The following is a 57,340-nucleotide window of genomic DNA, read 5'->3' as shown; positions in this document are numbered from 1 at the left end:
TGGGAAGAGATACCCGAACGGCATCCCTTTCCCCCGACTGATCAGGATGTCGGGAAGGTCCCAGAGGGTGACGACACCCTCCTGCCGCGCCAGCTTCTGGTCGAGGATGGCCGGGTTCAGGGCGTAGGTCTTGGTGTTGCGGTCGAGCGCGCGCAGCCACGCCATCCCTTCGGTCGTGTCCCCCGTCTCCCGGAGGCTGCGCTCGATGATGTACCCCCAGATGGCGCGCATCGTGCCGCTGGCCATCGGGTCACGGATCAGCACCAGGTCGCGCCACCTCGGATCGAGGATGTCGTTCCAGTCCTGCGGGGCCTCCGGCGGGCGCACTGCCTGGTCGTTGAACGCGATGATGACCGGCGTGCGATACACCGGCCAGTACAATGAGTCGGGGCCGACCCCCTCCGGCCCGACGGAGCCGGCCCACACCGGGCGATACGGCGCGAGGAGCGAGTCGCTCACCCCCCGGTCGAAGATGGTCGTCGGACCGCCGAACCAGACGTCGGCCTGCGGATTGACCTTCTCGAACCGCAGCCGGTCCAGGATTTCCTGGCTCCCCATGTCGAGCCACTTGATGTCGATGTCGGGCCGCCATCGCTCGAATGCGGTTTCGAGGAGCTTCAGCTGGTCCCGCCCGTGCGGCGAGTAGACCACGACTGGCGTGCGCGTGTCACGGCCGCACGCCAGGACGCCGATGGCCGCCGCGATCATCCACGCGCGACCGGTCACGGCTGCGCCCCGGCCGGCCGCAGCGCCAAGAGGTTCATGAAGAGTCGGTAGGCGCCGGGCACACCAGCCGGGAGCTCCCGGAAGAAAGCAATCCCGGTATACACGTAGGTGCCCTTCCCGACCGGCGCGACGAGGAGTCCCCCCTCGAGCGGTGGATCCCCCGGATCGTGCATGGAGAACACCGGCCGATACTCCGGCGCCCAGTCCCGCGCGAAGTACAATCCGCGCTCCTGCACCCAGTCATCCCAGTCCGCCGGGCCGATGGCGTTCGGCGTGCGCACCACCGGGCTCGACGGGTCGACTATGCGCACCGGCGCGAATTCGTCGGTGACCCGGTCGTGCGAGTCGGGGCGGTCCCCCGGCTTCCGCTTCGGCGCTTTTCCCGCCAGCATCGACGCCAGCGACGACCCGCCGACGGTCATCGGGAACGGCGCATAGCTTCCGCCAAAGAACTCGTACTGCTGATACTGCACCAGGAGGAGGCCGCCGGCCCGCGCATACGCCAGCAGGCGGGCGTTGAACTCCTTGACCGCCGGCACCGTCTCGTACGCCCGGCTGCCGATCACCACCGCATCGAATTTCGAGAGGTCACCCCGCGCCAGCGAGTCGGGCGTCAATTCGACCACGGGCACTCCGAGGCCCACAAGCGCCTCGGGAACCCCGTCCGCTGCCCCGCGCACATAGCCGACGGCGTGCAGCGGAGGCACCGCGATGTCCATGACCTGGACCGTGCCGACCGCCGGACGGCTCATCCCCCGCCGCGCGATATGCGGATAGGAAATGATCTCGCTCGACTCGGTGTAGCGCTCGCCGGAGGACGACACCGCAATGGCCCGGATCTCGAACGAGCCCGTCCTCGGCGACGGCGGCGGCACCAGCGCGAAGCTGAACGACGCCTCCTCCCCCTTGCGCGTCAGCCGGAAGGACTGAGGCGCCGGTGCAACCCAGCCGGCGGGGACCTCCAACCGCACCTCTCCAGCGGTGGTGTCCGACGTGGAATGGGTGAGGGTCACCGTGACCCTCCGGGCATCGCGCGACGCGAGCGGCCACACGACGACGGCGCGGTCCAGCCGGACCCCCACGCGCGGCACCACCAGCAGCCGCTGCCGCCGCTCGCCATACGCCGGGTCGGCCCATCGGTACGTCACCTCCCGCGTCAGCGAATCGCCTCCTGCGAGCACCGCCACGGCGGTCAGCAGCGGTGGTGACGCGGGAGCGCCGCGATCGGGGGAGTTCCCCCACTGATACATCGCGCCGCTGCGTGGCAGCCGAAGGAAGTACGGCTCGGTCGTGGCCGAGGCCGGCAGCCGGACCGTGTCCACCACCGTCGCCATGGCCCCGGGAAGCACCGTCACGGGGCTCGCGGCCCGGCGCACGCCGTCCCCGGCGACATCCAGCGTCGCGCGGAGCGGGTCACGGCCGGCATTCCAGAGGTAGAGCGTGACTTCCACCAGCTGGCCAGGAATGAGATCGGCGGAGTTCGCGACGGCATCCAGGATGATGCCCTTCTCGTTGGCACGGGCGACGGCCCCAAAGGCACGCTGGTCATGTGACGCCGCCGTCTGAGCGGCGACTGCGGAGGTTGCGAGGGTGGTGTCGATTCCGGCCCAGAAGGCGCTGCCGCGGCCGGTCCGGTCGGTGACAAGCGCGACCCGCGTCGAGGCCGGGCCCGGGAGCTGGAGCGTGCCCATGTCCTGGGAGCGGTGCCGGCTGCGGCTGGCCATGGCGATCTGGTGATAGGACTGACCGACGGCCGGGTCGAGCCCGCCGGTCTGGATGGTGTCCATCACGGGGGCCGGCGTGAACCGGGTCGCACGAAAAAGCTTTTCCACCCGCCAGGGCTGGAGCCCTTCCTCCGTCGCCAGTTCCGGAAAGCGACTCGGGTCGGCGGCGGCGTCGAATGCCGTGTGCGCCGCCCATCCCGCCGCCTGGTGCTGGCCGTGGCCGTCCTCCGGTGTGCCGCTGAAGACCGACACGATGATCTGGGGCTGGAACTGGCGGATGACCCGGACCACATCCTTCAGGATGGAGTCCCGGGGCCAGTGGGCCCAGGTGTCTTCGAGGTTCTTGGAGTACCCGAAATCGTAGGCCCGCGTGAAGTACTGGCGTCCACCGTCTAGGGAGCGGGCGCTGAGCAGTTCCTCGGTCCTCAGCAGACCCAGGGCCTCGCCGAGCTCGGGACCGATGAGATTCTGTCCCCCCTCACCGCGGTTGAGTGAGAGGTAGGCCGTCACCGCCCCCTCGCCGCGCACCAGGACGGTGATGAGGTCGGTATCCTCGTCGTCGGGGTGCGCCCCGATGACCAGCACGCGCTTGTTGTGGCCCAGCATCCGTCGGGCGTGCTCCGCCGCGACGGCGCCGCCCGTGGAGGCGGGACCGACTTGGGCCTGAGCTGGAACAACGCCGAAGACGAGGGCGGCCAGGCACGCCGTCACGACAAGTCGCATTCGCATGGATTCCCGAGGGGAAGTGACCAAAAAGAATAACCCCGGCCGGGCCGGGGTGTGAGCGAGCTCAGAAGCCTCGCGGGTGCCCCGAACCAGGCGGGGCCCGCCGCCGTGGCGCCCGCCCCACCCAGAACGCCCCGAAGAAGAGCGCCACCGCCACCCCGAGCAGTATCCGGCCGGCGAGTGTCGCGACCCCGTAGAGCAGGAGCAGCATCCCGACGGAGAGCAGGATGGTCGCCACCGCACGGAGGATCTCGTCCACGTTCCGTCCGGGATTGCGCCGGCCCCAATAGAACGAGGCCAAGGCACCCGCCACCCCGATGAGGAGGAATCCGTACCAGATGAGAATCCAGTAGCGACGGCCTGCGATCATGAACATCCACCCGGTGGTGAGGTCTCCTGGGGGAGGAGCCAGGGCAATCAAAATCGACAATAGCACCCGTGGAGGTCTGACGCCATACCCGGCCGGACCGGCCTCATTCGCAGAGCGCCTCGAGCCGATGCCAGGGGAAGATCCCGGTCGAATGGCCGTCGCTCCAGGTGACCCGAAGCCCGTAGGCCCCGACGAGGTGAATTGCCGTCGGGGTGACATCGGCCGGCACCGTGGCCGGATCGAGGAGGGGTCGACCAGACATCTCCTCGACACACATCGCGCAGGGGCAGGAGAGCCGGAGGGCGCGGGCCGGGACCCTGCGCTCCCGTTCGCCGCTGACCCACTCGAACCAGAGCCCGTCGTCCCGCCGGGTGATCGCATGGGGAGCGCGTTTCGTCTCCGGCCCGGAGGGGGTGATATTATTCATGGTCACTTCGCTCGCTCGATGAACTGCAACGTCCGGACACACTCATGACCACTCCCAAGACCAATCCCTTCGGCGCCCGCGGCACCCTGGCGGGCCAATCTCAGCCGACTACGATCTATCGCCTCCCCGAGCTTGCACGGCAAGGGGTCGGCGACCTCGACCGCCTCCCGTTCTCCGTGCGCGTCCTCCTGGAGAACGCACTCCGGTGGTGCGGCCAGGGCGTCGCCACCGAGGAGCACGTCAAGCTGCTCGCCGGCTGGAAGGCCTCACAGGCCGATCGCCCGGAATTTCCCTTCATGCCGGCCCGGGTGGTCCTCCAGGACTTTACCGGCGTGCCGTGTGTCGTGGACCTCGCCGCGATGCGCGACGCCATGGCGGAAATGGGTGGCGATCCCGATCGCATCAACCCGGTCGTGCCATGTGACCTCGTCATCGACCACTCGGTCCAGGTCGATCACTACGGCACCCCGGACGCCTTCCGGCTGAACGTTGCCATGGAATTCGGCCGGAACACCGAGCGCTATCAGCTGCTCAAGTTTGCCCAGCGCGCCTTCCGCAATTTCCGCGTGGTGCCGCCGGGCATGGGCATCGTCCACCAGGTCAACCTCGAGCACCTCTCCCCGGCCATCCAGCTGCGGGAACAGCACGGCCTGCTGACGGCCTACCCCGACACCCTCGTCGGCACCGACTCCCACACCACGATGATCAACGGGCTCGGCGTCGTCGGCTGGGGTGTTGGCGGCATCGAGGCGGAAGCGGTCATGCTGGGCCAGCCGTACTTCATGCTGGTGCCGGATGTCGTCGGCATGAAGCTCACCGGCTCCCTCCCCGCCGGGACCACCGCGACCGACCTTGTGCTCCGCGTGACCCAGATGCTCCGCGCCAAGGGCGTGGTGGACAAGTTTGTCGAATACTACGGACCCGGGCTCTCCGGACTCGGGCTGGCCGATCGCGCCACCCTCGCCAACATGTCGCCCGAGTACGGCGCCACGGTCGGCTTCTTTCCCATCGACGACGAGACGCTCCGCTACCTGCAGCGCACCGGCCGCAGCAAGGCGTCAGTCGACCTCGTGGAGCGGTACACCAAGGAGCAGGGGCTCTTCCGAACCGACGCCACCCCGGATCCGGAGTTCACCAGCACCATCGAACTCGACCTCTCGACGATCGAGCCGAGCCTGGCCGGACCGAAGCGTCCGCAGGACATGGTGCCGCTCCGCACCCTCCGGAAGAGCTTTGCCGTCAGCCTGCCACTGCTGATGCAGCCGACCGTGCCGGCACCGCGCCGAGAGTTGGCGGCCACTGAGGCGGGTCGCTGGGCCGCCGAAGGGGGCAGTCAGACCCAGGCCGTGGCCGCGCCGAGTGTCCGGTGCCATATCGATGGAGAGGAACACGAGTTACGCGATGGCGCCGTGGTCATTGCCGCCATCACCTCCTGCACCAACACGTCGAACCCATCCGTCATGATCGGCGCCGGTCTGGTCGCCAAGAAGGCCGTGGCGTTGGGGCTCCGGAGCCGCCCCTGGGTCAAGACCAGCCTCGCCCCCGGCTCACGGGTCGTCACCGACTACCTGCGCGATGCCGGCCTGGCGCCCTTCCTCGACCAGCTCGGCTTCCAGACCGTGGGCTACGGCTGCACCACCTGCATCGGCAACAGCGGTCCACTGGCGGAACCGGTGGCCCGTGCCATCGAGGAGCACTCGCTGGTGGTCGCGGCAGTCCTGTCCGGCAACCGGAACTTCGAGGCCCGCGTCCACCCGCTGGTGCGCGCCAACTACCTGGCCTCCCCGATGCTGGTGGTGGCGTTTGCCCTGATCGGCCGCGTGGACGTCGACCTGACCAGCGAACCCCTGGGGATCTCCGACGCGGGCGAACCAGTCTTCCTCCGGGATATCTGGCCCACTTCGGCCGAGATCGCCGAGGCGATTTCCACCGCACTCACCCCCGATTTGTTCAAGCACGAGTACGCCAAGGTGTTCGAGGGAGACCAGGAGTGGAAGGATCTGGAAGTGCCGACGGGGAGCCGCTACGCCTGGGACACTGAGAGCACCTACGTGCAGCTTCCGCCCTTCTTCCAGCAGCTGCCCGCAGAACCAGCGGAGCTGCAGGACATTCAGGGCGCCCGGGCCCTGGCCGTCCTCGGCGACTCGGTCACCACCGATCACATCTCCCCCGCCGGCGCCATCCCCAAGAATGGTCCGGCCGCCAGGTACCTCCGGGAGCACGGGGTGGAGCAGCCCGACTGGAACACCTTTGGAGCCCGGCGCGGCAACCACGAAGTGATGATGCGCGGCACCTTCGGCAACGTCCGCATCAAGAACGCACTGGTGCCCGAGAAGGAAGGGAACTGGACGGTGCACTTCCCGAGCGGCGAGGTCACCTCGATCTACGACGCCGCCATGCGGTACATCGCCGACGACACGCCGCTGGTCGTGCTGAGCGGCAAGGAATACGGCACCGGGTCCAGCCGGGACTGGGCCGCGAAGGGGACGCTGCTGCTCGGGGTGAAGGCGGTCATCGCCGAGAGCTACGAGCGGATCCACCGGAGCAATCTCGTGGGCATGGGGGTGCTGCCGTTGACCTACCAGCCGGGGGAGACCCGCGACACGCTCAAGCTCACCGGCCGCGAGACCTTCACCATTACCGGCATCGCCAAGGGACTGACCCCCGGCGGCACGGTGGATGTCGTGGCGAAGCGGGAGGACGGCTCGACCGTGACGTTCAAGGCGGTGGTCCGGCTCAACAGCGACGTCGAAGTCGACTACTACCGGCACGGGGGCATCCTGCAGCGGGTGCTGCGGAAGTTCGCCGCGGAGGCGTAGCAGGCGGGGCAGTGGGGCTGAATGCAAGGCGACCCCCCGGAAATCCGGGGGGTCGCTTTGTTTGCCGTGGATCGGCCGAGTCTACGCCACCAGATCCCGCAGCCGCTCGCCGGTTTCGCCCTCGCGCAGCTTGAGCAGCGCGCGGTCCCGGAGCTGACGAATCCGCTCGCGGGTGACACCCATCATCCGGCCGATTTCCTCGAGCGTCCGGCTGTTGCCGTCGTCCAGGCCGAAATAGAGGCGGAGGACCTTGGCGTCCCGGGGCGGCAGCACGGCCAGCGCCGATTCGATGTCGCTGGTCTGGCTGTTGGTCATCGTGGCGGAATCGGTGCCTTCCTGTTCCGCCATGGCAAACCGTTCCATCCGCTCGTTGCCGTCGCCATCGCGGGTGGGGTGGTCGAGTCGCACCGCCTCGGTGTTGAGGGCGCTGAGGCTGCGGACCGCTTCCGGCGTGAGGCCGGTGGCGCGGGCCAGCTCCTCGGTGGTCGGCATCCGGCCGAGCCGCTCCTTGAGGAGCGTGGTGGTGCGGCCGAGGCGGCTGAGGTCGGCGGTACGGTTGAGCGGCACCCGGACCGGCCGGCCGTGCCGGGCGATGGCCGCCTGGACGGCCTGACGGATCCACCACACCGCGTACGAGATGAACTTGACGCCGCGATCCGGATCGAACTTGCGGGCGGCCGTCATGAGGCCGAGGTTGCCCTCGCCGATCAGGTCGACCAGCGGCACCCCGCGGTTCTGGAACTTCTTGGCGACCGAGACCACAAACCGAACGTTGTGGCGCGCCAGCTTCTCCTGTGCCGCCACGTTGCCCCGAAAGGCCTTGCGGGCGAGCTCCATTTCCTGCTCACGGGTCAGCAGCGGGACCCGGCTGATCTCATCGAGGTACAGGTCGAGCGACTCACGTCCCTCATCAACGGCCTTGGCAATCTGAGCCGGCCGAACAGCACGGCGCTTGGCGCGCGGCTTGACAGTCACCGAACCTCCTTCGGAGGAATCCCCAGCACTCTATGGGCATCAACGGCCAACGTGGCCGTCCAAATACAGTCGCGAAACATAACAGCTAAGGCGCTAAAAATCAACAGGTTAGCTAACCCCAGCGCCCCGAACGGGTTGCAGAATCGTGCCACAAGTCAAGGGCAAAACGCCCCCTCCCTCCCCCATCAGGTACCCTCCAGATGCCTGCCAGATTGGCAACGTCGCACACCACAAGCACTTGGCAGTTGCTCGATTCCCCAATCCACCGCACCCTTTATAGACCTTTCCAAGACCCGAATTGTTCCCACTCTCTGAACCTCCCACCTTCCCACCTTCCCGCCGACCACCTGATGCACTGACGCCCTAACGCGTTGAAGTTGCACCTCCTACATTACGGGATGCTGACCAACGACTCGTACGAACTCCTCCGCCGGCTGGCCTCCCCACTCGTCGCCGTGACCTCGGCCCACGGAGGCCGGACCAACGGCATGATCCTCGACAGTGCCATCCGGGCGAGCATTTCCCCGGAGCACCCCCGCCTGTCGGTCTACATCCACAAGTGGCACCTGAGCCATGAGCTGGTCTGGGGCAGCGGCCGCTTCGGGGCCCACCTGCTCACCCAGGACCAGTTCGACCTGGTCCACCACCTTGGCTTCCAGAGCGGCCGGGAGGAAAAGGACAAACTGGCCACGGTACCCCACCGGATCGGCGCGAGCGGGGTCCCCGTGCTCGAGGAGTGCCACGCCGCCTTCGAGTGCCGGGTCATCAACACCATGGATGCGGGCCCGTCCACCCTCTTCCTGGGCGAGGTCGTGGCCACTCATGCCGGTGCCACCGGGACCCTCCTGACGGCGGACTACTTCCGGGCAAACCTGCCGGCAGCGTGGCGGGACGAGTTCCTCAAAAACTACCGCGAGGCCCAGGATCGGATCCGGGACCTCGCGGCGGTGAACGACGTGCGGCGCTGGGGCGGGCCTACAGCGACTTGATCTCCGTCACCAGGCTGGTCAGCGACTTCTTGGCGTCGCCGAAGAGCATGGCCGTCTTCGGGTTGTAGAAGAGCTCGTTCTCGATACCGGCAAAGCCCGCGCTCATTCCCCGCTTCATGACGATGATGCTCTTCGCCTGGTCGGCGTTGAGGATCGGCATCCCGTAGATGGGACTCGACGGATCGGACCGCGCCGCCGGGTTGACCACGTCGTTGGCACCGATGACCAGCGCCACGTCGGCCCGCTGGAAGTCGTCGTTGATCTGGTCCATTTCGCAGAGCTTCTCGTAGGGGACATTCGCCTCCGCCAGGAGGACGTTCATGTGCCCCGGCATCCGCCCCGCCACGGGGTGGATCGCGTACTTGACCTCCCCGCCCCGCCGCTCGATCAGGTCGGCCAGTTCACGCACCGCGTGCTGCGCCTGCGCCACCGCCAGCCCGTACCCCGGCACCACGATCACGAACTGCGCGTAGCCGAGCTGCACCGCCGCGTCCTCGACGGTGACCTGGCGGACCGTGAGCCCCTCGGAGCTCTTGCCGCCGCCGGACGCATCGCCGCCGAAGGCGCCAAAGAGGACGTTGGTGAGCGAGCGGTTCATCGCCTTGCACATGATCTGGCTCAGGATGATACCCGAGGAACCGACCAGCGCGCCCGCGATGATGAGCAGGTTGTTGTGAATGACGAACCCGGTCATGGCCGCGGCGATGCCGGAGTACGAATTCAGCAGCGAGATGACCACCGGCATGTCGGCGCCGCCGATGGGGATCACCAGCAGGACGCCGAGTACCAGCGCCAGCGCGATGACGCCGTAGAAGGGCCAGAGCACCTGCTCCGGCACGATGAGCTGGTACGCCGCGAGCCCGATGATGGCGGCGAACAGCGCCCCGTTGACCACTTTCTGGAGCGGGAAGGTGATCGGCTTGCCGGTCATCACCTCCTGCAGCTTGGCCCAGGCAATGAGGCTGCCCGACAGGGTGACCGAGCCGATCAGGAGGCTGAGCTGGGTCGTGATCCCGATGTCGATCGAGGGGGTGACGCCCGCCAGCTCCGCCTTCAGGAACTCCGCGCCGCCCACGAGGAGCGAGGCGCCGCCGCCGAAGCCGTTGAGGAGCGCCACCATCTGCGGCATGGACGTCATCTTCACCGCCCGCGCCACCCAGAACCCGACGGCGGAGCCGATGAACATCCCGACCAGGATCTCCTGGTAGGTGAGGATGCCGTGGTCGAAGAGCGTCACGGCGATGGCGATGAGCATGCCGACGCCGGACATCCGGTTGCCATGCCGGGCCGTCACCGGACTGCCGAGGCGCTTCAGGCCCAGCACGAAGAGAACGGCGGCGATCAGGTAGAGGATTTGTTCGAGCGCGGCGGGCATTACTTGGCCTCCGGCTTCTTGGTGAACATCTCCAGCATCCGGTCCGTCACCGCGTAGCCGCCCACCACGTTCATCATGGCGAAGACCACTGCGCTGACCCCGAACACCCACGAGATCCACCCGTACCCGCCGCCTGCCACCACCAGGGCGCCGACGATGGTGATGCCGCTGATGGCGTTTGCGCCGGACATCAGCGGCGTGTGGAGCGTCGTGGGAACGCGGTTGATGAGTTCGACACCGAGAAAGGTGGCGAGCACGAAGAGGGTGATGCTCAAGACGAGGGCTTCCATGATCAGGCCGCCTTGCCGGTGCGGAGTTCACCCGCGTGCGTGACGCACATCGGGCCGGTGATCGGATCGGAGAGGTCTACCTGGAGGGCCGCATCCTTGAGGAGGTACGTCACGAAGGTGAGGACGTTGCGACCATACATCTGGCTGGCGTGGAGGGGCACGCCGGCGGGCAGGTTGACGGGCGAGAGGATGGTGACGCCGTTCACTGACACCGTCTCGCCGAACTTCGTCAGCTCGCAATTCCCGCCCGACTCCCCGGCCAGGTCCACGATGACCGAGCCAGGCTTCATGGCGCGCACCGCCTCCGCCGTGATGAGCCGGGGCGCCGGTCGGCCAGGAATCTGAGCCGTGGTGATGATCAGGTCCTGGCCCTTGGCGTGCTCGCCGATGCCGGCGACGACCCGGGCCTGCTGCTCCTCGGCCAGTTCTTTCGCGTAGCCGCCCTGGCCTTCACCCTCGACGGCGGCCACCTCGACAAAGGTGGCGCCGAGGCTCTGGACCTGTTCACGAACCACCGAGCGCACGTCGAACGAGGACACGATGCCGCCGAGCCGCCGCGCCGTGGCGATCGCCTGGAGGCCGGCCACGCCGGCGCCGACCACGAACACCTTGGCCGGGGCAAGCGTCCCGGCGGCGGTGGTCAGCATCGGGAGGATCCGGCCCATGGCGTCGGCGCCGATCAGCACGGCCTTGTACCCGGCGATCGTGGCCTGCGAGGAGAGCGCATCCATCGACTGCGCCTTGGTGGTGCGGGGCACCAGCTCCATGGCGAACGCGGTCACCTTCCGCGCGGCGAGTGCCGCGATGAGCTCGCCCGAGGCCGCCGGGGCAAGGAAGCTGACCAGCGCGGCGCCCTCGCGCAGCAGACCCGCCTCTTCGGTCGTCGGGCGCTGCACCTTGAGGACGAGGTCCGCGCCGAGCGCGTCCGCGGCCGTGTCGACGAGCGTGGCGCCCGCCGCCTCGTAGTCCGCATCGGGCACGTAGGCGGCGGCACCGGCGCCGCGCTGCACCAGGACGTCACAGCCAGCCTTCTTCAGCTTGGCCACGCCGTCGGGCACCAGCGCCACGCGCCGTTCGTGGGGGCGAGTTTCCGCAGGGACTCCAATGCGCATGTCGTCTCTTCCAGGGTGGATGGTGGCGGGGAATCTAACCGTCAGGGGGCCGCGGTGAGGGAATCGACCGCCGCGCCGAGCGCGGTGTAGGCCGTGGGATCCGTTTCGCGAAACGGCACCGCCCGGTACCCGACCCTCCCGCCAGGGGCCACGACGAAGAGGTTCCGGTTGTTGAGGCCCGTGATGCTGTGGGCGCCGTACGCCTTGCCCACCGCGCCGCCGGGGTCGCTGAGGAAGACGAACGGATAGTCCGCCTCCTTCGCCCAGGAGGCCAGGACCTCGGGGGAATCGGTGCTGATGGCCAGCAGGACGACGTCCTGTCCGTTGTTGAAAAGCGTCGCGTACTGATCACGGTACGCGTTCATCTGGATGGTTCAGCCCTTGGTCTTTGCCTGGTAGAAGAAGGCGATGACCACCGTCTTGTCCCGCAGATCCTCGAGCCGCACCGGGGAGGCGAGCACCCCCTCGCGCGTGGCGCCCGTCAAGGAAAAACCAGGGGCGACGGCGCCGATGGCCAGCGGTTCCTGCGAGGCACCGGTACACGCCGCACCCGCGACGAGCGCCGCCGCCAGCGTGATTCCCCGGGGAGAGATACGCATCGGAAACTCCGTTTGCAGGTCGGCGAAATGTACATCACCCGGCGCCGTTTCGAGCACATCCCGGGACAGGCGCCGGTCCGGCCAGTCGGTTTCTAGAGGGAAAATCGCCGGATTCCTATTGTTGACAGAGGGAAAAGTTGCTACATTGATGGCGCAGTGCAACGGTGTCCCCTGCGGCACACGTGGAGTTTCCCCTCTGTAACGGAGAGTCGCGATGGCAGCCAAGAAGAAGAAGGCGGCGAAGAAGCCGGCGAAGAAGGCGGCGAAGAAGGCCGTCAAGAAGACCGCGAAGAAGAAGACCGTCAAGAAGGCCGCGAAGAAGAAGGCCCCCAAGAAGAAAAAGACGGCCTCCAAGCGTAAGCCGTCGGCGGCGTTCATGAAGCCGATGAAGATCTCCCCCGCCCTCGCGGCGGTCATCGGCGCCGGCCCGTATCCGCGCACCGAAGTCACCAAGCGGCTGTGGGCGTACATCAAGAAGAACAAGCTCCAGGACGCCAAGAACAAGCGCGACATCAACGCCGATGCCAACCTCAAGGCGGTCTTCGGTGGACGCGGCAAGGTCAACATGTTCGAGATGACCAAGCTCGTCAGCAAGCACCTTTCGTAGTTCCCGACATCCCCCGCAGGGACCGGACGAAGGGCACGCCCGCTGGCGTGCCCTTTCGGTTTCCTCCCCCTTCCAGCACCCGCGGGCGCACGCTATACTCCCGCCCCTATGGCAAACCCACAGTACATCTACACGATGGTCAACCTCGGCAAGGTCGTCCCGCCGAAGCGGGAAGTCCTCAAGGGGATCTACCTCTCGTTCTTCCCCGGCGCCAAGATCGGCGTCCTCGGCTCCAACGGCGCCGGAAAGAGCTCCCTGCTCCGCATCATGGCGGGGGTCGATCAGGACTTCATCGGGGAGGCACGCGCCGCCGAGGGGACGAAGATCGGCTTTCTCCCGCAGGAGCCCGTCCTCGACCCGGACAAGGATGTCCGGGGCAACGTCGAGGAGGCGGTGCGCGAGCAGCGCGCCCTGCTCACGGAGTTCGAGGCGGTCTCCGCCCGCTTCGCGGAGCCCATGAGCGACGACGAAATGACCGCGCTCCTCGAGCACCAGGGCAACCTCCAGGAGCGGATCGAGACGCTCAATCTCTGGGACCTCGACCGCACCATCGACATCGCCATGGACGCCCTGCGCCTGCCACCCGGCGATGCGTCGGTGGCCACCCTCTCCGGCGGGGAGAAGCGGCGGGTGGCGCTCTGCCGCGTCCTCCTCGAGCAGCCGGACATGCTCCTCCTCGATGAGCCCACCAACCACCTCGACGCCGAGTCCGTCGCGTGGCTGGAGCGGCATCTCGCGGAGTTCCCCGGCACCGTCGTGGCCGTGACGCACGACCGCTATTTCCTCGACAACGTGGCGGGGTGGATTCTCGAGCTGGACCGCGGGCAGGGCATTCCGTGGAAGGGGAACTACTCCTCCTGGCTGGAGCAGAAGCAGGCCCGGCTCGCGAACGAGGAAAAGCAGGCCTCGGCCCGGCAGCGGACCCTGCAGCGCGAACTCGAATGGGTGCAGATGTCCCCGCGGGCCCGGCAGGCCAAGAACAAGGCGCGTGTCACCCGCTACGAGGAGATGCTGGCCGAGGGGGATCGGGCGCGCGAAGGCACGGCGGAAATCCTGATTCCGCGGCCGCCCCGACTCGGCGACGAAGTGGTCATCGCCAAGGGCCTCGCCAAGGGGTACGGCGACCGGCTCCTCTTCGAGCACCTCGACTTCTCCCTGCCGCGCGGCGGGATCGTGGGCGTCATCGGCGCCAACGGCGCCGGGAAGACCACCCTCTTCCGCATGATCGCCCAGCAGGAGCAACCCGACGCCGGCACCCTGACGGTCGGGGCCACGGTGAAGGCCTCCTATGTGGACCAGAGCCGCGAGGCGCTCGACGCCTCCAAGACGGTGTACGAGGAAATCAGCGACGGCGCGGATGTGCTCGACTTCGGCGGCCGCGAGGTGAACGCGCGCGCCTACTGTGCCGGCTTCAACTTCCGCGGCACCGACCAGCAGAAGAAGGTGGGCATTCTCTCGGGCGGGGAGCGGAACCGGCTGCACCTCGCCAAGCTGCTCAAGACCGGCGGCAACCTGCTGCTGCTCGACGAACCGACCAACGACCTCGACGTGGACACGCTCCGGGCGCTCGAAGACGCCCTGGTGGCGTTCGCGGGCTGCGCCGTGGTCATCAGCCACGACCGGTGGTTCCTCGACCGGATCGCCACGCACATCCTCGCGTTCGAGGGCGACAGCCAGGTGGCCTGGTTCGAGGGGAACTACCAGGAGTACTCCGCGGACTTTCACCGCCGGAAGGGCACGTCGGCCGACCAGCCGCACCGCATCAAGTACAAGAAGCTCGTCCACTGACCGGATGCCCCTGACCCACGACTTGCTGCTGGTGCACGCGGCCACCACCCTGCTCCTGGCCGGGGTGGTGTGGACCATCCAGCTCACGATCATTCCTCGGCTCGCGCGGGCCACCCCCGACAACTGGCCACATCACGTCCGGATTTACCGTGGCATCTCCCGGGCGCTCTTCTGGCCGCTGGTGGTGATCGAAGGGGGGAGCGGCGTCGGCGTCGCCCTGCTGCAGCCCGCCGGGATTCCCCCGTGGCTCCACGGGATCAACCTGGGCCTGCTCCTCTGCGCCTGGATCACCGTCCCGGTGGTCCGGTATGCCGTCGGGCATGGCCCGGTGGACCGGTTCCACCCCGATGGGTTCCAGAGGTTTGCGCGCCTGAACTGGATCAGGGTGGCCGTGTGGACCGGGCGATCGGTGGTAGTGTTGACGATGCTGCGACTGGCGGCCACCTACCAGCCCTCCTAGACACCAGTGCCGCCCTGCCGCAGGAATGGTTGCATCATGTGGTACCGGCCTGCATACTGGAACCCGGCTCACGGGCCCGAGCCCACGTGAGTCCGCCTGGGGTATACTCTCTCCACGGAGGTTCCGATGCTTGCTCGCCCCCACCTCACCGCCACCCGCCACCTGCTCTGCTCGCTCGCCCTCACTGGCACACTTCTGGCCGGCTGCAGCGACGATAGCAGCGACACCAACACCGGCGGCGGACCCGGTGCATCGACCAGTTACGTCGGGCTGGTCGCCAGCTCCAGCGGGCTGACGGGCCCGCTTTCCATCACCTTTGCCAGTGCCGTCTCCGCTCCCCAATCTCGCCGGAGCCGGGAGCCGGGCCTGCCTGGTCCAGCAGCGCACGCTGTGAATGCTACTGGAACGGTCAGCCTGGGAGGCGGCGCACCCGTTGCGCTTACCGGCACCCTGGATGGCGGCAACCTGAACATGACCGGTGGTGGGTGGACGATCACAGGCACGGTCCAGAACGGTCAGCTCACCGGGCTCTTCACCGCTCCCGGACCCGCCGATGGCACTGCCATCGCGGCGAGCAGCACCGGCAGCGCACCGGCCATCGCGCTCTGCGGCAGCTTCGCTGGTCAGAACTTCACGACCGATCCTCCAACAGAGGACTTCGGAAGCTTCAGCGTCGTGATCGCCGGGACGTCCGTGCTGGGCACCGCAGTCGGGAACGACGGCGGTGGGCTTACCTTCACTGGAACGGCGACTGCCTCGACCATCACGATCAACGAAACGGCGCCGGAGGGATCACTGACGGCGACGGGCGAGTACGACGAGTTCGGGATCGGTGGCGAGTACGAGGTCAAGGTTGGCCCTGCCGTCATCAGCGCGGGGAGCTTCTCCGGCGGGACCTGCGAACAACCGACCTGAGCACCTCCCCGGCACACATGACGCGACCCCCCGGGACTCTCCCGGGGGGTCGTCGTCTTGCGGCCCCACTGTCCCGCTGCCCCACCGCTACGGCGTCGGCTGGTCCTTCGGCTCCAGCTTCAGGATCCAGAGCCCGGTGTTGATGTCCGGCACGTAGATGATGCCGTTCTTGACCACGGCGCCCCACGCGAAGGTGGCGCGTGGCTTGACCCCCTTGTCGTCGGCCGTGTAGGTCCAGGCCATCTCCCGCCCCTGGCGGAGCAGGTCCCCCTTGAGCTCGCCGGAGATGTCCACCGCCCGCGCGCCCCCCTGGTAATTGCCCATGTAGAGCGTGTCGCCCGCCGCCCAGATGTTGTGAACGCCGCCGTCCGTCGGCTCGTACCAGGCCACCAGCCTCGGCTTCTCCAGGTTCGACACGTCCAGCACCTGCAGCCGTCCGAACGTCAGGTCATTGCCGTCCTTGAGGCCGGGGGACGGCTTGCTGGCGTACACTTCGTCGCCGATGAAGACGTACTTCCCCTGGCGCCAGGCGGTGTGGGTCCCGCGTGCGCTCAATCCCCAGTACTCGTCCACTCGGGCGTACAGCGCGTCGAGGTCGTACTTGAACTGGGAAATGAACACCGGATGCTCCGGGCTGCCCCCCTTCACGCCGTTGCCGACGTCGAGCACCACGAGTCCGTCATCCCAGTAGCTCAGGTAGGCGATGCCGTCGGTGACCGCGATGTCGTGGAGGTACCGCCCGACGGTGACCTGCTCCGTCTGCCACCGCGCCACCTCGCGCGGCTGGAGCGGATCCCGGATGTCGATGACCCGCATCGAGCCGGTCGCGTCGTCGGTCAGGTACACGTGCCCCTGGTAGACGTAGGTGCTGTGCACCCCGCCCGACACCGTTTCGGTGTACGAAGAGATGGGCTTCGGGTGACAGGCGTCGCTCGCGTCGAAGATGACGATGCCGTCCTTGCGGTTCGACGAGCCCTCCCGCGAGAAGACGCCGTACTTGCCGTCCTCCGTCGTCATCACGTCGTTGACGAGCCGGGCATCGGTCATCATCGAATCGACGATCGTCGGCACCCGCGGGTTGGACACGTCAATGGCGTAGACCCGGTCCGAGATCGTGGTCAGGTAGGCACACTTGCCGTCTGGATGCACCCAGACCTCCGCGGCGCGTTGCGACACCGGCACCCTCCCCAGCACCTCGAAGCCCCGCCCGACCTTGCGGGCCGTCACCGTCACCATCGCATCGGCGGACCGGCCCCCGACTTCGGCGGTGACTGTGTAGCTCCCTGGGGCTTCCGCGACAAATGACCCGTCGGGCCCGATCATCGCCACCCCCTGCCCGCCCGCCACGCTCCAGCGGGTCGCGACATCACCGAGCGGCTTCCCGCTCTTCTGGGCCGCCGTCGCCGAGAACGGCACCACGTCCCCGGTTCGGACCGAAGTAGTGGCCGGGGCAATCGTCAGGGAGGCGAGAGAATTGGCCAGGACCTCGATCGGCAGCGTGGCCGACGCCTCCCCCGCCTTGGCGGTGATCACCGCTCTCCCGGCCGCCTGCGCGCTCAGGCGACCATCAGGGGTCACAGTGGCCACTCTCGGATTGCTCGACGTGAACCCGATGGCATCCGAGCGGCGGTCCCCCTGGGCGCTGAAGGCGGCGGCCAGCAAGGTGAGCCGGGTGCCCGCCACGAGGCGCGCGGGGGCGTCCACAAATTCCACTACGGCCGCCGGCGCCGGCACGATGTGAACCGCCGCCTGGCCGATGGCGCCCTTCGAGCCCGGCAGTGAAGCCACCGCAGTGACCTGGGCGGTCCCGAGGAACCCGCCGGTCAGGAGGCCGGTCGAGTCGATGCTCCCGCCGTTCCCGGCGGCGAACCAGCGGATCCGTACCCCCGCGATCGGCTGCCCATCGCTCCCCAGCGCCCGGGCCTGCATCTGGAGCGTCTGGCCGACCTGCACCTCCGCGCTCGCCGGGGTCACCTGCACGCTGGCAATGACCGGCGCGGCGGCCTGCTGAGGATTCTGTGCAAGAACGAGCAGCAACGGGATCAGCATGGTGGAGCTCCGAGTGACGAAGGGGAACCGGCGGGCGTGGCTGCCGGACGGAGGCGACCGCCCGGAAGTTGCAGGCGGTGATAATAGCCCTATTTTCCCGGCATGCCTACAGCCCCTCCCTCCCGGACCGTCCCGGTCGGCCTGGTCCAGATGCGTTGCTCGGCCGACGCCGCCGACAACCTCGCCCGCGCCGTCGCGGGAATCCGGGCCGCCGCAGCGAAGGGCGCCAGGATCGTCTGCCTCCAGGAACTCTTCCGCAGCGAGTACTTCTGCCAGACGGAAGACCACGCCCACTTCGCCCTCGCCGAGGCGATCCCGGGGCCGAGCACGACGTCGCTCTCGGCGGTGGCCGCTGAACTGGGGGTGGTGATCGTGGCGTCGCTCTTCGAGCGCCGCGCGGAAGGGCTCTATCACAACACCGCCGCCGTCATCGACGCCGACGGCAGCTACCTCGGCAAGTACCGGAAGATGCATATTCCGGATGACCCGCAGTACTACGAGAAGTTCTACTTCGCCCCCGGCGACACCGGCTTCCGGATCTTCGACACCGCGGTGGGCCGGATCGGCGTCCTCATCTGCTGGGACCAGTGGTACCCCGAGGCTGCGCGCCTGACGGCGCTGCGCGGGGCGCAGATTCTCTTCTATCCGACGGCCATCGGCTGGCTGCCGCCCGAGAAGGCGGAATACGGCGCCGCGCAAAAGGACGCCTGGACCACGATGCAGCGGAGCCACGCGATTGCCAACGGCGTCTTCGTGGTCGCGGTCAATCGGGTGGGCCACGAGGGGCTGACCGCACCCAACGGGATCGACTTCTGGGGCGGCAGCTTCGTGGCGGATCCCTACGGGTCGGTCCTCGCCCGCGCCGGCGAGGGTGAGGAAGTCCTCGTCGTCGAGTGCAACCTCGCGCTGACCGACGTGGCGCGCACCCACTGGCCCTTTCTCCGCGACCGCCGCATCGACGCCTACGGCGACATCACCCAGCGGTACCTCGACGGGTGAGCACGCGCCGCAGCCAACCCACCCCCGCCGCGCTCGGCTATCACATGCCGGCAGAGTGGGCCCCCCACCGTGGCACCTGGCTCTCCTGGCCGCACAACGAGGCGTCCTGGCCCGGCAAGTTCGAGCCAGTGCCGGTCGTCTTCGCCGAGATGGTCCGGCAGCTCGCGCCCCACGAGGAAGTCCACATCAACGTCGCGGGCCCCGAGATGGCCGCGGACCTCCTCGCCCTGCTCCGCCCCTTCGACCTGCCGGTCGGTCGCGTCGTCCTGCACGAGAATCCGACCAACGACGCCTGGTGCCGCGACCACGGCCCCTGCTTCGTGCAGCGTGAGGTCGACGGGCGCCGCGAGGAGGCCATCGTGGACTGGGGGTACAACGCGTGGGGCGGCAAGTACCCCCCCTTCGACCTTGACGACGTGATCCCCACCCGGATCGGCGCCGCGTACCACATCCCGGTGTTCCACCCCGGCATCGTGATGGAGGGCGGGTCGCTCGACGTCAACGGCGCGGGCACCCTGCTGACCACGGAAGCGTGCCTGCTCAACCCGAACCGCAATCCCGAGCTCGGACGCGACGAGATCGAGGGATATCTCCGGGATTATCTCGGGGTGACCCACATCCTCTGGCTGGGCGACGGGATCGTGGGCGATGACACCGACGGGCACGTGGACGACATCACCCGGTTCACCGACGAGCGGACGGTGGTGACGGTGGTCGAGGAGGACCCGCGGGACGAAAACTACGAGCCGCTGCAGGACAACCTGCGGCGGCTCCAGGGGATGACGGACCAGGATGGCCAGCCACTGCGCATCGTGACGCTGCCGATGCCGCGCGCGCTCTACCAGGATGGCCAGCGCCTGCCCGCCAGCTACGCGAATTTCTACATCGCCAACGGGGTGGTGCTGCTCCCCGCGTACGATCCCGCCCGCGACGAGACCGCCCGCGCCACCCTGCAGGAACTCTTTCCCACCCGCCGGGTGGTGCCGATCAACGCGGTGGATCTCGTCTGGGGACTCGGCGCCTTCCACTGCGTGTCACAGCAGTGGCCGGCGCTGGCCTAGAGGTCCCGCTCCACCAACCCCTTCAGGACATGCCACACCGTCACGGCCGCGAGCCGGGCCGCGGCGTTGTCGCGATCGTACACCGGGTTCATCTCCACCACGTCGCAGGACCGCACCGCCCGGGTCCGCCCCGCGCGATACGCGGCGTGCAGCCAGAGGTCGGCGGTGATCCCACCCACGGCGGGTGAACTCGCGCCCGGCGCCACCGACTGCTCCACCGCGTCAAGATCGAAGCTCACGAACGACGGCCCCTCCAGCGACCCGTAGATCTCGTCGATCCGTGCCGGCGACAGGTCGCGGCGCCACACGAACCGCGCGCCATGCGCCGCCAGGAACTCCAGGTGGGAGCGCGCCACCACGTGGGGCAGGAGCCCCGCGGCCACGAACTGGCGGCAGGCGCCGGAGGGGTCCAGGATGGCCTGGCGGAACGGCGACCCGGCGTGACCGCGCCCGTCCTGCAACTCCCGCACATCCGGATGCGCGTCCCAGTTCAGGATCCCGACCCGCTCTCCTCCAGGCACGTATCCCTGGAAGTGCCCGAACGACGTTTCATGCCCGCCGCCGAGGACAATGACGAAGGACCCCGCCGCCAGGTGCGGCGCGAGCGCCGATCCGAGCAGCGCCTGGTCCTGCTCCACGTCGTCGGTGAGCACCAGGTTCCCGAGGTCGAGGGTGTGCGCCAGCAGGTCCACCGACTCCTCGAACCGCTCGGCGTCCGGCGTCAGTCGGAAGAGCATCCGCCGGATCTCGTCCGGCGCGCCGGCCGCACCGACCCGGCCCCCGTTCCGGTGCACCCCTTCGTCCGACGGAAACCCCACGAGCACCACGCGCGGCACCGTGCCGTCGGCAAGCTGGGTGCCCAGCAGATGACCGATGCGCGGGTCGTCGGCCCCCGTGACCGGGAGAAGCACGTCGGGCTGGGTGAAGTTCAGCATGAGGTTCCCGGGGTGACTGGGACGGTCAGGCCTGCCAGCAGACGCGACCGGCGGCGACAGTAAGTACGCACGCGTTCGGGCGGAAATGATAGAGCCAGTGGTTGACGTCGGGCGCGTCAATGACGGCCAGGTCGGCGCGGCATCCTGCCGCCACTTCGCCGGCCTCCCCCTCAAGCCCGAGCGCCTTGGCGGCGATGGACGTCGCCCCCTTCAGCACCTCCGCCGGCGTCATCCGCTGCAGGTTACAGGCGAGCATCATGGCCAGCGGCAGATCCCAGCTCGGCGCCGACCCGGGATTGAAGTCGGTGGCGACGGCCACGGGCACCCCCGCCTCGATGAACTTCCGCGCTGGCATCGGCGTCTGGTTCAGGTAGAGCGTCGCGAGCGGAAGGCTCACCGCCACGACGCCGGCCGCCGCCATCGCGGCGATCCCGGCATCGGATGCGCATTCGAGATGGTCGGCACTGAGCGCCCCGACCTCGGCGGCCAGTTCCGCGCCGCCCCCGGCTGACAGCTGGTCGGCATGCAGCTTCGGGGCGAGCCCTACAGCCTTTCCGGCGAGGAAGATCTCCCGTGCCTCATCCACGCTGAACGCCGTGTCTTCGACGAACACGTCGCAACAGCGGGCCAGGCCGGCGGCGGCCACCGCCGGGATCATCTCGTCGAGGAGCAAGCGGAGATACGCGGAGCGGTCGGCCCGGTGCTCGGCGGGCACCACGTGGGCGCCAAGGAAGGTGGGCACGAGCCGGGTCGGCTGGACACCCGCTAGCGCCCGGTACACCCGGAGCAGGCGGAGCTCAGTCTCGACATCCAGCCCGTACCCGCTCTTGCATTCGACCGTCGTCACACCGAGCCGGCGCATGCCGTCGAGCGCCGCGGAGGCCTTCGCGAGGAGTTCGTCGTCGGTGGCGGTACGCGTCGCCCGCACGGTGGACATGATCCCGCCACCCGCCCGCGCGATGTCGAGGTATCCCACGCCCTGCAGGCGCTTCTCGAACTCGTCGGCACGCCACCCGCCGAAGGCCAGGTGGGTGTGGCAGTCCACCAGTCCCGGCACGACGAGCCGTCCTCCGGCGTCGATCGAGTCGCCAGCGCGGTATTCCGCCGGCAGCTCGGAGTCGGGACCAGCCCACCGGATGGTCTCGCCCTCCCATGCCACGGCCGCCCCGGGCACCAGGTGGATCTCCCCCTGCCCGCCCGCCGGACGGCAGGTGGCCAGGAGGCCGATGTTGCGGAGGACCGTCACGCGCGGGTCACTTGCCGTTGATCATCGGGAGGTCCACCCCACGCTCGTTGGCGGTCTCGATCGCGATTGGATATCCGGCGTCGGCGTGGCGCATGACCCCGGTCCCCGGATCGGCCGTCAGCACTCGCTGCAGCCGGCGGTCCGCCATCTCGGTCCCGTCAGCGACCGCCACCATGCCGGAGTGGATGGAGTACCCGATGCCGACCCCGCCGCCGTGGTGGAGGGAGACCCAGCTGGCGCCGCACGCCGTGTTCAGCATCGCATTCAGCAGCGGCCAATCGGCGATCGCGTCGGAACCGTCCATCATCCCCTCGGTCTCCCGATTGGGCGAGGCCACCGATCCCGTGTCGAGATGGTCGCGCCCGATCACGATCGGCGCCTCGACCTTTCCCTTCTTGACCAGCCAGTTGAAGCGCTGCCCCATCTCGGCGCGCTCCCCGTACTCCAGCCAGCAGATCCGCGCGGGGAGCCCCTGGAAGTGCACCTTCTCCCTGGCCTTCCGGATCCAGCGGGCCAGCGCCTGGTTCTTCGGAAAGGTCTCGAGCACGGCGTCGTCGGTGACGGCGATGTCCTGCGGGTTGCCGGAGAGCGCCGCCCAGCGGAACGGCCCGGCACCACGGCAGAAGAGCGGGCGAATGAACGCCGGCACAAAGCCGGGGAAGTCGAACGCCTCCGGCATGGCGCGCAGGTCCGCCACCTGGCCCCGCAGGTTGTTGCCGTAGTCGAACACCACCGCACCGCGGCGCTGCAGTTCCAGCATCGCGTTGACGTGCACCACCATCGAGTCGAGCACCCGGTCCTCGTACCCTTTCGGATCGGCCTCGCGCAGCTCGGCTGCCTGCGCCAGATCGAGCCCGACGGGGATGTAGCCGACCCGGAGATCGTGCGCCGACGTCTGGTCGGTGACGACATCCAGGGTGACGCCGCGACGCACCAGTTCGGGCAGCACCTCGGCGATGTTCCCGACCAGCCCCACCGAATAGCCGCGCCGCTCGGCGCGCGCCTTCTCCACCAGGGCCAGGGCCTCGTTGAGATCGGTGGAGATGGCGTCGCAGTAGCCGGTGTCGACCCGCCGCTGGATGCGGGTGGCGTCGACATCCACGCCGAGGAACGCCCCGCCGTTCATGGTGGCGGCGAGCGGCTGGGCGCCGCCCATGCCGCCGAGCCCGCCGGTCACCACGAGGCGGCCCGCCAGGGTACCCCCAAAATGCTGGCGCGCACATTCCGCAAAGGTCTCGTAGGTGCCCTGCAGGATGCCCTGGGTCCCGATGTAGATCCACGACCCGGCCGTCATCTGGCCGTACATGGTGAGACCGAGCGCGTCGAGGCGGCGGAATTCGTCCCAGTTGGCCCAGCGGGGGACCAGGTTGGCGTTGGCAATCAGGACGCGCGGCGCCTCCTCGTGGGTCCGGAAGACGCCGACCGGCTTGCCGCTCTGCACCAGCAGCGTCTCGTCGTTCTCGAGGCGCTGCAGGGTGGACACGATCCGGTGGTAGCTCGGCCAGTCGCGGGCGGCCTTCCCCCCGCCGCCGTAGACGATGAGTTCCTCGGGCCGCTCGGCGACGGCCGGGTCGAGGTTGTTCATCAGCATCCGGAGGGCGGCTTCCTGATGCCAGCCCTTGCAGGAGAGCGCCGTGCCCCGGGGGGCGTGAATCGGAGAGTAACCGACAGTGGCAGTCATGAGCAGATCACAGGTCGAAGAGGAACCGGAAATCTAACGCTCGGGAGACGGATTCTATACCGTCTCAATTCACCGAGGCCCGGTAGCCGGGGCCGCGCACCACCCGCCCCGCGGCGGCGCCGGTCGGCTCCCCGTCGCGGAGCACCTGCGTGCCGTTGACCCAGACCTGGCTGACACCCGTGGCGTACTGATGCGGCTCGGCAAAGGTGGCGCGGTCGGTGATGGTGGCCGGGTCGAACACGACGATGTCGGCATAGTTCCCGGGCGCGAGCCGTCCCCGCCGAGCCAGGCTCAGGTTGTCGGCGGGTTGCGAGGTGAGTCGGCGAATGGCTTCCGGAAGCGTCAGCAACTGTTCCTCGCGCACATACTTGCCCAGCAGGCGCGCAAAGTTTCCGTAGGCCCGCGGGTGTGTCCCAGAGAGGAGGAACACCCCCTCGGCGCTCTTCGAGCCGCCATCGGATCCGAAGCTCATGTAGGGGAGCTGGATCTTCCGTCGGACATTCTCCTCGGACATCGTGAAGAACACGCACCCCACCCGGCTGTCATCCTCGATGACGAGGTCCATGGCCGTCTCCTCCGGCGATGTCCCCCGCATCGCGGCCACCTCAGCCAGGGTCTTGCCCGTCAGCGGTTTGAGGGCCGGGTTCTTGAAGCTGACGAGCAGGATGCCGTCCGCACCGCCCGCGTTCTTGAACGAATTGTCGAAGCCTCCTTCACCCCGCATTTCCTTCAGCAGCCGCGTGCGGATGGCCGGGTCTTTCAGCCGGGCGATCCAGGCGGCCTGCCCTCCCTCCTGCACCCAGGTGGGCATCGTGGCATCGAGGCCGGTCGAACTCGCGGGGTAGGTGTACATGTCCGTCGTAATGCGCAGGCCTGCTGCGCGGGCGGAGTCGATGAGGGCAATCAGCGAATCGAGCTTGGCCCAGTTCGGCCGCCCAGACGCTTTCAGATGGTAGATCTCGGCGGGGACACCGGCCTGGCTCGCGATGGTGATGAGCTCACGGGTGGCCGGGAGGAGCCCTTTCCCTTCGTCACGGATGTGGGAGATGTACATCCCGCCCGACTCGCCCGCGGCGCGCGCCAGGGCGATCAGTTCCTCGGTGGTGGCGTAGTAGGCGGGTGCGTAAATGAGCGACGAGCCCACGCCGAGCGCTCCTTCGGCCATCGCCTGCCGCACCAGGTCCTGCATCCGTGCCAGCTCCTCGGGCGTGGCCGGCCGGTTGGTGTAGCCGACCTCGTGAATCCGGACCGTCGTGGCGCCGACGAAGGAGGCGACGTTGGTGGCGATGCCGCGCGATACGACATGGTCGAGGTACTCACCGAGTGTCGTCCAGGGGACGTCAAACTTGATGTCGCCCTGCTGCGCGATCATTTCCGCGCGCATCGAGTCGGTGAGCGGGCCCATCGACTCACCCTCACCCATGACCTCGAGGGTCACGCCTTGCCGGATGTCGCTCTGGGAGCGTCCGTCGGCAAGCAGGTCCTCGTTGGCCCAGCTCAGCATGTTGATGAAGCCCGGCGCCACGGCCATCCCGGTGGCGTCCACCTCGACCCGGCCCCGCGCCGAGCCGAGGTCGCCCACGGCGACAATCGAGTCCCCCACCACGGCGACGTTCCCGTCGATCGGTGCACCCCCCGTCCCGTCGTAGACCGTCCCGTGCCGGATGACGAGGTCGTAGGCGGGTGCCGGTCGACAGGCGGCCAGCGAGAGGAGAAGTCCAGGCAACAGGCAGGCACGGAGGCGCATGAGGACGGTCCGGAAGGGGGCTGCGGGAGGGTGAATCGGGGTTCGGACGGGATCCACGCGAGCTCGTCAGGCCAGGCGGTCGAGCTCCGCGCGCATCTCGAGCGCACTCGACCAGCGCTGGTCACGATCCTTGGCCAGCGCCCGCTGGACGGCTCCGGCGAGCGCCGCAGGCACCTCCGGGCGGAGCTCCGCCAGGGAAGGCGCCTCAGCGGTCTGCTGCAGTTGGAGGACCACGGCCTCGCTCCGGTGCACGAATGGCGGTCGTCCGGCCAGCGCCTCGAACAGGACACAGCCGAGCGAATAGATGTCGCTCCGGTGATCCAAATCCCTGACCGCGACGACCTGCTCCGGGCTCATGTAGGACGATGTGCCGACCGTGAAGCCGGATCGCGTCAACTTCTCGTCCCCGACGGCCTCGATGGCCCGCGCGATCCCGAAGTCCAGCAGCATGGCCCCCTCGGTCGAGAGGACGATGTTGTCTGGCTTCACATCCCGGTGCACCACGTTGTTCTGGTGGGCGTAGGCCAGCGCGCCGAGGACATCCCGGCCGATGCGGACCGCGTCGTCGATGGACACCCGGCGCACCTGGGCAATGTGCTCCTTGAGCGTCGGGCCCTCGATGTACGCCATGGCGAGGTAGACGAGCCACTCGTGCTCGCCGTAGTCGAGCAGCTTGGCCACGTGGGGGTGTTCGAGGCGGGAGAGGGTCTTGATTTCCCGGAGAAAGCGGTCGGCGGTGGCGGTAACCACCAGCTCCGGATGCAGCACCTTCAGGGCAATGGCCTGACCGTCCATCGACCGAGCGAAAAACACGCGCCCCGCTCCGCCACGCGCCAGTTCCCGCTCGACAACGTACTTGCCGCGCAGGGCCTCCTGGATCATCGGGAGCAGGTCACGCCGCATGCAGACACCCTCCGGTAGATGATGTAAAGTCGGCCCTCCGGCCCCCTGCGCGCAAGGAGGGGAATTGCCCCCTGTCCGGTGCCGTGCAACCTTTTCGGACCTGCGGGTGTCCAATCCCGTGCATGCAAACTTCAGCCTCCGGAGTCCCGGCCCTGTCCCGAGACCCATCCGAATCCCGGTACGCAGCCGATGCGGTTGAGGTCACCCTCGCCGCGAGTGGGGATGCGCATGCCTTCGAACGCCTCTACCGGCGGCACGTGACGCGGGTCCACAACCTGGTTCGCCGGATGCACGGCCCCGACGACAGCGACGAGGTGACCCAGGACATCTTCGTCCGCGCCTGGGAGAAGCTGGGAACGTTCCGCGGGGAGTCCGCCTTCTCCACCTGGCTGCACCGGCTGGCCGTGAACGTGATCCTGACGCACCGGGAAGCCCGGGGACGGCGGCGGAACCGGTTCAGCGAGGACGAGCAGCTGCTGGCCAGTGCCTCCTCGAGACGGGAATCACCCGAGGTCGCGATGGACCTCGAAACCGCCCTGGCCAGGCTCCCCGACGGGGCCCGAGAGGTATTCGTGCTGCACGACGTGGAGGGGTATCGCCACGAGGAAATCGCGGACATGCTGGGCCTGGCGACAGGCACCTCGAAATCGCAACTCCACCGGGCGCGCATGGCACTGCGCTCGTGGCTCGACTGAACGACGGGAAGGATCCCATGACGGACCAATGGACGGATCGGCTCTCTGCATACCTCGACGGCGACCTCTCCCCCGCCGAGCGCGCGGCGCTCGACGCGCACCTCGCTGAATGCGAGGCCTGCCGGAGCACGGTCAGCGAGCTTCGCCGGGTGGTGAACCGCGCGCACGCGCTGGTTGATCGCCCGGTCGACGGTGACCTCTGGGCCGGCATCGCCAGCCGCATCGGTGCCGCCGGCGCGCCGGTCGTGGATCTCTCCGCCAGGCGGGCTCGGCGTGGCGTCTCCTTCACCATGCCACAGCTCGCCGCCGCCGCGGTGCTCCTGCTGGCGGTGGGCGCGGGCACCAGCGCCATCGTCCTGCGCGCACCGGGCGCCTCAGCCCCGGTCGCCGTGACCGCCGACGCCCCCACGCTGCGCGTGGTGCCCGTCGGCCTCCCGATCAAGGCCGAGGAGAGCTACGACACCGCCGTACACGACCTTGAGCAGGCCCTCGAGGCCGGGCGCAGTCACCTGTCGCCGAAGACCGTTGCGGTGCTCGAACGGAATCTGTCGCGGATCGACCTCGCCATCGAGGAGGCGCGCGTCGCCCTGAAGGCCGACCCGGCCAACGCCTATCTGAACGCCCATTTGGCGAGCTCGATGCAACAGAAGCTCGCACTGCTCCAGCAGGCCACCACACTCGCCAACGCGGCGAGCTGAAAGGACCACCCGATGCTGTTCGCCACCACCCTCGCCGCTGCCGTAGTCCTGGCCGGCACGAACCCCGACACTACGCTCACCGTCGCCAAGGGAACGCGGCTGTCGGTGAACAACCACGCCGGCCGGATCACCGTCACTGGCTGGAACCGGAACGACGTACAAATCCGCTGGACGTCCGAGGACGAGGATGGAGACATCCGCGTCGAGTACTCCGGCGGCGAGGTCCGCGTGGCGCAGCGCATGCGCCACGGCCCGAGCGAGATTGACCTGACGATCAACGCCCCCGCCTGGATGACGGTCAGCCTCCAGGGCGTCGAGACGCCGATCACCGTCTCCGGCATCGCCGCCCCCATCAAGGCCCGCTCAGTGGAGGGCGACGTGACCGTGAGCGGCGGTGCGGACAACGTCGACCTCAGCTCCGTGGACGGCGACGTCCGTGCAAACGGGGTGCGCGGCAACCTCGACATCCAGGCGGTAGACGGGAACGTCACCGTCCAGGACCTCGTCGGTGCGCTGAATGTTCAGGGCGTGGACGGCGATGTCCGGCTCGAGGGCATCACGTCGTCCTCGATCCGGATCAATACCGTGGATGGGGACATCCGATTCAGTGGCGCCATCGCGGCCAACGGCAATTATGGCTTCAAGACCCACGATGGTGACATCTCGATCCGGCCGGTCGGTGCACTGAACGCGACGGTGTCGGTCTCGACGTGGGATGGCGAGTTCGAATCCGCCATGCCCGTCACCATCAGCGGCAGCCAGGAAGGGAAGCGCTTCAGCTTCACCGTCGGGACCGGCAGCGCACGCCTCGACCTCGAGGCGTTCGACGGCCTCATCCGGCTCGAGAAATAGACGGCTCACTCATTACCGCACAGGAGAACCGATATGCACCGACACTATCTGGCCGGCCTCGCGGCCCTCGCCCTGACGGGCGTCGCCGCCACCGCCGCGACGGCGCAAAGCACCGACTGGAACTGGAAGGGCGCCGTCGCCGCCGGCAAGACCATTGAGATCAAGGGCGTCAACGGCAGCATCAGGGCCACCGCCGGGTCGGGCTCGGACGTGGTGGTCACCGCCGTCAAGAAGGGGAGGAAGTCGGACCCCTCGACCGTGTCGATCGAGGTGGTGAACAGCGCCGCCGGTGTCACCATCTGCGCGGTGTACCCCAGCAGCGGCAAGCGGGCCAACAGCTGCGGCGCAGGCGACGAAGGCCACATGTCCACGAACGACAATGATGTATCGGTGAACTTCACGGTGCAGGTGCCGGCCGGTGTTAAGTTTGCCGGTCGGACGGTCAATGGCTCCATCAGCACGGAACGGCTCGGGAGCGACGCCGACGTGTCGACGGTAAACGGCGACGTCCGGGTGGTGGCGTCCGGCATCGTCCGGGCGAACACGGTCAATGGACAGATTGACGTCTCGATGGGCAAGGCCGACTGGAGCGGCACCGTGGACCTGAGCACCGTCAACGGAAGCATCCGCGCCACCTTGCCGGCCAACTTCAGCGCCGACGTGAACGGGAAGACGGTCAACGGCAGCATCGAGTCGGAGTTCCCGCTTACGGTCCAGGGGAAGTTTGGCCCCCGGAGCATTCACGGGACCATCGGTGCGGGCGGCCGGACGCTCGACCTGGCAACGGTGAACGGCAGCATCACCCTCGCCAAAGGCTCGTGACCGCTGAAACCTGAGCCCGGACGCTCTCGTCCGGCAAGATGAGTGATGCTGCAACAGCGGGCTGTCGTGCCTCCACACGACAGCCCGTCTCACGCCCAGCCTGAGCCGAAATGCCGCCTTCGCACCGCCGACACCCAATTCTCCCGTTTCTTCTCATCGCTCTGTTCCCGGTGGTCCCGCTGACCGCCCAGGCCGCCGATCCCGGCGACGGTAAGGTGGCGCACGCGAAGCACGTGATGGGCCTTCCGCCCCATGTCGACGGGCACCTCGACGACCCAGCCTGGGCCACCGCCGAGTGGTTTACCGACTTCCACCAGAAGGACCCCATCGTCAACGGCACGCCGACGGACAGCACGGCGGTCGCGTTCCTCTACGACAACGACGCCCTCTACGTGGGTGCCAGGCTCTGGAGCAGCCGGGTGGCGGAGATCCCCCGCCCGGTGACCCGCCGTGACCAGTTCAGCAACGCCGAATATTTCATCGTGTCGCTCGACCCGTACCGCGACAAGCGGACCGGGTACGGGTTCGGCGTGAGCTCCGGCGGGGCGCTGTCCGACTCCTACCACCCCGAGGACGAGGAAGACAACCGGGACCCGGCGTACAACCCGATCTGGGAGGCGAAGATCTCTTTCGACAGCCTGGGATGGTATGTGGAAATGCGGATTCCCTTCTCCCAGCTCCGGTTTAACCAGCAGGAAGTCCAGGAATGGGGCCTCAACATCAACCGGTGGCGTCCCAGCTTCAACGAGGACATCTACTGGGTGGTGATCCCCAGGACGCAATCGGGGTTCTTTTCGCATTTCGGGACGTTGGTCGGGATGGACGATATCAAGCCGCGGCGGAGCGCGGAATTCATCCCCTACATCGCGGGCACCGCCAACTTCGTCGGCGCGCCCGGCGAGGGAAACCCCTTCAACGACGGCAGCCAGAGTGATCTCCGGGCCGGCGCGGACTTCAAGGTGGGACTGGGCTCCAACCTGACGCTCGACGCCACGATCAACCCCGACTTTGGGCAGGTGGAGGCCGACCCGGCCGAGGTCAATCTCAGCGCCTTCGAGACCTTCTTCCCGGAACAGCGCCCCTTCTTCATCGAGGGGAACCAGCTCCTGCAGGGAAACGGCCCCGGGTACTACTACTCACGCCGCATCGGGGGCCAGCCGCGGGGCTACCCGACCGGCGCGTTCGTGGACGAGGCCGACTTCGTCGATGAGCCCGGGTACGCCACCATCCTCGGTGCGGCGAAGCTGACCGGGCGGACCTCGTCAGGCATGTCCATTGGCGCGCTCGCCGCGCTGACCCAGCGCGAATACGCGACCGCCTACATCGCCGATTCGAACGCGTACAAGAAGATCGCCGTCGAACCCACCACCTTCTATGCGGTGGCCAGGGCGCAGCAGGAGGTGGGCAGCAACGCCTCGACCGTCGGCGTGACGCTCACCGGGCTCTCCCGGAGCTTCACCGACGCCGCCCCGCTCTCGCTGCAGATGGTCGACCAGGCGATCACGGGCGGCGCCGACTGGCTCGCCCGCCTGAGCGGGGGGTTGTACCAGATCAGCGGCCACGCCGGGTTCAGCTATATCAGCGGCACGGAGGAGGCCATCACGGCCGTGGCCACCTCGTCGGCACACTACTTCCAGCAACCGGGCCAGGACTACCTCCCCCCGGTGTTCGGACAGACCTCCCTGGCGGGATACACGTTCGGCCTCGACTTCGAGAAGACCGGCGGCCGGCACTGGACCGGCGGGTTGGACGTTGGCGCGGAATCGCCCGGCTTCGAGTTGAACGACGCCGGCCGGCTCAGCAGCACCAACGACATCGACACCGACGCCTACATCAACTACCGGGAAGACACCCCGGGAATAACCTTCCAGAACTACCGGTTCGGGCTCTTCGGCGCCTCCGGCTGGAACTTTGGCGGGACGCGGACCTACTCCATTGCGCGCCTGAACACCAACCAGACCTGGAAGAACTTCTGGCGGACCTATTTCGGCGGATTCTATCGCCCGACCGCCACGAGCGACGACCTGACGCGCGGGGGGCCGCTGATGGGCGTCGGCAACCAGTGGGGGCTGGAGGCCAGCGTCGGCAGCAGCGAAGGAAGCTCGATCCGGGGCAACCTGAACACCTCGTTCGCCACGGGTCAGTACGGCTACGCCAACCAGCGCGTGAGCCTCTTCCTGCTGGCGCGCCCGGGAAGCCGGTGGCAGTTCTCAGTCGCGCCCCGGTGGCAGCACTCCGTGGACCCGCGACAGTATGTCTCGGCGGTCGAGGGCGGCCCCGCCGCCACCTACGGCACCCGGTACGTGTTCGCGTCCGTCGACCAGACCACGCTCTCGATGCAGCTGCGGCTGAACTACTCGTTCTCGCCGACCCTCACCCTCGAAGTGTACGCCGAGCCGTTCGCGGCGAGCGGCGAGTACTCGGAATACGGTCAGCTGACCGCGGCCGGGGCGTCCACCCTCCTGACCTACGGGACGGGAAACACCTCCATCGCCCAGGAACCCGACGGCAATTACACCGTGACGGACGGCAACAACGGCGACGTGTTTGCCCTGCCCAACGACAACTTCAACGTCCTCAGCTACCGCAGCAACGCCGTACTCCGCTGGGAATATCGGCCCGGCAGCACACTCTTCCTCATCTGGCAGCAGAACCGCAATTCGTTCTGCTCCGGAGGCTATGACTCGGGGATTTGCTACCAGGACGGCGTGGAGGCGGGGAGTGGCATTCGGGCGGGCGATCTCGTCGCCACACGTACCGTCCCCGGAGACAACGTGTTCGTGGTCAAGGCGACCTACTGGCTCTCAATTCACTGAATGCGGCTGGCCGGGCTCAGCCCAGCCGCTCGGCGATGGCAGCGGCGAAGCGCGCCGGCGCCTCCGGGTCCCACCGGAGGAACATCGAGGGCTCGGTGACTTCGAGCTCGAGCAGACGCTGTTCGCCATCGGCGGTCGGCAGGAGATCGACCCGGGCGTACAAGGTCTCCTCACCGAGCGCATCGAGCACCCGCTGGCCGGCGGCCAGTTCCACCGACGTCGGCTCCACCGAAAGCACCCTGCCGCCGTGCTCGGTCTGGACCCGGAAGTCCCCGACCCCCGGAATCTTCCGCACGGCGTGGCTGAATCGCCCGTTGAAGTAGAGGAGCGACAGCTCCCCGGTGGTAGAGACCTCGGCCACATACGGCTGGGCCATCATTGCTCGCTGGGTCAGCTGCTCGGTCAGGAACGTCTGGCCCTCCCCCATCGCATCGGGGCCCGCCAGCCGGGTCCGCCGTGCGCCCGCCGACACCACCGGTTTGAGCACGATCGTCTCCCATCCTTCGTCCCGCGCCAGCGCCGCGAGATCCGCCGTCGTACCGCGCTCGAACCAGCGGGTAGGCACAATCGGCACACCGCGTTCCGAGAGCTCCCTGAGATATCGCTTGTCGGTGTTCCAGCGCAGCATCGGCGCGGGGTTCCAGAGGGTCCGCACGGCGGCCACACGATCGGCCCACTCGAGAAAGGCGGCAATCTTGTTTGGATAGTCCCAGGTGGTCCGGACCGCCACCATGTCGTACGCGGCCCAGTCGATCGATGGATCGTTCCAGACCAGGGGGACCCCCTCGATCCCGAGCCGGGCGAGGGCGGGGACCAGGGGAGCGTCCTCCTCATCGAGGTCGGGAAGCGCCAGACAGGTGGCGAGCGCGATTTTGGGCATCGGCGGGAGTTCGGTCGAGGGTGGTAATAACAGAGCGGCCGGCCCGAAGGCCGGCCGCTGATGATCGGGACGGCGGGATTTGAACCCGCGACCCCTGCAACCCCATTGCAGTGCGCTACCAGACTGCGCTACGTCCCGTGAATCGAGGCCCAAAAGTAGCCCCTCGCCGCGGCTTGGGGAAGGGGCTGAGGCCGGATTATGTTGCAGGACCCCACGCAATCACCCCGGAGACGACATGGATCGCCGTTCCTTCGTCCATCGCACCGTCGGCGGCGTTGCCGCCCTCGGCGCCCTGCGCGCCCTCTCAGCCTGTCGCCCCGATGCTCCCTCCGCCGCCGAAGACGCCGATTTCGTCGCGGTGCGGGAGCGGTACTTCCTGACGACGCTCGAGCTCAACCCGGTCACCTGCACCTACTTGGGCGGCGATGGCTACTCGGCCACCCTGACGCCGGTCAACGGACGGCTTCGGGACTTCAGCCCGACGGCGCTCGGCAACGAGGTGACGTTCCTCCAGTCAGTGCTGACCGCCCTGGCGACGATTCCGGTCGACACCCTGACCTCCCAGTCCCGCATCGACCACGCCGTCGTGCAGGCCCAGGCCGGGTACATGGTGCATCAGCTGGCGGAGCGCCGATATCAGGAGCGATGCGTCGACACCTACGTCGCCGAGCCGTTCCGCGGCATCGACTGGCAGATCCAGGGGATGACGGACGTCGGCAACGGCCTGCTCGGCACCGAGCAAGAGTGGGCCCTGGTGGTGGCGAGGGTGGGGGCGGTTCCTGCCTACGTCAATGTGGCCAGGGAGAATCTCCTGGCCGGCAAGGCGGCGGGCAACATCCCCGACCGGCGCCTGGTGGCTCGCGACGGGATTGCCGGCGCGAAGGCCAACGTGGACTACTTCACCACCACGCTGCCGGGCCTCGCCGCCGAGTATATCGGTGACCGTCCGTTCGCGGCCACGACAGTCGACCAGCTCAAGACCGCCGGCGCGGCCGCCGGTGCGGCGTACGCGGGGCTGGCTACCTTCATGGCCGAGACCTACGACCTGAACGAGACGATCGACCGCTACGCCGTGGGAGAAGAGGAATACGCCTGGCGCGTCACGAATTGCCTGCGCGACACGCGCACACCCGCTGAGCTGTATGAATACGGCGCCAAGCAGGTGGAGGAGTACGAGGCGAAGATCTATCGGGTGGCGCAGGAGGTGTCGAAGGACTCCGGCCTTGGCCTCGCGTTCGGCTCCGATGCGGAACAGCGCGCCAGCGTCCGTGCCGTCATGGACTACCTCGCGAAGGACTCGCCGAAGAACGACACGGAGCTCTTCGACTGGTACCGGGAGACGGGGGTGCGCGCGGTGGCGTACGGGCGGCAGCAGCAGATGTTCGACATCCCGGCGGACTACCAACTGGTCGTGACCGAAACCCCGCCGGTCCTTCGGAGCACCACGGATGCGTCGTACTACCCCGCCCCGCCCTTCAAGACCACCGGTGTCGGCCGCTTCTACCTGACTCCGACCGACAATGACCCGGGCGCGCTCAAGCTCAACAACCGGAGCTCGGTGGCGACCACGGCCATTCATGAGGGGTTTCCCGGGCACGACTGGGACTACAAGTACATGACCCAGCACGCGGCGGAGATCACCGATATCCGCTGGCTGACGCCTGGCGCCGTGGAGGACTCGTTCTCGATGTGGGAGGACTCGATGTCGGCGGAGGGGTGGGCGCTCTACGCCGAGGAGCTGATGGCCGAGGCGTCAGCCGGGCGCGCGTATGGCTTCTACGAGCCGGGGGAGTACCTCTACATGCTGCAGGGGCAGTTGATGCGCGCCGTCCGTGTCCGGGTGGACGTCGGCATCCACACCGGCCGGATGACCTTTGACGAGGCGGTGGACTACTTCGCGGCGCACGTGGACTTCTTCCCCGATGCGCGGGCCGGGCAGGCCAGGGATCCGGTTGCCAAGGCGGCGTTCGACACGGCCAACCGGGCCATCTACCGCTATTCCAAGTGGCCGACGCAGGCCATCACCTACAACCTCGGCAAGCACAACATCCAGGACCTGCGTGCTGCGACCGAGCAGAAGCAGGGCACGGCCTTCGACCTGAAGGCGTTCCACGAGAAGTTCATGGGCATGGGAACGATTCCGACCGGCTACTTCCGGGAGGACTTCCTCAAGGGGTAGCCGGCGACGGAAAGCGGCGCCACAGCAGGCCCGCCGCGACGATGCCGAGGACCGCTCCGGCGGTCACGTCGCTCAGGAAATGCGCGCCGGCCAGCACGCGGCTGAGCGCGCAGGCAGCGGCCAACAGGTAGCAGACCGGTCGCGTGCGGGGAAAGAGCAGGCCGAGCATGGCCAGCGCGCCAAACGCCACGCCGGCGTGGCTGCTCGCCATGCCCAGGCCCGACGTGCTGAAGGGTCGGTCGCTCCACGCCCGAAAGAGATACTCGCCAGCCCCCGCGGCGGGTCGCTGGCGCCGGACGAGGATCTTCGTCAATTCGGCGAGCCCCCCACCCAGCATTGCCGACCCCACCACCAGCAGCCCCCGCCGGAACACCGCACCCGTCCCCTCGACGATCCGCCTGGGCCAGTCGTGAAGGACGAGTGCCGCGCCGACGAAGCACCAGGTCGGCAGGAACCCCTCGATGCGGAAGAGGCGACCGAGGTCGGTGTTGGCGAATTTCGGCATGGCGAGGTGGGCATAGGCCCAGCCATCGAGCAGATGGGCCGCCACGATCGCGAGGACGGCGCCCAGCAGGAATCGCTTCGTCATCGGGAGTCCCTTCGCGGGTGGGAAGGCATGCGGCGAAAGGTAGCGAATTCCGGGGCGATCGCCCGGAAAACACGAGCGCCGCCCGGAAGGGACGGCGCAGGTGAGAGAGCCACTGATCGGATTCGAACCGATGACCCCCGCATTACGAATGCGGTGCTCTACCGACTGAGCTACAGTGGCCGATCTGTGAAACAAAGGGGCGCACATCTGTGCGCCCCGGTCTGTATGCCCTGGCGCGGATTCGAACCGCGACGCCTTTCGGCACTACCCCCTCAAGATAGCGTGTCTACCAGTTTCACCACCAGGGCAGGCGGCGGGGATAATACCGCCCCGTTCGGGGTGGGTCAAGTCGGGAAATGCCAGATCCAAGTGCCTGTGATTCCAGTTCTTAGCAACCCATGCACCGAACTCGTCAATCCGACCTTCGGTCACGGTAGGGTGATTGTGGTACTCGTCGCGGCCGTGAGGCCCCCCGATGTGAACTGGAGGGTGTGGTCCCCACTGCCAGTGATCGAGAGGTCGGCAAACGATGCGAGGCCATTGGCGTCAGTGGAAGCTGTCAGCGAGGTCCCACCGAGCGTTCCCGTCCCGGAGAAGATCGCTGCGGTCACGATGGTCCCGGACTGAGGCACCGGGTTGCTAAAGGCGTCCTGCAGCTGGATGGCCGGTTGCTGGAGAAATGGCACGCCGGTGCTCGCGGTGGTCGACGGCTGCTGTGCGATTACCAGTTTGGTCGCCGGCCCCGCCGTCCCAGTCGCCGTGAAGAGCACCGGGCTGCCGGCCAGGCCCGCGGCCGTCGCCGTCACCGTGTTCGTCCCCGTGGCCGTGCCCAAGGTCCACGAAGTCAGCGTCGCGATTCCACCGGCGTCTGTCACGACCGGCGACGTTGATATGGGGACGATACTCCCGCCGCCACCCGTGATCGTAAATGTGACCGATACCCCTGCCACGGGATTGCCGCCCGTGTCGGTCACCTTGACGGACGGTGGTGCCGCTACCGGGAGGCCCACGGTGTCACTTTGCGTGCTCACCGAGTTGGACTCGATCGTGTTGGCCGCGCCGACCGTCAGATTGATGCTCCCCGACGTCGCCGCCGTCCTGCACCGGCACGCTCGTAAACTGCAGTGTCCGCGCGCCCACTGTACCGGCGTGATGGACAGGTTCGTGAATGTCGCGAGCCCGCCTGCGCCCGTCGTGGCGGTGGGGTACCGCCCAGCGTCCCTCCTCCACTCGCGATCGACGCCGTCACCACGGTTCCCGACTCGGCCACCGGGTTCCCTGCCGCATCCTGGACTTGCACCGTCGGTTGCTGCGCAAAGGCCGCCCCACTCGCTGCCGACGTCGACGGCTGCTGTATGACGGCGAGCTTGGAGGCTGCGGCTGCCGTCCCCGTCGCGTTAAACGGCACCGGCGCCAGCGCGCCGACCGTCGCCGTCACCGTGTTGGTGCCTGCCACGGTGCCCAGCGTCCACGAGGTGAGTGTCGCGATCCCGCTTGCGTTCGTCGTTGCCGCCGCACCAACCACACTCCCACCTCCAGCCGTCACCGCGAACGATACTGGGACGTTGGCCACCGGATTGCTGCCTGCATCACGAACGACGACTGAGGGCGGCGCGCCGACAGCCGTTCCCACGGTGGCGCTCTGGGAAGTGAGTGAGACCGCCGAGACCGAGCTGGCCGCGCCCGCCACGCCCGTGGTCGTGAAGCGCACCGGACTGCCCGCCAGGCCCGCCGCCGTTGCTGTCAGCGTGTCGGCGCCCGCCACCACATCCCGGGTCCACGAGCCGACCGTCGCCACGCCGCTTCCGTTCGTGGTCGTCGCGCCCCCCGTGATGCTCCCGTTGCCGGCCGTCACCGCAAAGGTGACCGCCACCCCGCTCACCGGGTTACCGCCTCCGTCCGTCACGAGCACCGACGGCAGTGGGGTGACCGCGGTGCCCACCGTGCCGCTGTCCGCCGGCGTCGAGTTCGCGGCGATCGTCGTGGCCGCACCCGCGCCGAGCGTGATCGGTCCGGAGACGATCGGCGAGAGGCCAGTCGAGCTGAAATTGATGGTGTACGGCCCGGCCGCCCCGGTCAGGATCAGATTGCTGAAGGTTGCCAGCCCGCTGGTCGTATTCGCTGCAGTCGTGCCGCCAAGAGATCCTGCCCCGCTGTTGAGCAATGCGGTCACCGGGGTGCCGGTCGTCGGTACGGTGTTGCCGTTAGCATCCACCAGGCGGATCACCGCGGCTGGTGTCAGCGCGGCTCCGCTCGACCCGGTGGTCGGCATCGACGTGATGGCGAGCGCAGAGGCGGCACCCGGACTGACGGTGAACGCCGAGCTGACGGGACCGGCCAACGCACCTGCCGTCGCGGCAAGGGTGTAGCCGACGCCGACCTTGTCGATCGACAGGTTGCTGAAGGTCGCGAGGCCGGCGACGGCATTCTGGGAGAGCGTGCCGCTCAGCGTTCCGCTACCCGCGTTCGTGCCAATCGCCACTGTGACGGAGGCCGTGGAAGTCGTCACCCGATTGCCCAGTCCATCAAGAACTTCGACCGTCACCGCCGGTGCGATCGACGAACCCGCAATCACCGTGGTCGGCTGAGCCACAAAGGCGACCGCGGCCGGGGCCCCCGGCGTGATGTTGAACGCCGCACTGGTCTGCTGAGGAAGCGCTCCCCCGTTGGCGGTAAGGGTGTAGCCGATGCCGGTTCGGTTGAGCGACAGTCCCGGGAAGCTCGCCACGCCCGCCACCGCGCTGACAGTCGCCGTTCCACTCAGCGCGCTCGTGCCGGGGTTGTTCCCGAGGGCCACGGTAATGGAGGTCGTGGCCGTGGTGACGCGGTTCCCTGCCCCATCGCGCACCTCGACCTGGGGTGCCGGGATCGCTGCGCCCGCCGCCGTCGTCACCGGCTGCACACTGAACGCCAAGGTCGTCGGCGTTCCTGCCGTGATCGGGAATGTCGCGGTCGTCACACCCGTCAACCCTGTGGCATCGAAGCGCAAGCTCACGGTGCCGGCGGTCCCTGTCACCGTCAACCCGGCGAAGGTGGCGACGCCACTCGTGGTCGTGGCCGTCGCGTTCGTCAGGGTGCCGCTTCCGGTGGCGAGCGTCGCCGTGACAAGAACGCCGTTCGTCAGCACGGCGTTGCCATAGGCATCCACGAGGCGCACCACCGGCTGCGGCGTCACGGCAATCCCGCTCTGGCCGGCAGTCGGCGACGTCGTGATGGCCAGCGCGGTCGCCGCCCCCGGCGTGCCGGTGGCAGTGAAGGTGATCGGGTTCGTGGTGATCCCGCCCGGTGCGGCGGTGGCGGTCAGGGTATTGGGTCCGGCGGTCGTGCCGAGGGTCCACGAGGACGCTGCGGCAATGCCGGACGCATTGGTGGCGACCGCGGCGACCGGCAGGGCCGAGCCTCCGCCGGTGGCCGCCGCGAAGGTGACCAGCACCCCGGAGACCGGGTTATTGCTCGCGTCGCGCACCAGGACCGCTGGTGGAGTGGTGACCGAGGTCCCGGCGGCGGCGGTCTGCGCGTTACCCGCGCTGACCGTCATCTGGGTCGGCGCGCCGGCGGTGATGGTCACCACGGTCGAGGTGTCCGGCGTGAGCGCCCCGCTGGTAAACCGCAGCGTGCGGGCGCCCACCGTGCCGGTGATTGACAACCCGGCGAAGGTCGCCAGTCCCGCTCCGTCGGTATTCACCGTCGCGGTCCCGCCAAGCGTTCCGCCACCGGTGGCGATCGCCACGGTCACCGGTATGATTCCCGGCACCGCGTTCCCCAGCGCGTCCCGCACCTGGACGGTCGGTTGCTGTGCGAAGGCCGCCCCGCTCGCCGCCGTGGCCGAGGGCTGCTGCACGATCACGAGCTGGCTGGCCGGGCCCGGCGTGCCGGTGGCGGTGAACGTCACCGGGTTCGGCGTGATGCCCACCGGGGCCGCCGTCGCCGTCAAGGAATTCGCGCCAGCCACCGTGCCCAGGGTCCACGACGTGGCCGTCGCGATGCCCGACGCATTCGTTGTCACCGCGGTCGCCGGCACGACGCTCCCCCCGCCGCTGGCCACGGCGAAGGTCACCGAGACACCTGAGACCGGATTGTTGCTGGCATCGCGGATCACCACGGCCGGAGCCGTGGTCACGGCGCTGCCCGCCGCCGCCAGCTGCGCGTTGCCCGTGCTGATGGCCATCTGGGTCGGGGCGCCGGCCGTGATGGTGATCGCAGTGGAGGTATCAGGCGTCAGCGCGCCGCTGCTGAACTGGAGGGTCCGTGTGCCGACGGTGCCCGAGATCGAGAGTCCGGCGAAGGTCGCGAGCCCGCCGGCGCTCGTGTTCACCGTCGCGGTGCCGCCGAGCGGTGCCCCCGCCGCTGGCGATGGCGGCGGTCACGGCGACGACCGACGAGACCGGATTGCCCGAGGCGTCCCGGACCTGGACCGTAGGCTGCAGGGCGAACGTCGCCCGTTCGCCGCCGAGGCCGACGGCTGCTGCACGATGGTCAGCTGGGCCGCGGCACCCGCCGTCACGTTGATCGCGCTCATGGCGGGCGCGAGCACTCCGCGGTGAACTGCAGCGTGCGCGCCCCGACCGTGCCCGTGATCGCCAGGTTGGTGAAGGTCGCCAGGCCCATGCTCGTGTTTCACGGCGACGGTTCCGCCCAGGGCGCCACCGCCGCTCGCGATCGAGGCCGTCACCGATGCCACCCCCGGAGACTGGGTTCCCGGAGGCGTCCGGCACCTGCACCGTCGGCTGCTGTGCAAGCACCGCCCCGCTCGCCGCCGAGGCCGACGGCTGCTGCACGATCACCAGTTGCGAGGCCGCTCCGGCGGTGATGCCGATAGCGCTCGAGGTGCAGGCGTCAGCCCTGCGCTGGTGAACTGCAGCGTCCGCGAGCCAACTAGGCCTGGGATCGACAGATTGGTGAAGGTCGCCAGGCCGCCTGCGCTCGTCGTCGCCGAGACCGTGCCGCCGAGCGTGCCACCCCCCGACGCGATGGCGGCCGTGACCGTGACGGCGCCGGCCACGTCATTTCCCGATGCGTCCCGGAGCTGGACGGTCGGCTGCTGGGCGAAGGCCGCGCCGCTCGCCGCCGAGGCCGACGGCTGCTGCACCATCACCAACTGTGTTGCCGCCCCCGGCGTGATGTTGATGGCGCTCGAGGTGGCGGTCGTCAACCCAGCGCTGGTGAACTGCAATGTCCGCGCGCCAACCGCTCCGGTGATCGACAGCCCCGCGAAAGTCGCGAGCCCGCTCCCGTTCGTGACGACCGTCGTCGTGCCCCCAAGCGCCCCGCCCCCCGACGCGATGGCGGCCGTGACCGACACCGCCGCGGCAACCGCGTTCCCCGAGGCGTCCCGCACCTGGATCGTCGGCTGCTGGGCGAAGGCGACGGCGTTCTGCGCCGTGGCCGACGGCTGCTGCACTACGGTCAGCTGCGTGGGGGCGCCCGGCGTCAGGGAGATACCTGCCGACGTCGCGCTGGTGAGGCCAGCGCGCTGGCGAACTGCAGCGTTCCTCGTACCGTTCCCGTGATGACCAGGTTGCTGAACGTCGCGAGACCGTTGGCGTCGGTGCTCACCGTGGCCGTGCCGCCGAGCGTCCCGCCGCCGCTGGCGATCGAGGCGGTCACCGAGACCACGCCGGATACGGCGTTGCCCGGGCATCCCGGACCTGGACGGCAGGTTGCTGGGCCAGGGCCACGCCGCTGGCCGCCGTCGCCGACGGCTGCTGCACCACCACCGTGAAGTTGCGTCGCGGCGCCCGGTGTTCCCGTCGCGGTAAACGTCACCGGGTTCGGCGTGATCCCTGGGCGGCGGTAGCGGTCAGGAGTTCGCCCCTGCCACGGTCCCGAGCGTCCACGACGCGGTGGTCGCGATGCCCGAGACGTTGGTCGTCACCGCGGTTGCCGGAAGGATGGAGCCACCACCACCGGCCACCGCGAAGGTCACCGAGACGCCGGCGACGGGGTTGTTGCTGGCGTCACGCACCAGCACCGCAGGAGCGGTCGTCACCGCAGAACCGGCAGTGGCGCTCTGGCCGTTGCCCGCACTGATGGACATCTGGCTCGGCGCACCCGCCGTGACGGAGACCGCGGTGGATGTGGCAGGCGTCAGGGCACCGCTGCTGAACTGCAGCGTCCTCGACCCGATCGTCCCGGTGATAGAGAGCCCGGCAAAGGTGGCCAGGCCGGAGCTGTTCGTGTTGATCGTGGTGACACCACCGAGCGTGCCGCCGCCTGTCAGGATCGCGGCGGTGACCGACACGACGCCAGAGACGGGATTCCCCGAAGCGTCCCGCACCTGGACGGTCGGCTGCTGCGCGAAGCTCGCACCACTGGCGGCCGACGCCGAGGGCTGCTGCACCATCGTCAATTGGGTGGCCGCGCCGGCGGTGACATTCACCGCGGTCGAGGTGGCGGTCGTCAGGCCGGCACTCGTGAACTGCAGCGTCCTAGCGCCGACCGTGCCGGTGATCGACAGGTCGGTGAACGTCGCCAGGCCGGCGGCGTTGGTGCTGACCGTGACCGTCCCGCCCAGCGTCCCGCCGCCGGAGGCGATCGCCGCGGTCACCGACACGATTCCGGAAACCGGATTGCCCGACGCGTCACGGACCTGGACCGTCGGCTGCTGCGCCAGCGCCACCCCGCTCGACACGGATGCCGACGGCTGCTGGACCATGGTCAGTTGCGTGGCGGTGCCGGCGGTCAGCGTGATCACCGCGGTCGTGTCCGTGGTCAGTCCGGCGGAGGAGAAGAGCAGCGTATTGGGCCCGACCGCCCCGGTCAGGACGAGGCTGGAAAAGGTGGCGAGGCCGGACCCGTTGGTCGTCCGGCTGGAGGGGCCAGTCAGCACCGCCGTCCCGGAGTTCGAGATGACCGAGATACTCCTGCCCGAGGACGCGACCGGGTTGCCCGCCGCGTCCTGCACCTGCACGGTGGGGGTGACAGGGAACACGATCCCGCTCTGCGCCGTCGTGGGCTGGGTTACGACCGCGACGCGGGCCGCACTCCCCGCCGTCAGGGTAATCGTCCCGGAGGTCACGCCGGTCACGCTCGCGCCGGTGAACTGCAGCCTATAGTCCCCCGTAGGGCCGGTGATCACCAATGAACTGAACGTGGCGCGGCCGGAAGTGTTCGTCACCGCGATCGTGCCGCCGGAGAGGATGCCGCCAGGCCCCGACGCGATGGTCACGGAGATTGGGAAATTGGAGGTCGTGACGGGGTTACCGAGCGAATCCTGCAGCTGGACCACGGGTGCGGGGGTCATGGTTGCTCCGCTCGCGATCGATGTCGGTGGCTGCGTGAACATCGCCAGCTCGCGGCCGTCACCCGCCATCGCCGTCGCCGTAAAGGTGACAGGATTCGGCGAGATGCCAGCCGGCGCGGCCGTCGCGGTCAGCGAGTTGGCACCGGCTGCCGTCCCCAGCGTCCAGGAAGTCACCGCCGCGATGCCCGAGGCGTTGGTCGACACCGCACCCGCCGGTACGACCGACCCCCCGCCGGAGGCCACCCCGAACGTCACGGCCACGTTGGAGACCGGGTTGTTGCTCACGTCACGCACCACCACGGCCGGAGGGGTTGCCACGGCCGTCCCCGCGGTGGCGGTCTGGCCGTTGCCAACGCTCACCGCCATCTGCGTCGGCGCGCCCGCCGTCAAGCCGATGGATGTGGAGATCGCCGCGTGGTCCCGAGTACGGTGGACGCAACCCAGCGTCCGCGCGCCGACCGTCCCGGTAATCGAGAGACCCGCGAAGGTGGCCAGGCCCGCGGCGTTGGTGTTGACCGTTGCCGTGCCACCCAGCGTCCCGCCGCCCGAGGCGATCGTCACCGTCACCGACCGCACGCCAGCCACCGGGTTCCCGGCGGCGTCCTGCGCCTGCACGCTCGGCTGCTGTGCGAACGCGATGGTGTTCTGTGCGGTGGCTGACGGCTGGGTGACCATCGCGAGGCGGGTCGCGGTTCCGGCCGACAGGGTGATCGTGCCGCTCGTCGCCGCCGTCAGGGCGCCCGACTGAGCTTGGGCGATGTGGGTAAACCGCCCCGGTGATGGACAGGTTGGTGAAGGTCGCCACGCCGGACGCGGTATTGGCAGTGAGGGTGCCGCCGAGCGTGCCCGTGCCGCTGGCGAAGGCCGCGGTAATCGTCGTCCCCGTCGTCGTGACAGGATTCCCGAAGGCATCCGCAAGCTGGATCATGCGGCTGATTCGCAAACGCCACCCCACTCTGCGCCGTCGGCGACGGCTGGTGTACCTGGAGTTGCGTCGCCGCGCCTGCCGTGGCCGTGGCGGTGGCACCGGGCTCGCTGAGCGTGCTGACGCCGCCGTCATCGTGTTGGCCCCGGCCACCGTCCCCATGGTCCACGACGTCAGCGCGGCCACGCGGGGCGTTCGTCACCACCGGGGTGACCGGGAGGACGCTGCCGCCGCCCCGGTCACCGCAAAGGTCACGGCCACGCCTGAGACTGGATACCGCTGATGTCGCGGACGATGGCCGACGGCAGGTGGTGACGGCGGTGGTGACCGTTGCCGTCTGGCCGTTCTTGGCGTTGATGGCAATCTGGGTCGCGGCAGCTGCGGCGGTGATCGTCACCGCGCTGGACGTGTCGGGCGTCAGCGCGCCGCTGGAGAACTGCAGCGTGCGGGCCCCGACAGTGCCCGTGATCGCGAGGTTCGTGAACGAGGCCAGCCTGCGGCGTTGGTGCTGATGGTCGCAGTGCCCCCGAGCGTCCCCCCACCACTCGCGATGGCGGCCGTCACCGAGACCACCCCGGCGACAGGATTGTAGGCGGCGTCACTCAACCTGGACGGTCGGTTGCTGCGCCAGGATGCTGGCGTTTTGCGCGGTGGCGGAGGGCTCGGTCACGATCGTGAGGCGTGCCGCGGTGCCCGCGGCCAGGGTGATCGTGCTACTCGTGGCCGCGGTCAGCGCGCCCGAGGTGAAGCGGCGTGTACGGGCCGGACACGCCGGCGATGGAAAGGTTCGCGAAAGTGGCGACCCCGGATACCGTGGCCGTCACGGTCCCGCCGAGTGTGCCTGTCCACCGGCCGAATCCGGCGGTGATCGTGACGCCGGAGGTGTGACCAAATTCCGAAGACGTCCGCAAGCCGGACGGTCGGCTGCACCGCCAATGCCACGCCGCTCTGGGCCGCCGGGGACGGCTGCGTCGCCGCCTGGAGCTGCGTGGCGGCGCCTGCGTTCGCGGTGGCGGTAAACGTCACCGGACTGCCAGCGAGCGTGCCGGAGGTGGCCGTGACGCTGTTGGCGCCCGCCAGCGTGCCGAGGGTCCAGGACGTTAGCGCGGCGATGCCGGACGCGTTGGTGGTCGTCGGGGTTGCCGCGGCACGATGCTCCCCCGGTCGCCACCGCCGAAGGTTACCGACACGCCTGCAACCGGGTTTCCGCTGATGTCACGCACCACCACTGAGGGTGGCGTGGCAACTGGGGGTGTTCGCAATGGCCGTCTGCCCGTTCCCGGTGTTGACCAGGATCTGGTTGGCGGCACCCGCCGTGAGGGTGATGGTGCCGGAGATGGCTGGGGTCAGCGACCCTTCGGTAAACCGCAGTGTCCGCGGCCCGACGAGCCCGGTGATGGAGATTGGTAAAGGTCGCGAGACCCGCCGCGTTGGTATTCACGGTCACGGTCCCACCAAGCGTCCCGCCACCTGTCGTGATGGCCGCCGTTACCGATGCCACCAGCGACCGGATTCTTAGGCAGCGTCCTGCACTTGCACCGTCGGTTGCTGCGCGAACGGCGCATGACCACCGTATCGACGGTTGCGTCACCATGGCCAGCTGCGTGGCCACGCCTGCCCCAATCCCGATCGTGGTGCTCGTGACGGGGTTGAGCCCCGTGGCGGTGAACTGCAGGGTGTAGGCCCCAGTGGGCCCGGTGACTGCCAGATTGGTGAAGGTGGCCACGCCGCCCACCGTCGATGCCGTCAGGTGCCACCGAGCGTCTTGAAGCGCCCGATGCCAGCGAAGCGGTGATTGTGACTCCAGCAGAGCCGACACCGGATTCCCAAAGACGTCGGCGAGCCGCACCGTAAGGTTGCACCGCCAGCGCCACGCCACTCTGTGCCGTCGGTGACGGCTGCGTGGCCATCTGCGGTGCGTGGCCTTCCTGCACAGCATAGGTAGGCGTAAAGGTGATGAGCGCAGGCGAGAGGCCTGCGCCAGAGGCCGTCACGGTGTTGGCACCTGCGGCATTGCCGAGCGTCCAGGACGCGAGTGTGGCGATGCCCGACGCATTGGTGAGGACAGGCGTCGTCGGGGCGATGGACCCGCCGCCGACCGTCAAGGCAAAGGTGATGGCCACACCGGCGACCGGGTTGCCATTCGCGTCGGTCACCAGCACCGATGGTGGCGCTGCGACTGGAAGGCCCGCAGTGTCACTCTGGCTGGTAACGGAATTGGCGGCGATGGACGTGGCGCCTGCCGAATTGACCGTGAATCCAGCGCTCGTCGCGCTCGTGAGACCCGTCGCCGAGGCGACCAGGGTGTGGGGAGTCGCCAAACGCCTTGTTGAGGGACAACGCCCGAATGTCGCGACGCCGGTAACCGCGTTTGCGGTGAGGGTTCCGCTGAGCGTGCTCGTGCCCGGATTGGCGCCGATCGCCACGGTCACAGCGTTCACCGCCGTCGTGACGGTGTTACCTGCCCCATCCGGACTCGCACGGTAACCGCGGGGGTGATGTTCTGCCCAGCGGTCACGGTCGATGGCTGAATCACGTATTCCAGGGCCGTCGCGTTGCCCCGCACCCAGCGCACGATGATCGCCGTAGTAAGTATCCGGCGCCAGGCCGGCCGAGGTAAACCGGAGCACCCTCGGCCCGACTGTTCAGTGAGGATCAGATTGCCGAAAACTCGAAGGCCCCGGGCGTTGGTCACAACACTTGGGGTCGCCGGTCAGCGTCCCCCCGCCAGACACGAGCGATGCCGTAATATTGACGCTCGCCGTACTGACTGCATTGCCCGACACGTCCTGCAGTTGAACCACGGTGGGGGGTCATCCGCTACCGCCGCTCTGCGCCGTGGCGGGCGATTCCGTCGTGACGGCCAGTCTTGTCGCTGGGCTGCCGTGAGGTTCACGTTGGCGGATGATACGCCGGTCAGGCCGGGGCTGGTGAACTGGAGGGTGTACACGCCGGCGAGCCCCGTGATGCTCAGCCCGTTGAAGGTGGCTTGGCCGGACGCGTTGGTTCCCACCGTGGTGAGCCCGCCAAGCGTCCCACCCGGACCGGCCGCGATACCGACCGTGATGGCAACACTCGTCGGAGTGGCGACAGGGTTGCCGTTGACGTCCAGGACCTGGATCACCGGCGCCTGTGCCAGCACCGCACCATTGACGACCGAGGCCGACGGTTGCGAGGTGATGCTCAGCCCACCGGCCCCTCCGGGCACCCCGGTCGCCGTGAAGGGCCTGCGGGGTTTGGTCATAATCTTAGGCGGGGGTCGCCGTACCGTCAGGGTGTTAATTAACAGAAGCGACCGAGCCGAGTGTCCACGACGTTGCGGCCGCGAGGCCGCTGGCGTTCGTCGTGACTGCCGCAGGCCGGCAGGACCGACCCGCCACCCGAGGCGACCGCAAAGGTCACCGCCACGCCCGACACCGGGTTGTTGCTCACATCGCGGATCAGCACGCGTGGCGCGGTCGCGATCGCGCTCCCCGCCGTCGCAGTCTGACCGTCGCCCTGGTTGATCGACATCTGGGTCGGTGCGTAGAAGCAGTGATCGTGACGGTGCTGGAACGATTGAGTTCGAGTGGCACTGCCGAATGCCAGCGTCCGGGCACCCACCGTCCCCGTGATCGACAGCCCGGTGAAGGTTGCAGCGGAAGCCCGCTGGCGTTGCTGTTGGCCGTGGCAGTGCCCCCGAGGGTGCCACCCCCGCTGTTGATGGCCACGGTCACCGCCCGCCCCGGCGACCGGTTACACCGCGTCCTGTACCTGCACCTGGGGCTGCTGGGTAAAGACCACGCCGTTTTGCGAGGTGGCCGAAGGCTGGGTGACCATCGCAAGCTTCGTCGCAACGCCCGACCCAATGGCAATCACGCACTGGTGTCCGGAGTCAGGCTCCCCGCGGTAAACCGGATGGTGTATGTCCCGGTGGGGCCCGTCACCGCGAGGTCAGTGAATGTCGCCAGCCCGCTCACCGTGGACGCGGTGACGTTGCCGCCGAGTGTCCCGCTCCCGCTCGCGAGACCGGCGGTCACGACCGTCCCAGTCGCGGTGACGGGGTTTCCGAAGGCATCGGCCAGCCGGACCGTGGGCTGGGTGGCAAGTGGCACCCCGCTCTGGGCGGACGAACTGGGCTGCTGCTGGATCTGGAGTTGCGCCACGGCACCAGGGGCGCCGGTCGCATTGAAGGTCAGGGAGCTCGGAGTGAGCCCTGCCGCGCTCGCCGTCACGCTGGTGGCCCCTGCCACCGTGCCCAGCACCCACTGCGAAAGCGAGGCAATCCCTGACGCGTTGGTGGACACGGGTGTGACGGGCAGGACGCTGCCCCCGCCACTCGCGACCGTGAAGCTGATCGCCACTCCCGCCACAGGATTGCCGTTGACGTCGGTCACCCGCACTGAGGGCGGTGTTGCCGCTGGGAGGCCCGCGGTACCGTTCTGGGTGAGTGGGGCGTTGGCCAGGAGGGTCGTCGCCGTGGACGAGTTACCCGTCGCCTGGAAGGTGACCGAGAAGCCCGACGAGGTCGCGATGAGCGAGTTGCTCCCGGCCGAGGGACCAAGGGTCCATCGTGTCGCCGCACGCCCGCCGGTATCGGTGGTGGCGGAGCTCGGTGAGGTGGAACCGCCGCCGGTCGCGACGGCGAAGGTGACATTCCTGCCAGGGACACCGTTGCCGGTCCCATCGAGCAACCGGACCACCAGCGAATCGGTCAGTGGCGCGCCGACAGATCCGGCCTGGTTGTCGCCGGTCACCTTGACCAGTGAAGTCGGCGCCGCCGGCAGCGCGGTCATCGCAAACGTCACCGGCGAGCCCTTCAGCGTGCCGGCCGTGGCGGTGGCGCCTTGGGGCCCGGCGGTCGGTCCCAACGTCCGCAGCGTGGCGGCGGTGCCGGCCGTGCCCGTGGTGCTCGACGCGGGACTGACCGAGCCGCCACCAAGCGGCGCCCAGCTGACCGATGCGCCAGCGACCGAGTTGCCGTACCGGTCCGTGACCCTGACGATGAGCGAATCCGTCAGCGCTGCGCCCACCTCCGCCGACTGATTGTTTCCCCGCACCGCGAACACCGTATCCGCCGCCGCCGCTACCGCCGTCGCGTCAAAGTTCAGCGTCAGCGCGCCCCCAGACGTCTGGCCGACCACCATCGCCTGCATCCGTTGCGCGCCGGCGGTCGACCCGAGGAGCCACCGGGAGCCGGTGCGTCCGTCCGCGTTCGTGAGGCCGGTGTCAGGCACGGCATCGCCACCGCCAAGCGTTGGCGTGAAGACCACCTTGACGCCCTCAACAGGCCTGGCCTTGGAGTCCGTCACGCGAACGAGAAGGGAATCGGGGAGGGGAGTCGCCACCGTCGCCGACTGGGCATTCCCGGACACGAGGGTCAGGGCGGCGGGGAGGCCTTCATTGGGCAGCGTCAAATTGTCGCTGCTGCAGGTCACGGCAGCGGCGGCAAGGACGACGGGCCAAACGAGCGGACGAACCCTCAGTGACAAAAGGCGTTGCTCAGACAGCGGGGAATGGGGTTAGAGCCACCCTCATCGGGCACATGCCGTGCCCCTTCGGGGGGAGATATGGTATCGTCAAAACCCAATCCCCGCAACTACTTGCACAAAACGAAGAGGGTGCCGGGACCGCCCATATGGCAGTGCCGCGACACCCAATTGTGGAAAAACTGGTGGACGACCAAATCAGGGGATTTCGATCGCGACCCCGAAGTTCCAGAGCTTCTCGGTATAGTTGGCCGTATACCGGCCCCCGAAATAGGACTCGTAGTAGTCGACCGTCGGCATGATGTTCAGCGTGCGGCTGATCGGGATTTCCCACCCTGCCCCCGCGGTCCACATGAAGCCGGAGTCGTAGGAATACCCGTACTCGTAGCAGTAGTACCAAGAGCAGTAGTAGTCGTTGCCAAAGGAGTTCCAGGCGTACCCGCCACCACCCTTCAGGAAGAACCCCTGAGTCGTGGAGGGATAGATCTGTGCGATTCCGAGCATGCCCCCCAGCGTCTGGGAGTACGCACCGTCACCGTTATACCAGGAAATCAGCTCCCCACCAAGACGAAGATGAATGTCAGGGGTTCCGCCGACCCGCATATTGAACGTCGGGGCGGCCAGCCACCCAGGCGAGGCGACTGAGTCGGGAACGCTGAAGCTCTCCGAACCCACCCCGAATCCGATGCTGCCCCAGAATCCGCTCCGACGGCTCGGGTTCTTGACGACCTCAAGCCCCTTGGGTGCGCCATCGGCCTGCGCGATGACTTGGGGAGCGGTACCGAGCGTGGCAAGCACGAGGACGGCGGCCAGCCGACGGACCCGCATATGACCTCCAGAATTTCGATGATGACCGAAGCGAGGGAACAACCACAACTAGAGCAAGCCCGATACCACCAGCACCATCGACTCCAAGTCATTATATTGCAACGTCTTGACGTACACGCCGAAACCGTTGTCCGCCCGGGAGCCTGCCCCGGTGTCCTCAACGCCAGACAGCCATGACCTCACGGTACCCGCTCGCCTTCGTGATCTTCTCGCTCTTCATGGGGGTAGTCTGCCTGCGCCTCGGTGTGTGGCAGCTCGACCGGCTCGACACGCGGCGAGCCACCAACGCCTCGGCGCTCGCGGAACGCGCGCTGCCCGAGGTCGATGCCCGCACCCTGCACGACTCGACGGGGAACCGGCGCGCCAGGGCGACGGGGGCCTACGACTACGACCAGGAAATCATTCTCCGGGGACGGGGCCGCAGCGGCGTTCCGGGGGTCGAGGTGGTCACACCGATGCGACTGGCGGGTTCGGATTCGGCGATCCTTGTCCTCCGCGGCTATGTCCCCTCGGCCGACGCCATCGGCTACGATGCGCAGCTCCACCGCGAGGCAGACTCGACCACCGTCTCCGGCATCACAATGGCAGTCCCGATTGATCCCACGGGCGCCAGGCCCGCCGAGCGCAATGGCACCACCACCTGGCGCCGGCTCGACCTCGCCACGCTGCGCGAGCGACTCCCCTATCCCATCGCGCCGGTCTACATCATTGCCGATTCCCCGGCGACGGTGTCCCCCGCCCCGCTGCGAAGCAGCGCGCCCCCGCTCGACGACGGCCCTCACCTGAACTATGCCATCCAGTGGTTCGGCTTCGCCACCATCGCCTTCGGAGGGGCCGCAGCGATCTGGTGGAAGCGGCGACATCCCGCTGCGCCGATGGCCTGACGCGATCAGGGGCGCCCCTGCGGGCGCCCCTCATCGTCTGCAACAACTCGTCCCGCCCTCAGGTGGTGCCGGGCGCGTCCATCTCCTGGATCGTCTTGGTCGACGGCTGCCGTGTGGCCTGCAGGCGCTTGGCAGTCGCCTCATTGGCCCGGAGCACGCGCAGCATGTTCTCGCCGGCGAGCTTCTTCAGGTCGCTGTCCTTCCACCCGCGCCGAATCAATTCCGCAAAGAGATCGGGGAACATGGAGACATCCGTGAGCCCGACCGGCGCGTTCGGGCCCATCCCGTCGAAGTCGCTTCCGAGCCCGATATGATCGACGCCCGCCACCTGGCGGATGTGCTCGATGTGGTCGGCCACGTCGCTCAACGTCGCGGGAGGGAGGGGATGCTCCTTGCGCCACGCGCGCAGCTGCGCCCGCACGGCGGCCGAATCGTGGGTGGCGGCCATTCCCGCCGCAATCACCGAATCCATCGAGGCCTCCCACGCGCCGAACTGCGGGTTCACGAAGGATGGCACGAACGTCACCATCACGACGCCGCCATTCTTCGGCAGACGCTTGAGGATTGAATCGGGGACATTCCGCTTGTGGTCGGTGATGGCCCGGGCCGACGAGTGGGAAAAGATCACCGGCGACTCGGTGACGTCGAGCACGTTGCTCATGACGGCGGGCGAGACGTGGCTCAGGTCCACCATCATCCCCAGCCGGTTCATCTCCCGCACCACCTCGCGGCCAAAGGGCGTCAGGCCATTGTGCCTCGCGCTGTCCAGTGCCGCGTCCGCCCAGTCGAGGGTGACGTTGTGGGTCAGCGTCATGTACCGGGCGCCGAGGTCATAGTACGAGCGGAGGGCGCCGAGCGAGTTCTCAATGACATGCCCGCCCTCCATGCCGAGGAGGGAACCGATCTTGCCGGCCTTGAACGCCTGCTCGATCCCGTCGGCGGTGGTGACGAACTGGAGGTCCTTCGGATACATCGCGATCATGCGCTTGGCGATGTCAAACTCCTCCAGTTGCATCTTCGCGTATCCCGAATCCTTCGCTTCGCCGGGGACGTAAATCGACCAGAACTGCGCACCGACTTCGCCCGCACGAAGGCGCGCAATATCGGTGTTGCCCTGTGTCTTCATGTTCAGGTTGTAGGCCTTCACGTCCATCGGCGCGGTTTCCGACATCCGGATTTCCCACGGCAGGTCGTTGTGGCCGTCGATGAGCGGGACGGTCTTGAGCAAGGCCCGCGCGTGCGTCAGCGCGGCATCCTCCTGGGCGGCCGCCGGGACGGTCAGGAAACCAAGCGCGATCGTGACACCGATCAGCGTCGATGCGAGGCTACGAAAAGGAGCTGACACCGTCCACCTATCCCTTCCGGCCACCGTTGCGGCCGAGAAATGGGTTGATGTTCACCAACTCCGGGCGCTGCTCGAACTCGGGGCAGATCGTCCGGTCGAATTCATAGGGACCGCCGGTTTCCGAATCGGTCCAGGGAAACCCCCGGCACACCAACGGATAGAACGGCTGGTCGTGCAACTCACAGGCATTGTCCACGAGGAAGGCGCAGCGCCCTCCCTTGACGCGGGTGCGCCACTCGCCCCACCGGGTCAGGTAGATCCGGTCGTCGCCATACCGAGCCGTGATCGCGGCCGCCTCCTCCTCGGCGAGGGTGGAGCCGTGGGCGCAGCAGGCGGAGTCGTGCGGACAGGGGAAGCAGGGGAGCGATGGAAAGGTCACCGGGCACTCCCGGCGACTTCGGGCAGCACCACGCCGTCCAGCGGTTCCGTTGGCCGCACGCCGATGCGGCGCGCCAGCGTCGGGGCAATGTCGACCGCCCGCACCGGCCTCCCGACCACGCGGGGGCTGACCCCAGCGCCCCAGAAGAGTATAGGCACCCTCACGTCCGCCATCCACGGGGTGCCGTGGTTGGCCCCGACGGTCCACGAGTCCCATGTGGTGCCCTCGTACGGGATCACGGCCACCAGCCAGCCGAAATCGGCCGGCAGTGTATGACGCCACCGATTGGCCAGCGGATCCGACTTCGACGCCCTGGCAAGCGAGCGGGGCGTGTAGACCCGGTCGACGTAGGGCTCCGCCCGAAACCGGGCGGCGAGGCTGCGGCTGAGGCTGTCGGGGTCGATCCCCCGGGACCGAAGTGCCACGAGATCGGCCATCACGATGCCGTAGTCGAACCGGATACCGAAGTCGGTGCGCCAGCGGTCGCGAAGCTCGCTCGCCACCGCGCGAATCATCGGAGCCGGCCACGCCCGACCGGCGGGGCGGCCATGCGTGGGAGGCGCCTGCTCCGGCATGGCCTGGGTGCCATGGTCGGAGGTGAGTACGAGCAGGATCCGCTCCTTGGGCGTCGTGACCGCGAGGGAATCGAGAAACCAGGCCAGGTAGCCGTCGAGGCGAAGCAGCATGTCGTGGAGTTCCCTCGAATCGGGACCAAAGTCATGCCCGATCTCGTCCACCGACGAAAGCGAAATCGACAACAGATCTGTGCGGCCACCGTCACCGCTTCCAATGCCCAGCGCCGAGACGCCCGTGAGGGCGAGATCGAGCGTCAGCGAGTCCATCCAGGGGAAATGCGGCAGGAGCGCGGCGGCCTTGCCGGCCTCGTCGGGAAGGGCATGCGGAAAGGTGTTGCGCCCATCCCGACCATTTTCTGCCGGCAAGCTGTCGGCTTCGGGATAGGCGCTCTCCGGCTCCAGCAGGTCCCAGCGGCGGCCGGTGAAATGGCTCATCGGATTCCGCCGGTTCCACTCCTGCACCCAGGACGGGAGGGAATCGCGATAGTACCGACTGGTGGTAAAGAAGCCAAGATTCGACCACCAGAACACCTGCCCCCTGGCGCGACCGATCGGCAGGATCGCGGATCGGTCCTTCATCGCGACGGACAGCATGCGCGTCGTCGAGTCCCGGGCGATCATCCAGTCCAGCAGGGCCGACCCCTGGAACCGATGCGGCGAGGCACCGACGGCCTTGGGATCATCGATCAGCGGGGAGAGCCGGTCGGGCACGCCGAGGTCGTTGGTCACGATGCCCGTATGGGCCGGATAGCGTCCACTCAGCGGCGTCGAGTGACCGGGCCCCGTCTGCGTGATGGCATGATCCTGACGGCCCTCGGTGAAGAGCATGCCCTCATCGAGGAGTCGCTTGAACCCACCGGTCCATTCGGCCTGGTACCGACGCAGATAGTCTGGACGGAACTGATCGACCACCAGGAGGACCACGAGCCGAGGCGCGGAGTCCTGCGGCGCCGGGGCACTAGCCGGCGGATCGGTGGACAGACTGGCCGCGAAGGCAAGCGCCAGGGCTGGGAGGAGCATCAGGGAAATTTAGCCCGGTGGCCCCGCCGAGGCATCCCTGGGCCGGGTCACAACTTGACGAAGATGCGACGGCGATAGAGCACGGCGGTCAGCAGAAAGATTCCGGCCACATTGAGAAGCGCGTAGGACAACGAGCCTATCATCGGTCCGGCCATCGGCGCCAGCACCCGCTCAAAGAGCCACCGCGGAGCCGCAACGGGCCCTTCGGGAGTCGCAATCTTCCACAGCGCCAGGCAGCGAGCCAGCACCCCCGAGAGCACGAAGGCGAAGAGGGCGTTGGTCCCGAAGACATACGCCGGGCCGGCCCAGCGATCTTTCCCCCGCACGTCAATCACCCAGTAGCAGGCCGCCAGCGCCTGGCCGGCGACCCCGGCGGTGAACAGCACGTAGGAGCTGGACCACAGCCCTTTGTTGATGGGAAACCACCAGTCCCAGACGAGTCCCGCCACCATGAGGGCCGCACCGCTCAGCAGCAAGCCGACGGTCCGATCGGCGGGAGGTCGGTCGGCCAGAAGCCGCTCCCCTGCGAAGGTGCCCAAGAGGCAGGTCGCGACGGCCGGCAGCGTGCTGAGCAGCCCCTCTGGATCGAAGTCCGGCGTCCAGAGGTGCCCTCCCAGGATCAGCCGGTCCAGCCAGGCCCGAGGTTGCCGGCGGCCGTGAGGTCGCCCACGCCGCCGCCAGGAACCGGCACCAGCGTCAAGAGGAGCCAGTAGCCCACGAGGAGCCCTGCGGCGATCCATCGCCGGGCCCTGGGACCGGCACCGAGGAAGATCAGCGCCGTGAAGGCGTAGACGACCCCGATCCGCTGCAGGACACCCGGGATCCGCATCTGCGCCAGGTCGTACCGGGGAAAACCGCCCAGCAGCAGACCGACCAGCACAATGAGCCCGCCCCGCAGCAGCGCCTTGCGAAGCAGGGCCCTCGGCGTGGCACCCGCCAGCTCCCGACGGGTGAACGCGACGACGATGGAGACACCGACGATGAACAGGAAGAAGGGAAAGATCAGGTCCGTCGGGGTCCACCCGTCCCACTCGGCGTGCCGAAGGGGCGGGTAGACGTAGGACCAGCTCCCGGGGTTGTTGACCAGGATCATCGCGGCCACCGTCAACCCGCGAAAGGCATCCAGCGAATGGATGCGGCCGGTCATGCCCCGGGGGCGCTCCTCAGAACGTGACCTGCAGGCCGGTGGTGTAGAGGTTGTCGGTGGTCCCGAAGCCCGGCTGGGGCGCGTTCTGGTACTGCAGGACGTAGGAGGCCTTCAGGGCGATCGGGCCAGCCACCGGCGCCACCAGCGCCAGCTCGTTGTTGATGCGGTAGTCCGCGCCATCTTCGAGGTTTGGCAGATAGACGAAGGTGTTCTTGATGTAGGCCTTCGGCGTGAAGTCGTACTTGTACGCCACCTGTCCCCGCGCCGTCGGGAAGCTCGATGTGACGCCGCTGGTGAAGTCCTGCTGGAAGAACGAGAAACCCCCGTCCAGCACCAGGTGATGCTTCGGCCCGGCGATCGCCTCGAACGAGAGGCCAGCGCCCTCCTGGAACCGCTGTGAGATACCGATGAAGGTGTTGCGGTCCCAGCTGCCGATCACGTACCCCTTCCACCGGGCCGAGAGCTGGTAGTCCGGCTGGACATAGACGGCATATTCATTGGCGCTCTCCACGCTGTTGGTCTGTCCGTAGACCATCCTGGCGCCCTGGGCGACCGTCCACTTGCCTGCCACGTATTCGAGCTTCTCGCCGAAGCTGAAGGTCGTCAGGTCGGTGTTACCCGAGGCGGCGACCAGGCCGAGGTCGAGGGACCCCTTGAGCGGTGGGGGGGCGGAGTCCGCTGCCTGTGCCTCTCCGCGGGTGGGCATGGCCAGGAGGACCAGGACAAGGGCAGCTGGGACGTGTGACAGACGAAAGCAAGACATCGATGATTCTCCGTCGATTTGAGACGTGGTTACGACACGCAACAAGGGCGCCCCTTTGGAGCGCCCTCCCCAAGATAGGTGCTCGCAGCCCGATCCGGGAGCCTCAGGCGGCGATGGCTGACGTACAGTGGCCGCACTTGGTGGCTGCCAGCGGAACTGTCATGCGGCACTGCGGACATTCCTTCGTGTTGGGGGGCGGCGGGGCAGCCTTGGCGTCGAACCGATTGACCAGGCGCACAATCACGAAGATGGCTGCGGCCACGATCAGGAAGGTGATGACGACGCTGATGAACTGGCCGTAGTTCAGCGTGGCGGCACCGGCGTCCTTGGCCGCGGCGAGGGAGGGATAACTGGTCAGGCCGTCGGTCCCGGGCTTCAGGACAAAGTACAGGTTCGAGAAATCGATCCGACCGAGCGCCAGCCCGAGCACCGGCATGATGATGTCATCGACCAGCGAGCCGACGATCTTCCCGAACGCGGCGCCGATGATCACACCGACTGCCAGGTCCACGACGTTGCCCCGCATCAGGAACTTCTTGAAGTCTTGCAGCATCCATCCTCCCGGGGGTAGAAAAAGGCACGCGCCGGAATCTTGCGATCCCGGCGCGCGCTGTCCAGCCTTGCAACTACTTGATCTGCTTCAGCTCCACCCGTCGGTTGTTGGCACGACCAGCCGCAGTCGCGTTGGTGTCGATCGGGAAGTCCGGAC

General features: G+C 68.1%; 53 protein-coding genes and 3 tRNA genes (1 of these 56 cut by a window edge). 19 read left to right on the top strand and 37 right to left on the bottom strand.

Translation table 11 applies throughout. The features are described 5' to 3' along the window. The 4 genes from R2910_10635 to R2910_10620 form a co-directional block, all read right to left on the bottom strand. Positions 1 to 726, bottom strand: the 5' portion of a protein-coding gene (locus R2910_10635; protein MEZ4413428.1) for an extracellular solute-binding protein. Its footprint begins 309 nt before the window's first position; only the first 726 of its 1,035 coding nucleotides appear in the window; the start codon lies at positions 724 to 726; its stop codon lies off the left edge, out of view. Then, positions 723 to 3,179 carry a PIG-L family deacetylase gene (locus R2910_10630; GenBank protein ID MEZ4413427.1) on the bottom strand — a complete coding sequence of 819 codons (2,457 nt, stop codon included), beginning with the start codon at positions 3,177 to 3,179 and terminating at the stop codon, positions 723 to 725. The genes R2910_10635 and R2910_10630 overlap by 4 nt, the downstream gene beginning before the upstream one ends. 61 nt (positions 3,180 to 3,240) lie before the next feature. Further along, positions 3,241 to 3,546 (bottom strand): hypothetical protein, encoded by a 306-nt coding sequence (locus R2910_10625; GenBank protein MEZ4413426.1) that lies wholly within the window; start codon positions 3,544 to 3,546, stop codon positions 3,241 to 3,243. Between the two features lie 103 nt (positions 3,547 to 3,649). Continuing rightward, positions 3,650 to 3,973 (bottom strand): DUF971 domain-containing protein, encoded by a 324-nt coding sequence (locus tag R2910_10620; GenBank protein ID MEZ4413425.1) that lies wholly within the window; start codon positions 3,971 to 3,973, stop codon positions 3,650 to 3,652. A gap of 44 nt (positions 3,974 to 4,017) precedes the next feature. Between R2910_10620 and acnA the strand changes: the two genes are divergently transcribed. After that, positions 4,018 to 6,792, top strand: coding sequence for an aconitate hydratase AcnA (gene acnA / locus R2910_10615; protein MEZ4413424.1), 2,775 nt, complete (start codon positions 4,018 to 4,020; stop codon positions 6,790 to 6,792). Positions 6,793 to 6,873: 81 nt separating this feature from the next. On the opposite strand, the gene R2910_10610 is transcribed toward acnA, so the two are convergent. Continuing rightward, a complete protein-coding gene (locus R2910_10610) occupies positions 6,874 to 7,767 on the bottom strand; it encodes a sigma-70 family RNA polymerase sigma factor (GenBank protein ID MEZ4413423.1) in 894 nt (297 codons plus the stop codon). Positions 7,768 to 8,144: 377 nt separating this feature from the next. On the opposite strand from R2910_10610, the gene R2910_10605 reads away from it, so the two are divergent. Next, a complete protein-coding gene (locus tag R2910_10605; GenBank protein MEZ4413422.1) occupies positions 8,145 to 8,756 on the top strand; it encodes a flavin reductase family protein in 612 nt (203 codons plus the stop codon). Here the strand turns inward: R2910_10605 and R2910_10600 are convergent. Genes R2910_10600 through R2910_10580 form a run of 5 tightly spaced genes read right to left on the bottom strand, consistent with a single transcriptional unit; the run spans position 8,743 to position 12,132 of the window. Next, positions 8,743 to 10,131, bottom strand: a complete 1,389-nt coding sequence (locus R2910_10600) for an NAD(P)(+) transhydrogenase (Re/Si-specific) subunit beta (protein ID MEZ4413421.1) — start codon at positions 10,129 to 10,131, stop codon at positions 8,743 to 8,745. The genes R2910_10605 and R2910_10600 overlap by 14 nt on opposite strands. Then, entirely contained in the window at positions 10,131 to 10,421 is a 291-nt protein-coding gene (locus R2910_10595) for an NAD(P) transhydrogenase subunit alpha (protein ID MEZ4413420.1), read from the bottom strand. The genes R2910_10600 and R2910_10595 overlap by 1 nt, the downstream gene beginning before the upstream one ends. A 2-nt stretch (positions 10,422 to 10,423) precedes the next feature. After that, the gene (locus tag R2910_10590) at positions 10,424 to 11,533 is read right to left on the bottom strand and encodes a Re/Si-specific NAD(P)(+) transhydrogenase subunit alpha (protein ID MEZ4413419.1); all 1,110 of its coding nucleotides are present in this window, start codon (positions 11,531 to 11,533) and stop codon (positions 10,424 to 10,426) included. Between the two features lie 41 nt (positions 11,534 to 11,574). Beyond that, positions 11,575 to 11,898, bottom strand: a complete 324-nt coding sequence (locus R2910_10585; GenBank protein ID MEZ4413418.1) for a redoxin domain-containing protein — start codon at positions 11,896 to 11,898, stop codon at positions 11,575 to 11,577. A 9-nt stretch (positions 11,899 to 11,907) separates the two neighbouring features. Next, positions 11,908 to 12,132: a hypothetical protein gene (locus R2910_10580; GenBank protein ID MEZ4413417.1), complete on the bottom strand. Its 225-nt coding sequence runs from the start codon at positions 12,130 to 12,132 to the stop codon at positions 11,908 to 11,910. 214 nt (positions 12,133 to 12,346) lie between these two features. Here R2910_10580 and R2910_10575 point away from each other — a divergent pair, with 214 nt between their 5' ends. The 4 genes from R2910_10575 to R2910_10560 all read left to right on the top strand — a co-directional run bounded on the left by R2910_10575 (position 12,347) and on the right by R2910_10560 (position 15,902). After that, the gene (locus tag R2910_10575; GenBank protein MEZ4413416.1) at positions 12,347 to 12,739 is read left to right on the top strand and encodes an SWIB/MDM2 domain-containing protein; all 393 of its coding nucleotides are present in this window, start codon (positions 12,347 to 12,349) and stop codon (positions 12,737 to 12,739) included. Positions 12,740 to 12,847: 108 nt separating this feature from the next. Continuing rightward, entirely contained in the window at positions 12,848 to 14,527 is a 1,680-nt protein-coding gene (gene ettA / locus R2910_10570; GenBank protein ID MEZ4413415.1) for an energy-dependent translational throttle protein EttA, read from the top strand. Positions 14,528 to 14,531: 4 nt separating this feature from the next. Continuing rightward, a complete protein-coding gene (locus R2910_10565; GenBank protein MEZ4413414.1) occupies positions 14,532 to 14,987 on the top strand; it encodes a hypothetical protein in 456 nt (151 codons plus the stop codon). A 126-nt stretch (positions 14,988 to 15,113) separates the two neighbouring features. Then, positions 15,114 to 15,902 (top strand): hypothetical protein, encoded by a 789-nt coding sequence (locus tag R2910_10560; protein MEZ4413413.1) that lies wholly within the window; start codon positions 15,114 to 15,116, stop codon positions 15,900 to 15,902. An 87-nt stretch (positions 15,903 to 15,989) separates the two neighbouring features. Here the strand turns inward: R2910_10560 and R2910_10555 are convergent, their stop codons facing one another. Further along, positions 15,990 to 17,951: an Ig-like domain-containing protein gene (locus R2910_10555; GenBank protein ID MEZ4413412.1), complete on the bottom strand. Its 1,962-nt coding sequence runs from the start codon at positions 17,949 to 17,951 to the stop codon at positions 15,990 to 15,992. A 102-nt stretch (positions 17,952 to 18,053) separates the two neighbouring features. Here R2910_10555 and R2910_10550 point away from each other — a divergent pair, with 102 nt between their 5' ends. After that, positions 18,054 to 18,950, top strand: a complete 897-nt coding sequence (locus R2910_10550; protein ID MEZ4413411.1) for a carbon-nitrogen hydrolase — start codon at positions 18,054 to 18,056, stop codon at positions 18,948 to 18,950. Then, positions 18,947 to 20,011, top strand: coding sequence for an agmatine deiminase family protein (locus R2910_10545; GenBank protein MEZ4413410.1), 1,065 nt, complete (start codon positions 18,947 to 18,949; stop codon positions 20,009 to 20,011). Before R2910_10550 ends, R2910_10545 begins: the two co-directional genes overlap by 4 nt. Here R2910_10545 and R2910_10540 read toward each other — a convergent pair. The 5 genes from R2910_10540 to R2910_10520 all read right to left on the bottom strand — a co-directional run bounded on the left by R2910_10540 (position 20,008) and on the right by R2910_10520 (position 26,523). Next, positions 20,008 to 20,946: a formimidoylglutamase gene (locus tag R2910_10540; protein ID MEZ4413409.1), complete on the bottom strand. Its 939-nt coding sequence runs from the start codon at positions 20,944 to 20,946 to the stop codon at positions 20,008 to 20,010. The genes R2910_10545 and R2910_10540 overlap by 4 nt on opposite strands. A gap of 25 nt (positions 20,947 to 20,971) precedes the next feature. After that, a complete protein-coding gene (gene hutI / locus R2910_10535; protein MEZ4413408.1) occupies positions 20,972 to 22,192 on the bottom strand; it encodes an imidazolonepropionase in 1,221 nt (406 codons plus the stop codon). Positions 22,193 to 22,199: 7 nt separating this feature from the next. Continuing rightward, positions 22,200 to 23,873 (bottom strand): urocanate hydratase, encoded by a 1,674-nt coding sequence (gene hutU, locus R2910_10530; GenBank protein ID MEZ4413407.1) that lies wholly within the window; start codon positions 23,871 to 23,873, stop codon positions 22,200 to 22,202. A 64-nt stretch (positions 23,874 to 23,937) separates the two neighbouring features. Continuing rightward, positions 23,938 to 25,620 (bottom strand): D-aminoacylase, encoded by a 1,683-nt coding sequence (locus R2910_10525; protein MEZ4413406.1) that lies wholly within the window; start codon positions 25,618 to 25,620, stop codon positions 23,938 to 23,940. A 66-nt stretch (positions 25,621 to 25,686) separates the two neighbouring features. Then, on the bottom strand, positions 25,687 to 26,523 hold the full coding sequence (locus R2910_10520; protein ID MEZ4413405.1) for a serine/threonine-protein kinase: 837 nt from the start codon (positions 26,521 to 26,523) through the stop codon (positions 25,687 to 25,689). Between the two features lie 122 nt (positions 26,524 to 26,645). Here R2910_10520 and R2910_10515 point away from each other — a divergent pair, with 122 nt between their 5' ends. From R2910_10515 to R2910_10495, 5 genes are all read left to right on the top strand, one after another. Next, positions 26,646 to 27,218 (top strand): RNA polymerase sigma factor, encoded by a 573-nt coding sequence (locus R2910_10515; protein ID MEZ4413404.1) that lies wholly within the window; start codon positions 26,646 to 26,648, stop codon positions 27,216 to 27,218. Positions 27,219 to 27,235: 17 nt separating this feature from the next. After that, complete coding sequence (locus R2910_10510) at positions 27,236 to 27,916, top strand: zf-HC2 domain-containing protein (protein MEZ4413403.1); 681 nt, start codon at positions 27,236 to 27,238, stop codon at positions 27,914 to 27,916. A 12-nt stretch (positions 27,917 to 27,928) separates the two neighbouring features. Next, on the top strand, positions 27,929 to 28,768 hold the full coding sequence (locus R2910_10505) for a DUF4097 family beta strand repeat-containing protein (GenBank protein MEZ4413402.1): 840 nt from the start codon (positions 27,929 to 27,931) through the stop codon (positions 28,766 to 28,768). A 33-nt stretch (positions 28,769 to 28,801) separates the two neighbouring features. Further along, on the top strand, positions 28,802 to 29,590 hold the full coding sequence (locus R2910_10500; GenBank protein MEZ4413401.1) for a DUF4097 family beta strand repeat-containing protein: 789 nt from the start codon (positions 28,802 to 28,804) through the stop codon (positions 29,588 to 29,590). A 110-nt stretch (positions 29,591 to 29,700) separates the two neighbouring features. Then, complete coding sequence (locus R2910_10495; GenBank protein ID MEZ4413400.1) at positions 29,701 to 32,406, top strand: DUF5916 domain-containing protein; 2,706 nt, start codon at positions 29,701 to 29,703, stop codon at positions 32,404 to 32,406. A gap of 16 nt (positions 32,407 to 32,422) precedes the next feature. Here R2910_10495 and R2910_10490 read toward each other — a convergent pair whose 3' ends face one another. Together R2910_10490 and R2910_10485 are read right to left on the bottom strand one after the other, a co-directional pair. Further along, positions 32,423 to 33,286 carry a hypothetical protein gene (locus R2910_10490; protein MEZ4413399.1) on the bottom strand — a complete coding sequence of 288 codons (864 nt, stop codon included), beginning with the start codon at positions 33,284 to 33,286 and terminating at the stop codon, positions 32,423 to 32,425. Between the two features lie 64 nt (positions 33,287 to 33,350). Continuing rightward, positions 33,351 to 33,424 (bottom strand) — tRNA-Pro (locus R2910_10485). A 97-nt stretch (positions 33,425 to 33,521) separates the two neighbouring features. Between R2910_10485 and R2910_10480 the strand changes: the two genes are divergently transcribed. Further along, a complete protein-coding gene (locus R2910_10480) occupies positions 33,522 to 35,465 on the top strand; it encodes a DUF885 domain-containing protein (protein MEZ4413398.1) in 1,944 nt (647 codons plus the stop codon). On the opposite strand, the gene R2910_10475 is transcribed toward R2910_10480, so the two are convergent. From R2910_10475 to R2910_10455, 5 genes are all read right to left on the bottom strand, one after another. Next, positions 35,455 to 36,054 (bottom strand): phosphatase PAP2 family protein, encoded by a 600-nt coding sequence (locus tag R2910_10475; protein ID MEZ4413397.1) that lies wholly within the window; start codon positions 36,052 to 36,054, stop codon positions 35,455 to 35,457. The genes R2910_10480 and R2910_10475 overlap by 11 nt on opposite strands. Positions 36,055 to 36,161: 107 nt before the next feature. Next, positions 36,162 to 36,234, bottom strand: a tRNA-Thr gene (locus R2910_10470). Between the two features lie 46 nt (positions 36,235 to 36,280). Then, positions 36,281 to 36,362, bottom strand: a tRNA-Leu gene (locus R2910_10465). 120 nt (positions 36,363 to 36,482) lie between these two features. After that, a complete protein-coding gene (locus tag R2910_10460) occupies positions 36,483 to 37,085 on the bottom strand; it encodes a hypothetical protein (GenBank protein MEZ4413396.1) in 603 nt (200 codons plus the stop codon). 35 nt (positions 37,086 to 37,120) lie between these two features. Next, positions 37,121 to 39,967 carry a hypothetical protein gene (locus R2910_10455; protein MEZ4413395.1) on the bottom strand — a complete coding sequence of 949 codons (2,847 nt, stop codon included), beginning with the start codon at positions 39,965 to 39,967 and terminating at the stop codon, positions 37,121 to 37,123. Here R2910_10455 and R2910_10450 point away from each other — a divergent pair. Next, entirely contained in the window at positions 39,930 to 40,598 is a 669-nt protein-coding gene (locus R2910_10450; GenBank protein ID MEZ4413394.1) for a hypothetical protein, read from the top strand. The two genes, R2910_10455 and R2910_10450, sit on opposite strands and share 38 nt — an antisense overlap. 236 nt (positions 40,599 to 40,834) lie before the next feature. Here the strand turns inward: R2910_10450 and R2910_10445 are convergent, their stop codons facing one another. The 3 genes from R2910_10445 to R2910_10435 all read right to left on the bottom strand — a co-directional run bounded on the left by R2910_10445 (position 40,835) and on the right by R2910_10435 (position 43,972). Beyond that, positions 40,835 to 41,455 carry a hypothetical protein gene (locus tag R2910_10445; protein MEZ4413393.1) on the bottom strand — a complete coding sequence of 207 codons (621 nt, stop codon included), beginning with the start codon at positions 41,453 to 41,455 and terminating at the stop codon, positions 40,835 to 40,837. A 29-nt stretch (positions 41,456 to 41,484) separates the two neighbouring features. Further along, positions 41,485 to 41,661, bottom strand: a complete 177-nt coding sequence (locus R2910_10440; GenBank protein ID MEZ4413392.1) for a hypothetical protein — start codon at positions 41,659 to 41,661, stop codon at positions 41,485 to 41,487. Between the two features lie 193 nt (positions 41,662 to 41,854). Then, a complete protein-coding gene (locus tag R2910_10435) occupies positions 41,855 to 43,972 on the bottom strand; it encodes a hypothetical protein (protein MEZ4413391.1) in 2,118 nt (705 codons plus the stop codon). Positions 43,973 to 44,088: 116 nt separating this feature from the next. On the opposite strand from R2910_10435, the gene R2910_10430 reads away from it, so the two are divergent. The 3 genes from R2910_10430 (at position 44,089) to R2910_10420 (ending at position 46,709) form a co-directional block, all read left to right on the top strand. Beyond that, complete coding sequence (locus tag R2910_10430; protein ID MEZ4413390.1) at positions 44,089 to 44,505, top strand: hypothetical protein; 417 nt, start codon at positions 44,089 to 44,091, stop codon at positions 44,503 to 44,505. 40 nt (positions 44,506 to 44,545) lie between these two features. Further along, positions 44,546 to 44,734 carry a hypothetical protein gene (locus tag R2910_10425; GenBank protein MEZ4413389.1) on the top strand — a complete coding sequence of 63 codons (189 nt, stop codon included), beginning with the start codon at positions 44,546 to 44,548 and terminating at the stop codon, positions 44,732 to 44,734. Positions 44,735 to 46,265: 1,531 nt separating this feature from the next. Further along, positions 46,266 to 46,709, top strand: a complete 444-nt coding sequence (locus tag R2910_10420; protein ID MEZ4413388.1) for a hypothetical protein — start codon at positions 46,266 to 46,268, stop codon at positions 46,707 to 46,709. A 795-nt stretch (positions 46,710 to 47,504) separates the two neighbouring features. Here R2910_10420 and R2910_10415 read toward each other — a convergent pair. The 4 genes from R2910_10415 to R2910_10400 all read right to left on the bottom strand — a co-directional run bounded on the left by R2910_10415 (position 47,505) and on the right by R2910_10400 (position 50,518). After that, entirely contained in the window at positions 47,505 to 47,825 is a 321-nt protein-coding gene (locus tag R2910_10415) for a hypothetical protein (protein MEZ4413387.1), read from the bottom strand. Positions 47,826 to 47,957: 132 nt separating this feature from the next. Continuing rightward, positions 47,958 to 48,080, bottom strand: coding sequence for a hypothetical protein (locus R2910_10410; protein ID MEZ4413386.1), 123 nt, complete (start codon positions 48,078 to 48,080; stop codon positions 47,958 to 47,960). Next, entirely contained in the window at positions 48,077 to 49,618 is a 1,542-nt protein-coding gene (locus R2910_10405; GenBank protein ID MEZ4413385.1) for a hypothetical protein, read from the bottom strand. Before R2910_10405 ends, R2910_10410 begins: the two co-directional genes overlap by 4 nt. Before the next feature lie 270 nt (positions 49,619 to 49,888). Further along, entirely contained in the window at positions 49,889 to 50,518 is a 630-nt protein-coding gene (locus R2910_10400; GenBank protein ID MEZ4413384.1) for a hypothetical protein, read from the bottom strand. Positions 50,519 to 50,691: 173 nt separating this feature from the next. On the opposite strand from R2910_10400, the gene R2910_10395 reads away from it, so the two are divergent. Next, a complete protein-coding gene (locus R2910_10395; protein ID MEZ4413383.1) occupies positions 50,692 to 51,402 on the top strand; it encodes an SURF1 family protein in 711 nt (236 codons plus the stop codon). A gap of 58 nt (positions 51,403 to 51,460) precedes the next feature. Here R2910_10395 and R2910_10390 read toward each other — a convergent pair whose 3' ends face one another. The 7 genes from R2910_10390 to mscL form a co-directional block, all read right to left on the bottom strand. Beyond that, positions 51,461 to 52,747, bottom strand: a complete 1,287-nt coding sequence (locus R2910_10390; protein MEZ4413382.1) for a dipeptidase — start codon at positions 52,745 to 52,747, stop codon at positions 51,461 to 51,463. Positions 52,748 to 52,754: 7 nt separating this feature from the next. Beyond that, positions 52,755 to 53,126 (bottom strand): YkgJ family cysteine cluster protein, encoded by a 372-nt coding sequence (locus tag R2910_10385; protein MEZ4413381.1) that lies wholly within the window; start codon positions 53,124 to 53,126, stop codon positions 52,755 to 52,757. Further along, a complete protein-coding gene (locus tag R2910_10380) occupies positions 53,123 to 54,721 on the bottom strand; it encodes an alkaline phosphatase family protein (protein MEZ4413380.1) in 1,599 nt (532 codons plus the stop codon). Before R2910_10380 ends, R2910_10385 begins: the two co-directional genes overlap by 4 nt. Before the next feature lie 47 nt (positions 54,722 to 54,768). Continuing rightward, positions 54,769 to 55,260, bottom strand: a complete 492-nt coding sequence (locus tag R2910_10375; GenBank protein MEZ4413379.1) for a hypothetical protein — start codon at positions 55,258 to 55,260, stop codon at positions 54,769 to 54,771. 80 nt (positions 55,261 to 55,340) lie between these two features. Further along, complete coding sequence (locus tag R2910_10370) at positions 55,341 to 55,868, bottom strand: heparan-alpha-glucosaminide N-acetyltransferase domain-containing protein (GenBank protein MEZ4413378.1); 528 nt, start codon at positions 55,866 to 55,868, stop codon at positions 55,341 to 55,343. Between the two features lie 16 nt (positions 55,869 to 55,884). Next, positions 55,885 to 56,631 (bottom strand): DUF481 domain-containing protein, encoded by a 747-nt coding sequence (locus R2910_10365; GenBank protein ID MEZ4413377.1) that lies wholly within the window; start codon positions 56,629 to 56,631, stop codon positions 55,885 to 55,887. 103 nt (positions 56,632 to 56,734) lie between these two features. Next, positions 56,735 to 57,184: a large conductance mechanosensitive channel protein MscL gene (gene mscL, locus R2910_10360; protein ID MEZ4413376.1), complete on the bottom strand. Its 450-nt coding sequence runs from the start codon at positions 57,182 to 57,184 to the stop codon at positions 56,735 to 56,737. Positions 57,185 to 57,340: the final 156 nt, after the last annotated feature.

The sequence above is a fragment of the Gemmatimonadales bacterium genome (assembly GCA_041390145.1).
Taxonomy (GTDB): Bacteria; Gemmatimonadota; Gemmatimonadetes; order Gemmatimonadales; family GWC2-71-9; genus SPDF01.
Note: the sequence above shows the minus strand (reverse complement) of the source record. Positions and strands in the feature narration are given on the sequence as shown.

Excerpts from the sequence above, each read along its gene's own strand:
- R2910_10420 (MEZ4413388.1), top strand. The coding sequence starts at position 46,266 with ATGCCCGACGCATTGGTGAGGACAGGCGTCGTCGGGGCGATGGACCCG.
- R2910_10625 (MEZ4413426.1), bottom strand. The coding sequence starts at position 3,546 with ATGATCGCAGGCCGTCGCTACTGGATTCTCATCTGGTACGGATTCCTC.
- R2910_10525 (MEZ4413406.1), bottom strand. The coding sequence starts at position 25,620 with ATGCGCCTCCGTGCCTGCCTGTTGCCTGGACTTCTCCTCTCGCTGGCC.
- acnA (MEZ4413424.1), top strand. The coding sequence starts at position 4,018 with ATGACCACTCCCAAGACCAATCCCTTCGGCGCCCGCGGCACCCTGGCG.
- R2910_10495 (MEZ4413400.1), top strand. The coding sequence starts at position 29,701 with ATGCCGCCTTCGCACCGCCGACACCCAATTCTCCCGTTTCTTCTCATC.
- mscL (MEZ4413376.1), bottom strand. The coding sequence starts at position 57,184 with ATGCTGCAAGACTTCAAGAAGTTCCTGATGCGGGGCAACGTCGTGGAC.
- R2910_10480 (MEZ4413398.1), top strand. The coding sequence starts at position 33,522 with ATGGATCGCCGTTCCTTCGTCCATCGCACCGTCGGCGGCGTTGCCGCC.
- R2910_10595 (MEZ4413420.1), bottom strand. The coding sequence starts at position 10,421 with ATGGAAGCCCTCGTCTTGAGCATCACCCTCTTCGTGCTCGCCACCTTT.
- R2910_10515 (MEZ4413404.1), top strand. The coding sequence starts at position 26,646 with ATGCAAACTTCAGCCTCCGGAGTCCCGGCCCTGTCCCGAGACCCATCC.
- R2910_10475 (MEZ4413397.1), bottom strand. The coding sequence starts at position 36,054 with ATGACGAAGCGATTCCTGCTGGGCGCCGTCCTCGCGATCGTGGCGGCC.
- R2910_10500 (MEZ4413401.1), top strand. The coding sequence starts at position 28,802 with ATGCACCGACACTATCTGGCCGGCCTCGCGGCCCTCGCCCTGACGGGC.
- R2910_10540 (MEZ4413409.1), bottom strand. The coding sequence starts at position 20,946 with ATGCTGAACTTCACCCAGCCCGACGTGCTTCTCCCGGTCACGGGGGCC.
- R2910_10510 (MEZ4413403.1), top strand. The coding sequence starts at position 27,236 with ATGACGGACCAATGGACGGATCGGCTCTCTGCATACCTCGACGGCGAC.
- R2910_10435 (MEZ4413391.1), bottom strand. The coding sequence starts at position 43,972 with ATGGTCACCCAGCCGTCAGCCACCGCACAGAACACCATCGCGTTCGCA.
- ettA (MEZ4413415.1), top strand. The coding sequence starts at position 12,848 with ATGGCAAACCCACAGTACATCTACACGATGGTCAACCTCGGCAAGGTC.
- R2910_10490 (MEZ4413399.1), bottom strand. The coding sequence starts at position 33,286 with ATGCCCAAAATCGCGCTCGCCACCTGTCTGGCGCTTCCCGACCTCGAT.
- R2910_10370 (MEZ4413378.1), bottom strand. The coding sequence starts at position 55,868 with ATGACCGGCCGCATCCATTCGCTGGATGCCTTTCGCGGGTTGACGGTG.
- R2910_10395 (MEZ4413383.1), top strand. The coding sequence starts at position 50,692 with ATGACCTCACGGTACCCGCTCGCCTTCGTGATCTTCTCGCTCTTCATG.
- R2910_10555 (MEZ4413412.1), bottom strand. The coding sequence starts at position 17,951 with ATGCTGATCCCGTTGCTGCTCGTTCTTGCACAGAATCCTCAGCAGGCC.
- hutU (MEZ4413407.1), bottom strand. The coding sequence starts at position 23,873 with ATGACTGCCACTGTCGGTTACTCTCCGATTCACGCCCCCCGGGGCACG.
- R2910_10575 (MEZ4413416.1), top strand. The coding sequence starts at position 12,347 with ATGGCAGCCAAGAAGAAGAAGGCGGCGAAGAAGCCGGCGAAGAAGGCG.
- R2910_10630 (MEZ4413427.1), bottom strand. The coding sequence starts at position 3,179 with ATGCGAATGCGACTTGTCGTGACGGCGTGCCTGGCCGCCCTCGTCTTC.
- R2910_10505 (MEZ4413402.1), top strand. The coding sequence starts at position 27,929 with ATGCTGTTCGCCACCACCCTCGCCGCTGCCGTAGTCCTGGCCGGCACG.
- R2910_10585 (MEZ4413418.1), bottom strand. The coding sequence starts at position 11,898 with ATGAACGCGTACCGTGATCAGTACGCGACGCTTTTCAACAACGGACAG.
- R2910_10380 (MEZ4413380.1), bottom strand. The coding sequence starts at position 54,721 with ATGCTCCTCCCAGCCCTGGCGCTTGCCTTCGCGGCCAGTCTGTCCACC.
- R2910_10550 (MEZ4413411.1), top strand. The coding sequence starts at position 18,054 with ATGCCTACAGCCCCTCCCTCCCGGACCGTCCCGGTCGGCCTGGTCCAG.
- R2910_10620 (MEZ4413425.1), bottom strand. The coding sequence starts at position 3,973 with ATGAATAATATCACCCCCTCCGGGCCGGAGACGAAACGCGCTCCCCAT.
- R2910_10600 (MEZ4413421.1), bottom strand. The coding sequence starts at position 10,131 with ATGCCCGCCGCGCTCGAACAAATCCTCTACCTGATCGCCGCCGTTCTC.
- R2910_10565 (MEZ4413414.1), top strand. The coding sequence starts at position 14,532 with ATGCCCCTGACCCACGACTTGCTGCTGGTGCACGCGGCCACCACCCTG.
- R2910_10400 (MEZ4413384.1), bottom strand. The coding sequence starts at position 50,518 with ATGCGGGTCCGTCGGCTGGCCGCCGTCCTCGTGCTTGCCACGCTCGGT.
- R2910_10520 (MEZ4413405.1), bottom strand. The coding sequence starts at position 26,523 with ATGCGGCGTGACCTGCTCCCGATGATCCAGGAGGCCCTGCGCGGCAAG.
- R2910_10580 (MEZ4413417.1), bottom strand. The coding sequence starts at position 12,132 with ATGCGTATCTCTCCCCGGGGAATCACGCTGGCGGCGGCGCTCGTCGCG.
- R2910_10590 (MEZ4413419.1), bottom strand. The coding sequence starts at position 11,533 with ATGCGCATTGGAGTCCCTGCGGAAACTCGCCCCCACGAACGGCGCGTG.
- R2910_10560 (MEZ4413413.1), top strand. The coding sequence starts at position 15,114 with ATGCTTGCTCGCCCCCACCTCACCGCCACCCGCCACCTGCTCTGCTCG.
- R2910_10365 (MEZ4413377.1), bottom strand. The coding sequence starts at position 56,631 with ATGTCTTGCTTTCGTCTGTCACACGTCCCAGCTGCCCTTGTCCTGGTC.